The sequence below is a fragment of the Methylococcus sp. ANG genome, from assembly GCF_040730495.1.
In the GTDB taxonomy this organism is placed as follows: Bacteria; Pseudomonadota; Gammaproteobacteria; order Methylococcales; family Methylococcaceae; genus Methylococcus.
In genome coordinates this window covers 1,874,825-1,930,955 of sequence record NZ_CP160399.1, presented here as the reverse complement: position 1 = coordinate 1,930,955, position 56,131 = coordinate 1,874,825, and the positions used below count along the sequence as shown (strand labels likewise).

Below are 56,131 nucleotides of genomic sequence, written 5' to 3'. Positions count from 1 at the left end.
GCGCTGCGCACCTGGCGCCAGTGGGTCGACATCGTGCGCGCCCGTCCCGGCCAGAAAATCGGGCTGGTGGCCGAGCGTGACGGCGTGCATGTATCCCTGGAGGTCCGGCCCGACACCGTCAACGGGCCGAAAGGTCCGATCGGGAGGATAGGCGCGGTGGCCCGGATACCGGATTCGGTGCGGGCCGCGATGGAAGTGGAGTATCGGCTGGGCGTGCTGCCGGCCCTGGGCGCGGCGGCGGAGCGCACCGGCGATTACGCGTGGCTCTCGCTCAAGATGATCGGGCGCATGCTCATCGGCAAGGCGACCGTGGAAAACCTGAGCGGCCCCATCAGCATCGCCCAGTACGCCGGACAGTCCGCCAAGCTGGGCCTCTTGCATTTCGTCAAGTTCCTGGCCTTGATCAGCGTCAGCCTCGGCGTGCTCAATCTGCTGCCGGTCCCGGTGCTGGACGGCGGCCACCTGATGTTCTATCTGATCGAAGCGGTGAAAGGCGGCCCGCTTTCCGAAAGGACCCAGATGCTGGCGCAGCAGGTCGGGCTTTTCATCCTGATCGCGCTGATGGCGCTCGCTTTCATGCTCGACATCGAACGGCTGTTTTCCTAAGCTCCCAATTCCTTCCCATCCCGAGGTATCCCCTGATGAAACCTGCGTTCCGTTCCCTGCTGTCCCTGGTCGCGCTCCTGGCTGTACCCGTCTCGTCCGTCCTGGCGGACGCCAAAGCCGTGGAGGATGCGATCAAGCAGGCATTGCCGGGGGTGAAGCCCGATTCCATCAAGCCCTCGCCGATGGCCGGCATTTCCGAGGTCGTCGTCGGTCCCAAGCTGTTCTATGTCTCCGACGATGGCAAATACCTGATCCAGGGCTCGCTGATCGACCTCAAGAACCGGGAAGACCTCACCGAACCCAAGCTGGCTGCCGCGCGGATCGGGGCGCTGGAAAAGCTGGGCGAGAAGAACATGATCGCGTTCAAACCGAAGATCGGCAAATACGTGGCCTACGTGTTCACCGACATCGATTGCGGCTACTGCCGCAAGCTCCATTCGGAGATGGACAATTACCTCAAGGAAGGCATCGAGATCCGTTACCTGTTCTTCCCGCGGGCAGGGGAGGGCTCGGATTCCTGGGACAAGGCGGTCAGCGTATGGTGCGCCAAGGACCGCAACGCCGCTCTGACCAAGGCCAAGAAGGGCGAGAAGGTGGAAGAAAAATCCTGCGACAACCCTGTGACGGAGCAGATGGCGCTGGGAACCGCCATCGGTGCCCAAGGCACGCCGATGATCGTCACCGGCGGCGGCAACGTGCTGCCGGGCTACGTTCCGGCCGAGCAGCTCGTCCGCATGCTGAAACATGAAAAGGACGAAGGCGGCAAGCAGGCCAAGACGCCGTAATCTCCCTTTCCGAGCCCGGCGGCGAACCGCGCCGCCGGGCCGTCTTCACAGCGACTGCTTCAGCTCGAACAACAGATTCAAGGCCTCGCGCGGGCTGAGGCCGTCGATGTCCAAGGTTTCCAGCCGCCGCACCACGGGGTGCGGCTCCGGCGCCAGGAACAAATCGAGCTGGGTCACCGGCGCAGCTTGCTGATGGGCCGAACGCGCCTGCCGTTCCAGTTGGTCCAGTTTTCGCCGCGCGTTGTCGACCACCGTCCGCGGTACCCCCGCCAGCGCAGCCACCTGTAGACCATAGCTCTGGCTCGCGGGTCCGTCCTGGACCGCATGCAGGAACACCACCTTGTCGCCGTGCTCCACGGCGTCCAAGTGTACGTTGCCGACGCCGTCGCATTCCTCGGCCAGCGCCGTCAGTTCGAAATAATGGGTGGCGAACAGCGTATAGGCGCGGGTCTCCCGCGCGAGGTGCTCGGCGCAGGCCCAGGCCAGCGAAAGCCCGTCGAAGGTGCTGGTGCCGCGGCCGATTTCGTCCATCAGCACCAGACTCTCAGTCGTGGCGTTGTGCAGGATGTTGGCGGTCTCGGTCATTTCCACCATGAAGGTGGAGCGGCCGCTGGCGAGGTCGTCGGAGGCGCCGATGCGGGTGTAGATGCGGTCGATCGGGCCGATCTCGGCTTCCGCCGCCGGGACGTGGCTCCCGATGTGGGCCATCAGCACGATGATCGCGGCCTGCCGCATGTAGGTCGACTTGCCGCCCATGTTCGGCCCGGTGATGACCAGCATGCGCCGGTCCGGACCGAATTCCAGGTCATTGGGCACGAATGGCATGCCGCTGACCTGTTCGACCACCGGATGGCGCCCTCCGACGATGCGGATACCCGGTGCATCCACCAGTCGCGGCGCAACCCAGTTCAGCCGCTCGGCGCGCTCCGCCAGGGTCGCCAGCACGTCCAGTTCGGCCAGCCCCGCCGCGCAGTCTTGCAGCGCAGGCAGCCAATTCCCGAGCGTTTCCAATAATTCGTCGTAGAGCGCCTTCTCGCAGGACAGTGCCCTTTCGCGGGCACTCAGTACCTTGTCCTCGAAGGCTTTCAGCTCCGGCGTGATGTAGCGCTCGGCGTTCTTCAACGTCTGGCGCCGGCTGTAGTGCACCGGCGCCTTTTCGGCTTGGCTCCGGGGCAGTTCGATGTAGAACCCCTGCACCCGGTTGTAGCCGACCTTGAGGCTGGCGAGGCCGGTGCGCTCACGCTCCTTCTCTTCCAGATCGACCAGGAATTGGTCGGCGTTCTCGCTCAACTGGCGTAGTTCGTCGAGCTCGGCGTGGTAGCCGTCGGCGATCACGCCGCCGTCGCGGATCAGCATCGGCGGATTATCGACGATGGCCCGCTGCAGCAGGCCGCTCAGCTCGGGCTGGTCGACGATGCGCCGCGCCAGCCCGCCCAGCAGCGCGCCTTCGATGCCGTCAAAGCTGTCCCGGATCGCGGGCAGGGTCTGCAGGGTCTGGCGCAGTGTAGTGAGATCGCGCGGTCTGGCCGACTTCAGGGCGATACGGGCGGCGATCCGCTCGACGTCCCCCACGCCGCGCAGCAGATCGTGCAGGGCTTCGAAGCGGCGGTCCGCCAGCAACTCGCCGATCGCTTCCTGGCGCAGCCGGATGGTCGTCCGGTCGCGCAAGGGTTGATGCAGCCAGCGCCGCAGCAGCCTCCCGCCCATCGCCGATCCGGTCCGGTCCAGGATGCCCAGCAGGGTGAATTCGGCGCGGCCGGAAGGATGCCAGTCCAGCTCCAGATTGCGCCGGCTGGCGGCGTCCAGGCTGATGTATTCCGCGCCGGTCTCTGCACGGACGCTGCGGATGTGGGGCAGGGCGCTGCGCTGGGTGTCGCGCAGGTATTGCAGCAGGCACCCGGCGGCGCCCAGCGCCAAGCCCAGATGCTCGCAGCCGAAGCCCGACAGGTCACGGGTGCCGAACTGGTTCAGCAACTGGCGGCGGCCGCTCTCCGGATCGAAATGCCAGGGCGGACGCCGGGTCAGGCCCCGCTGCCCCGACAGCCCCTCCGCCTGCAGTTCGTCTTCGCTGACCAGGAGCTCGGCCGGGTTCAGCCGCGCCAGCTCGTTCAGAAGCTGCGCGGCCGACTCCGGCTGCTGCAAGGTGAAACGGCCGCCGGACAGATCCAGCACCGCCAGCCCGAACACCGAGCCGTCGCGGGCGATCGCCGCCAGCAGGTTGTCGCGGCGCTCCTCCAGCAGCGCCTCGTCGGTCACCGTGCCGGGTGTGACGATCCGCACCACCTTGCGCTCCACCGGCCCCTTCGAAGTGGCCGGATCGCCGATCTGCTCGCAGATCGCCACCGATTCGCCCTGCCGGATCAGGCGCGCCAGATAGCCGTCGACCGCGTGGTAGGGAATTCCCGCCATCGCGATGCGTTCGCCGCCCGACTCGCCCCGGCTGGTCAAGGTCAGGTCCAGCAGCTTCGCTGCCCGCCGGGCGTCTTCGAAGAACAGCTCGTAGAAATCGCCCATCCGGTAAAACAGCAGCTGGTCCGGATGCTCCGCCTTGATGCGGAGAAACTGCTGCATCATCGGAGTGTGTCTGGACAGGTCGGGCTGATCGGTCATCGGATGGAGCTTCGGGTGGGGCAGCGTGCCATGGAGCGGGGCTAAATTGCGGATTTTAACCGAATCGTGAGGGCATCGCCGGCTTTCGGCGCGCGATCGCGTATACTGCGGTCAGCCCCGGAGCCGCTACAGGCGGCCGTCAGCAACCCCGAAGAGCACTCGTCATGACTCAGGCAAGTATCTATTGCGGATCGGCGACGGAATACTATTTCGACGAACGTTGCTACATCACTGAATGGTGGAATTCCACCGACGATGCGGATGTTTCCGTCGCGCGAGCCAGGGTTGAACCCGGCGTCACCACCCGGCTGCACCGCCTCAGCAACACGACGGAGCGTTACCTGATCCTGGATGGCCAGGGACGGGTTGAAATCGAGGGTTTGGCACCTTCGGTCGTTGGGCCTGGGGATGTGGTTGTCATACCGTCGGGTGTTTCCCAGCGCATCTCCAACACGGGCGGGAACGACTTGGTATTTCTCGCCGTATGCACGCCGAGATTCACACCGGACGCATACGAAGACATCGATACCGATGGCATGGACGAGGTTCAGTTGCGATGAAGAACGATGATGAGTCCTACGACGGGGTTCGCCCCACGACCTCTGCACATCTCCCAGTTGTGTCAGCCAAGTCGTCTGCCTATAATGCGCGTTCCAGGAAACAAAGCCGGTGTAGCTCAGTCGGTAGAGCAGCACATTCGTAATGTGCGGGTCGTAGGTTCAAATCCTATCACCGGCTCCAATGATTCAATGGCTTACCACCGAAATCTTCGGGTCTCACCTTGCCGGTGCAGCTGTTTCGTAACCTGCCGCCGGGTTCTTTCATCATGTTGCTGGCGTGCGTAGTCAGACGGTCGCCGCTGAGGCGCGTGTGTACCGGCAAGCCATTTCCGCCGATCCCCCTGTTCCCAGTTCGTCGGGTAAGTGCCGCGCTAGTGTCTAATTGCATTATTAAGCGACTGTAATATCATGTCTCCGTTACCCACAGGAACGGAGGGAAGGATGGCGCGAGTTGCCATATCGGTGAGTTGTACGGACCAAGATCGGCGTGAGTTGGAGCGTTTGAGCAATAGCCGCACCGATGAGGCTCGTCTGGTCGAGCGCGCCAAGATTGTCATGGGCTGCCTGGCGGGCAAGCGCAATGACGAGATTGCTGCTGAGTTGGGCATCCGGCCCGGCACGGTGGGTATCTGGCGCAGACGCTTTGCGGCTGAAGGGTTGAAAGGACTGCGTGATCGAAAAAGACCGGGCAAGCCTCCGCGGTACCCGCCGTCCGAGTTGCGCAATCGATTGCTTGCGCAGATTGAACAGCCGCCGCCGGCCGGACAGGCGACGTGGGATGGCGGGTCGTTGTCGAAAGCCTTGGGGGTTTCCGATGATGCCGTCTGGCGTCTGTTGCGCAAAGAAGGCATCCAACTCCAGCGGCATCGCTCGTGGTGCGTCAGCACGGACCCTCAGTTTGCCATCAAGTCGGCCGACATTATCGGGCTGTACCTGAATCCGCCGCAAAATGCGTTGGTCATTTCCGTTGATGAAAAGCCTTCCATTCAGGCGCTGGAAAGGGCCAGCGGTTTCGTCTTTACCAGCAGCGGCAAGCTGGTTCGTGGATTGAAAAGCACCTATAAGCGCCATGGCACGATCAATCTTTTTGCGGCCTTGAATGTGGCGACCGGTACCATTCAGTCCAAAACCACCACGACCAAGAAGCGTCCTGACTTTCAGGCCTTTCTCGATGAGGTGGTCGCCGATGTTCCGGCTGATCGGGAAATTCATGTGATTCTCGACAACTATTGCACTCACAAGAAGAACGATGACTGGTTGGCCGCCCATCCCAACGTGCACTTTCACTTCACGCCCACTTCAGCCAGTTGGTTGAACCAAGTGGAAATCTGGTTTGGCATCATGACCCGCAAGGCCTTACGTGGGGCCAGTTTCAACAGCATCGACCAACTGGCGCAGGCGATCAACGATTTCATCGCCGCCTACAACGACAAGGCCGCCCCATTCGTCTGGCGCAAGCGGGACGTCAAAGGCTCCCAGCTGCGCAATACTATCGCTAATTTACGCAATTAAACACTAGGACCTGCCAGATGCCAAGATGTGCGGCAGATCGTGCCCGCCGAGAGTCCATGATGCCGCATCGCTCCAGTTTTTACGGGCTCGTTGGCACGTCTACTTCTCACGGCCATCGATGAGGACCTTCAAGCGTGCAGGCTCGTACGGAAATCCAGTCCACCGAGTGTGCGGAGCGGAAGCCGGCCGGCGGTTGTACTCTTCCATATTGTGAAATATTGACTACGCTTTAGGGGTAAGGCTACCGGTGAGATGGCCAGGCTTGTAGCGATTGGGTGAGGAACGACATGAGCGGAGAAGAGTTTGCCAGGGCTTTGAAAGTTGAGAAGTTGGCAGGCGGTGTGAGAGTCGAGTTCCCGAACGGAAGCTTCTATGAGGCGCCGCGCGACGACTGGGCGATGGATCTCAGCGAGGCGGGACACAGGCTCAGCTTGGAAGCTCAAGACTTCTGGGCGTTTTCTCTGGCACGAATCAAGATATTGCAATGCACCCGGTAAGCAAATCTAAAGCTGTCTGGGAAAACGCTGCAAGGAACGGTTGCGCGGTGAGGCGGGGCTGCTTCGGCCCATTGTATCGGGTAACCGCCTAACTGCAGATCCTCGATTTCATACGCGTCGGCTTCGATGATCTGATGCCGAGCGAACAAAGTCGGATCCAATGTCTCACCTTCCTGAGTGACGACGACGGGCAGGCCATAGGGCGACCTCTCGAAAGCCGTCGTGACAGAGAGAGCCAGCTCTTCTCCGGTAATGATGTTTCGAGTCAACATCCCCATTTCTCCAACCACCCCTTTTTCCAATCTTAAGCACGTATCGTTCCACTCGGTTTTTGGGGTCTGATCGCACGATATCGGCTGCCTTACGGGGCTCCACACCGGTTCCCATCGGCTATTACGTTGCCTCCGGGCGACAGTAGGACTAATCGATCGGCGGAGTCGCTGGACTGATGGCTTACCTTCTGGACACGAACGCCGCGATTGCCCTGATGAAAGAGCATCCCCTGGTGGTGAACCATGTTCGCAGGGTGGGGCGGGGCAAGCTGCACTTGTGTGCTCCAGTGGAGGCGGAATTGTGGCTCGGCGTCTGCAAGAGCGGGAAACCGGAAGAGAACCGCGAGCGGCTGCTTACCTTGTTGTCATGGCTGCCGAGTCTCCCTTTCGCCGGCGAGGCGACCCGCCATTTCGGCAAGATTCGGGCGTTTCTGGCAAGCCAGGCAACGCCCATCGGTCCTTACGATTTACAAATCGGTGCCATTGCGGGAGCCCACGGCATGACACTGGTGACCCACAACACCCGTGGATTCGCCCGCATCCCCGGTCTGGTCCTGGAAGACTGGCAGGGGTGATCGCGGCCGTTTCGCCCCTGCCAAGACGTTGCGCCCCTATTGAATCCATCGGTTGCAATGTTTCACCGGCTCTGCGTTCGCCGGTGTCGCCGCACGGGTTCGGCAGGCGTTGCTGTTTCGGTGCCAGGCGTCACCGAGGAAAGCGGGCTGACCGCTTCCGTCAGGTCAGACAGGGAGTCCTCGATGACTCGCGACAGGTCGTTACCGTTGTAAGCGGTGCTTTCGGGAGTGGTTGAAGGGGCATTTGCCGCATTGCGGCTGGGAGAGGTACTTCCGCCTTTCTCCCGATTGATGATGTAAGTTACTGTTCTGACTGAGTCCATATCGCATCTCTGGTTGACCATCCGGATGTCCGGCGTGCATGCGAAGATGCAGGTTACGTGCCGTACTTTCCGAATCCGACAGTTGCCCCTCCGGCTTGGAATAGCCGACAATCGAGTTTGAAAAGGGGCGGTCGCCTCGTTTTTCCGGCAGTTTCACTACAGCGATTCAGCGAGGAGCAAACATGTCCATCGGTCAGTTCTGCATTCGAGATACCGTCATCGTCAAGAAGGACGACACGATCGTGGAGGCGGCCAAGGTGATGCGCGAGCATCATGTCGGCAGCGTCGTGGTGGTGGAGGAGTCCGAGGGCGGCTGCAAACCCCTCGGCATCCTGACCGACCGGGATCTGGTGGTCGAGATTCTGGCAGAGGAAGTGGCCCCCGATGCCGTAACGGTCGGTGACATCATGAGTTTCGAACTCGTAACCGCACGCGAACAGGACGGATTGTGGGAAACGCTGCAGCGCATGCGCGCAAACGGCGTGCGGCGCATTCCCGTGGTCGATGATCGGGGTGTCTTGGTGGGCATCATCAGCGCCGACGACTATCTGGAAATCCTTTCCGCCGAACTGGGGGAACTGGCCAAGTTGCTCGGGCGGGAAAAGGGGCGAGAGGAGCGGACCCGCGGCGGTTGATGGTGGGCCGGGCTCGACATCTGAAATATCTGCTGGCATTTGCGGTGTTGCCGGACCGGTGCTGAAGGGGAGCCGGCTGAAGGAAACGAAATAGTATGCGCAACCTCAGGTCCAGAGACGCGGAGCCCATGGCCCATTACCTGTTCGATACCGATTTCGGTGTCTGCGGGATCGCTTGGCGACAGGCCGAGGGAAAAGACGATGCGCCTGTCGTCACCCTGTTCCAGCTTCCGGAGGCAACGGCGGCGGAGACCGGGTCCGCTATTGCTCAGCGGACAGGGGTGGCGCCGGCGACGTTGCCGCCGCCGGCGATCGCGGAGGTGATCGAGAGGGTCCGGCGGCATTTCCGGGGCGATCTCCAGGATTTCAGTGCGGTTCGGGTCGAACCGGATGGCGCGGGCCCGTTCGCCAGGGCCGTCTACTCGGCCGCACGGGATATCCCCGCCGGGCAGGTCCGCACCTACGGCGAACTGGCCCGTGCCTTGGACCGGCCCACCGCGGCCCGCGCCGTGGGCCAGGCGCTCGGACGCAACCCCATCCCCCTCATCATTCCCTGCCACCGGATTCTGGGGGCGAGCGGGAGGCTCGGCGGATTTTCCGCACATGGCGGCATTGCGACCAAGGCCAGGATGCTGCGGATCGAAGGCCTCGTCTTGTGACCATTGGGAACCCGGCCGGGCGAGCCGGGCCCCTGTGAGCGCCGAGTGCGCGGGTCCGGCCAATTGTCCGGTTTGAGACAAGTTCCCGCCGTGATTCCCGCACGAAATCAATAAATCAGCGGCCAATCTCTTTGGCGCGCAAGTTGCTTCGCACATGGAAATCCTATACTTCCAGAAGCGAATAGACGATGAGCGTGGCCGCAATCGCCTGGGGTGCCCACCCCGACTTTCCCCTGGCGCTGATCGCCAATCGCGACGAGCGCCACGACCGCCCCACCTCGGCGGCCGGCTGGTGGACGCGCGCGCCGGAGTGTCTGGCCGGCGAAGACCAAATGCACGGCGGCACTTGGCTGGCGGTCACGCGCGACGGCCGCTTCTCGCTGGTGACCGCGTACCGGGATGGTTCATCGCCGGCACCCGGCGCGCCTTCACGCGGTCGCCTTCCACTGGACTACCTCGAATCCGGGGAAGATCCCACGGCGCATGCCCGCCGCTTCATCCGCTCCAAGGGCGATCACGCGCCTTACAACCTGCTGCTGGGTTCGCCCCGCCAAGTATTTTACGCCGGTACCCGCTCGCGCCTGCCGATCGCTCTTACGCCGGGTATCCATACGCTGTCCAACGGACTGCTCGATGAGCCCTGGCCCAAATGCGCCTGGCTGGACCGCTTGTTCGGCGGCTATGTCCTTAGCCATGGCGGCTACAAGATGCTGCTCTCGGGGCATTCGCCGCTGGAGCAAGTGGCAATCCAGGGTGCGGGGGATGTCCCGAGGCCGGCTGGCTCCTCTTTGACCGCCGGCGACATCGCAGCCGCCGGTTTCGCGTTGCTGGCCAGCCGCACGACCTATAGTCGGGGTTTGCCGGATACCGGAATCGGGCCTGAAGAGGAGGAACGGCTCTCCGCCTGTTTCGTGACCGGCAGCGACCATGGCACGCGCTCCAGCACGGTGCTGGTCATGGGGCGCGACGGCCACGTCCGCTTCGAGGAGCGCAGCTTCGATGCCAGCGGCAACGAATCAGGCCGGGTGCTGAAGGAATGGGACATGGACCCTGCGGTTTTTTCCGGCAGCGCGGAGGATTGAGCGCATGTCCGCCATGATGCCAAGAGCATTCCCCCAGCCGCTCAGCTTGGCCGATCCGCCGCTTTCTCCCGTGTATGCGCGGCTCGGAGCGCCTTTTCACCAGCCCGTGACCGCCACGCCCCTGCCGGAACCGAGGATGGTGCACTTCAACGCCGCGTTGGCCGGTGAGCTGGGTTTCGATCCGGATGTGGGGCCGCAACTCCTCGAAATCCTGGCCGGCAACCGGCCCTGGCCGGGGTATGCGTCTTCGGCGTCCGTCTACGCCGGCCATCAGTTCGGCGCCTGGGTGCCGCAGTTGGGCGACGGCCGCGCCTTGCTGATCGCGGAAGTGCGCACACCGGCAAAGGAGCGGGTGGAGCTGCAGCTCAAGGGTGCGGGGCCGACGCCGTATTCGCGCGGGCTGGACGGCCGCGCCGTGCTGCGTTCCTCGATCCGCGAATATCTGGGTTCGGAAGCCATGCACGCGCTCGGGGTGCCGACCACCCGTTGCCTCAGTCTGGTCGGCTCTGTGCAGCCGGTGGTCCGGGAAACCGCTGAGACCGCCGCCGTGGTATGCCGGACCGCCGCCAGCTTCGTGCGCTTCGGCCAGTTCGAATATTTTGCCGCCCGCGGCCAACTGGGGCCGATGGCGCGGCTGGCGGATCATGTGATCGCCGAGCACTTCCCGCACTTGCAGGGCCGGCCGGACCGCTACGCTGCCTGGCTGGGCGAAGTGGTCGAGCGTACCGCCCGGCTGATCGCGCAATGGCAGTTGCTGGGCTTCTGCCACGGGGTGATGAACACTGATAATTTTTCCGTGCTCGGCCTGACCCTGGACTACGGGCCGTTCGGCTTCATGGACCGGTTCCGCCAGTACCACGTCTGCAACCACTCCGATTACGAAGGACGCTATGCCTACAGTGCCCAGCCCGAGATCGGCCGCTGGAACTGCGAGCGCCTGCTGCGGGCGGTGTCGCCGCTCTTGGCCGACGGTCCAAACCAGGCGGCGGAGATCGGCCAGGACTTGGCTGCCCGCTACGCACACGTCTATCACCGGTCGGTGATGCGCGGCTGGGCCGATAAGCTGGGGCTCAGGGACTTCCGCGAAACCGATGCCAAACTGATAGACGAATTTCTGGGGCTGCTGCAAAGAAGCCGGGGCGATTTCACCCGCGGCTTCCGGTTGCTCTCCCGGATCCGTGCCGGCAGCGACGCGCCCGCCAAGGGGGTACGGGAGGAGTTCGCCGACATCAAGGCCTTCGATGCGTGGGTCGCCGACTACAGGGGCCGGCTGCGCAGCGAGCGGAATGTCGACGACGAAGCGCGGGCCGGGCGGATGAACCGGGTGAATCCGAAATACGTGCTGCGCAACCATTTGGCGCAGATCGCCATCGACAAAGCCATGCTGGGAGACTATTCGGAGGTCGCCAAGCTGGCCGAGTTACTGCGCCGGCCGTACGACGAGCAGCCCGACATGGAAGCCTACGCCGCCGAGCCGCCGGACTACATGCGCAACATCGAGGTGAGCTGCTCCTCGTGAGAATCGAGTCCGCGCAGGCAGGTGCCGCTGCCGCCGGGTCATCGTGAATTTCTGACCATCCCGTGGAAAGAGGAAACGCTCGTGGCTTTCGAAGACGTCTGCAAACAAAGCCTGCTCGGCGAAGGCGAGCTGGTGCCCTTGACCGTGGGCAAGAAGGAAATCGTCATCCTGTGGCCCGACGGCGGGGAACCGAAGGCTTACGATGCCCGCTGCCCCCACGAGGGGGTGTCGCTGGGGCGCGGGGACTTCAACGGCCGGATTCTTTACTGCATCGCCCACGGCTGGGTTTTCGACGGCCGTAACGGCCAGTGCTTGCAACCCGCCGGCTGGTGCATGAAGGAATATCCGATGCGGATCGAGAACGGCAGGGTGCAGGTGGACGTGTCAGGCGCCTGAGCCGCAACCGCACGCCCCCTCCTGTTCCTGCATCGGCGGGCATTTGACCGAACCGTAGGAACAGAATACGCAGCAATCCCCCGGTTTCGGGCGGAGCAGGGTTCCGCAGCCGGTGCATTCGTAGAAGTACAGGCAGGCATCGGTCGGCATGGTTTCCCGTCTGGCAAAGCCACAGACGGGGCAGGTCAGGAGGGATTCCAGAGTCATGGGTGCTGACGCTCAGAACGATACGATGGCCTCCAGAAAACCGTAATTGCCCTGTTTGCCGTCGTACTGGTTGTTGATGATGCTCTGGCCGAAAGCATGGCCGTAAAACAGGTTGAAGGCCAGATGGTCGATCGGCTTCAGGTTGATCATCACGTGGGTGAGATAGGCCAGGTTGCTGGCACCGCCCGTCGGTGTGCCCGCATAGCCGAACACGGTGTCGTTGGTCGCGCCCGAGCCTGAATAGACGAAGTCCTGGGCGGCGTTGACCCGCAATGCGTGGAAATCCAGCCTCAGGCTGAGCTTGGGGTCGGGCGTCAGGATGCCCTGCACGAAGACGTCCTGGTTGTTCATCATGTTGTAGAACGGGAACTGGGCATACAGCCAGGCCGTGGGCAGCACCTGGAAGAAGGTGCCGTGGGTATCGTCGTCCGGGTTATCGTCGCCCGAGCCGCTGTTGATGCCCGCCCGCAGCCAGGGGGCGGCCCAGACCTCCCTGAACTGGTAGCCGGCCTCGACGCCGAAGGCCCACGCCGCCTGACTCTGGTTCTGCCAGTTGCCGACCTGGCCGAAAGCGTAGACCGTCCCGTCCGCCACGCCGGGGCCGATCTCCTCGACATGCGCCAGGTGGCCACCGATGGTGTGGATCGCCGAGCCTTGGCCCACCGCTTTTTCGCGCGCCGCGAGGGGACGGTTGTCGACGAACAGGATGTCCCGGTCGTCCGAGTAGTAGTACCAGGACAGGCGCCCGATGGTATTGCCGACGTTTTCCGAATCCCGGAGGCTGAGGCTCGCCCCCGCCACGTTGATCTTGCCGATGGTCGGCATGCCGTTGGACTCGAAGCCGCCGAAGGTGGGCATGAAACCGAAGCCGACCGCCTCCAGGTCGTCCGTCAGGTAGCCGACGCTGCCGCCGTCGAAGCTGCGGCCGGCGTGGGTGTACTCGAACGGGCCGATCAGGCGCTGGGCGATGCGGTAGTCCTGGATCCAGCGCAGGTTCTTGTGGCGGGCGAGACCCTGCTGGCCGTCGGAAAACAGTTGGCGGCCGCCGTTGAGATACAGGCCGTTGACGCCGAACAGATCCTTCAGCCGCAGCCAGCCCTGCCGCAGGAAGGCGCCGTTCTGGGTGCTCAACGGCGTGCTGGCGTAATACGCGGCGCCTATACCGACGCCATTGGTCGGCAGGCCGCCGATGTAGGTGTCCTGGAACTGGGCGAAGGCCTCGAAGGGTTCTCCGGTCACCCTAAGGCCCAACTGGAACTTATTGCCCACGAAGCTGTAGTTGTAGTCCTTGGGCACCGGCTTTCCCTTGACCAGGGGATTGCCGAACCAGTCGGCGAATTCGCCACGGGCGCGGTCGAACACTTCCAGTTTGATCCGGGTGTCCGCCGGCCCGGCCCATTCTGTGGGCAAGGCGCTTGGGGGCTTGGTCTGTTTGTCCGCCTCCGCTCCCCAAGCGGCATCGGACAAAGCCAGCACAGCCGAAAAAAGGGCCGTGCCGGCGGTCTTCGACCGGCGGGTGATGGCGCCGGAAGATACGGGCGCTGCCTTGGTCTGGTTCGAATTCGTCTGAGCCATTTTCGTGTCCCCCGGAATGGTTGTTTTACGTTCGCGCATAAAAAAAAGCGTCCGCGATTTCCGGAACATTCCGAAAACCGCGAGACGCCTTTGTCTCAAAGGTCCGCGCCGCCGTTGGCGCGGGATACCGCTTTATCCAGTCATTACCAAAGCACTATCGGTGCCAATGGAGTCGAATAGATGCAAGTATCTGTTTCTTATGGGCTGAGAGTGGCGGGGCGGAATCGCAGTGCGGGGCCGGAGCACGATATCGGGGCGTCGCGCCGCCATTTGTGGCGGTCACCGTCCGCCGGTCAGGGAACGGTCAATCGCTGGTGCCGGTTCGGCGCGAGTGGAAGCGGAAGCGCAGAGAGACATCTGCGCTAGGGGTTTGGCAGATGGGTGAGGAACCATTCCAGCAGCCGGATCAATCCCACCACGGCGCCGACGGAACCGACCACCCAGAGGGTCTGGCGATGGATGGCTTGTGTCAATCGTACCTCCACCTCGCGGATTTCCAGGCGGGTCTTTTCGATCTCCAGCCGGAGCGTCGCCTCGACCTCCTTGATCTCCTTCTGCAGCCGCAATTCGGTCTCGCGCACCTGTCCCTGGGTCGCCACGTCCTTCAACTGGGGATAGCGGTCCTCCAGATGCTCGAAGGCTTCCGCGATCAGTTTGGCGCGCGTCTTGTCCTCGCCCGCTTCGGTCAGTTGTTCGTAAAGTCTTAGCGCTACGCTCATGGTCGTGCCAGGGAGTTCGGAAGCCGCAGTTTACCATGGGGCGGTTCCGGAGCCGGTCGCCGGGCACGCGAGCGGTCGTACGCGTCAGAGAAAATCTTCCAGCGCCAGCAAAGTGCGGGCGACGTCGGCGATGCGCTGGTTCCTGGCCATCGCGGTCTTGCGCAGCGACTGGTAGGCCTCGTCTTCGCTGAGGCCGCGATGCTTCATGAGCAGGCCCTTGGCCTTCTCCACCAGCTTGCGGTCGGCGAGCTGGGCGCGGGTGTCTTCGAGTTCGCGCCGGAGCACCTGGAATTCGCTGAAGCGGGCCATGGCGACCTCGACGATGGGAAGTATCCGTTCCCGGCTCAGTCCGTCGACGACGTAGGCGCTGACGCCCGCTTGTACCGCCTGGCGGATGTATTCGCTGTCGCGGTTGTTGGAAAACAGCACGATCGGCTTGGGATTGTCCCGGCTGACCTCGCGCATCTGTTCCAGGGTGTCGCGGCCGGGGGCCTCCATGTCGATGATCACCATGTCCGGCTTGTGTTCGCCGACCGCGAGCGCAAGGTTCTGCTCGTTTCTCAAGCGCGCCACGACCCGGTAGCCGGCTTCGGCCAGCGCCTGCTGCAGGACGGCGCTGCGGTCGTCGTCCTCGTCCACCAGCATGATGCGAAGGCTCACGGCGAGTTCCCCGCGCGTGCGAGATCGTCGAGCTTCACCCGCATGCGGTGGAGTTCGAAGCCGGCGAGATAGGCGATGGGATCGGCCGGGTCGAAGGCGGTCCCGTCGAAAAACAGGTCCGGCCCCATGACCAAGGGCGAGGCGCGAGTGTCCAGCGTCCATGGCACGGCATGGACGCCCTCGCACTTGTAGTCTGCGGACGGGCAGGGCATCCGGAGGGCAGCCGCGGCGTCCCGGTAGAGGTCGGGACGGTACACCTGTTCCGCGACCGCATGCAGGTCGACGGGTTCGGCGATCTGCCCCCAGCGCAGCATCTGGGTCAGGAACCACAGGGCGTGGGAGCGCCAGGGGAAGGTGGCGGCATAGCGGTGGAATACGTTGAAGTCGGGTAGGGATACGGCCGCTTCGTCCGCCGCGTATTGAAACGAGCCCGTCATGGACATCTGGAGGATGTCCGCCGGAACGCCGACATAGTCGGGACTCGCGAGGAGGGCGGCGGCTTCCATGCGGTTCATGGGCAGGTCGAGCCATTGCGCGGCATCCAGCAAGGCCATCAGGAGAGCGCGCAGGGTATTGGGATGCCGTTCGGCCCAGTCCTGGTTGACACCCAGCACCTTCTCGGGGCTGTTGTTCCAGATTTCATAATCGGTGATCAGCACTCGGCCGATGCCGTGCGCGACCGCGTAGGCATTCCAGGGTTCTCCCGCGCAGTAGCCGGAAATCTCGCCCGCCGCCAGGCAACGGGGCATCTGCGGTGGTGGAATGACCGTCATGCCGACGTGGCGGTCCGGGTCCACGCCGGCGGCCGCCAGCCAGTAGCGCAGCAGGTAGTTGTGCGAGGAGAAGGGGAATACCGTGGCGAACCGCACAGCTTCGCCGCCGGAGTCCAGTTCCAGCAACCGCCGAAGGCTGCGGGCCGAGACCGGCCGCTGTGACGGTTCTTCGCCAGCCACGCCCGTAAGCCGCCGGTACAGGGCGTTGGATACCGTCACGGCATTGCCGTTCAGATCGAGCGACATCGGCGCGATGGTGGCCTTGCGTACGCCGCCCAGGCCGAGGGTGGTGGCGATCGGCATCGGCGCGAGCATATGGGCGCCGTCCAGCATGCCGGCCGCGACCTTATCCCGGATGGCGGCCCAGGACGGCTGGCGCGACAGCACGACGTCCAAACCGTGCCGGCGGAAGTGGCCCTTTTCCAGGGCGATGACGAGCGGAGCGCAGTCCGTGAGCGGAATGAAACCCAGTGTCAGCCGGGGTTTCTCGATGAGGTTGCCGACGGCTGTTTCTTGAGAGTCGTCCATACGATTCGATCGAAGCGGTGTCTGCGGATATCCTGCCCGTCAGCGCCGCGTTTCCGCAAGGAGGGAGCTGATTTCCGGCAGGCAGGAGCCGCAGTTGGTGCCGGCTTTCAGGCGGGTCCCGACTTGTTCCGTCGTGGCCAGGTCCTCCGCCGCGATGGCACGGCGAAGGGCCTTTTCGCCGACGGAGAAACAGGCGCAGACGATCCTGCCCTGATCGTCCTCGGCGGAAAGCGGCCGTCCCGCCAACAGGCTGGCACGCGCCGCATCGGACAGAATATCTTGACCAAACAGGCCGGCCAGCCAGTCGCGGGGCGGCAGTTCATGGCAGGGGCTCACGAACAAGGCGAACTCGATCCGGTCCCCTGCGATCCACGCGCAACGGTAGCGGCCGGCGCGCGGGTCCGCGAACTCCAGCCAGTCTCTCTCCATATCGGTAGCTGTGCCGGCTTGGTTCTGCGCCCACTCGCGCCAGTCCTCCGGGACCGCCTCGCCGGCCAGCTCGTGGCGCCAGCAGTTCCGGCAGGGAATCACGACCCGGTAGGCGGCGTCGGGAAATTCGAGCCGGCGCCGCGCGATGGCGAATCCGTGCCATGCCGGCCTGTAGGGCGTGATCCGCGCCGGCGTGTGCTTGAACTCGGGCTCGCCGGACACCGGGTCGACCGCCGGATTGACCAGGGCGTTCGCCAAGCCCTGCCGGCTGTTGCCCTCGCTCCAGTGCATGGGGACGAACACCGTGCCCGGCCGCTGGCCGGCGCTGAACCGGACCCGGGCCAAGGCGGTGCCGTAGCGGCTGTCGAGCCGGGCCAGGGCACCATCGGCGAGTTCCAGGCGTTCGCCGTCGCCGGGATGAAGCTCGGCGTAGGGTTCGGGCATGTGCCCGGTGAGGCGCGGGGTCTTGCCGGTCCGGGTCATGGTGTGCCATTGGTCGCGAATGCGGCCGGTGTTGAGGATCAGCGGATATTCGGCGTCGGGCGCGTTGACCGGGAGGCGGGGCCGGACGGCGACGAATTTCAGCTTGCCGCTCCCGCCGTCGAAGGCGAGCCGTGGCGTGCCTTGCGGATGCCCGGCGTTGACCGGCCACTGGGTCGGCGCCAAATCGTCGTAAGCGGTTTGAAGCCCGGACAGGTCGAAGCGGCGTTTTTCGGCGCCGGCGATTCCGGAGAGCTCAACGTGTTCGGCGAAAATTTCTGCCGGATCCCGGTAGCCGAACGCGGCGCCGAACCCCATGCGGCGGGCTACTTCGGCGATGATCCACCAGTCCGGCCGGGCCTCGCCGGGCGCACCGAGAAAGGCGCGCTGGCGCGAGATGCGCCGTTCCGAATTGGTCACGGTGCCGTCCTTCTCACCCCAGGCCAAGGCGGGAAGCTGGACATGGGCGAAGCGGGCCAGATCGGTGTCGCGCTCGCAGTCGGAGACCACGACGAAGGGGCAGGCGCTCAAGGCGCGGCGTACGGCGTTGGCGTCGGGCAGGCTCACCGCGGGGTTGGTGGCCATGATCCAGACCGCACGTATCTTGCCTTCGCCGATGGCCCGGAACAGGTCGACGGCCAGGTAGCCGGGCCGGTCGGCGATGCGGGGGGAGCGCCAGAATTCCTGTACTTGCCGGCGGTGGCCGGGGTCGTCGAGGTCGAGATGGGCGGCGAGCTGATTGGCCAGCCCGCCGACCTCGCGGCCGCCCATGGCGTTGGGCTGGCCAGTCAGCGAGAACGGGCCGGCTCCGGGCTTGCCGATGCGACCGGTGGCGAGATGCGCGTTGACGATGGCGTTGACCTTGTCGGTGCCGCTGGTCGATTGGTTGACGCCCTGCGACCACAGGGTCACCGTCCGTTCGGTCGCGGCGAACAGCCGGTAGAACTGTGCCACCTCGCTTTCCGCAAGCCCGCAGCCGGCGGCCACGGCCGGAAGGGTGGGTGCGGTCTCCTGCGCCATGCCCAATGCTGCGGCGTAGCCTTCGGTATGCCGTTCGATGAATTCGAAGTCGAGGCGGTCGTTGTGCCGCAGATAGTGCAGCAGCCCGTTGAACAGCAGCACGTCGCTGCCCGGCCGGATGGGCAGGTGCAGGTCGGCGGACTCGGCGGTCGCCGTCCGGCGCGGGTCGATGCAGACGATGCGGCGTTTCGGGTCGGCGCGCCGCGCCGCCAGGATGCGCTGGAACAGAACGGGATGGCACCAGGCCGTGTTCGAGCCGACCAGCACCACGAGATCGGCCAGTTCCAGGTCCTCGTAGCAGCCCGGCACCAGGTCCTCGCCGAAGGCGCGCTTGTGGCCCGCGACGGTGGAGGACATGCACAGCCGGGAGTTGGTGTCGATGTTGGCCGAGCCGATGAAGCCCTTCATCAGCTTGTTGGCCACGTAATAGTCCTCGGTCAGCAACTGGCCGGAAACGTAGAAGGCGACGGAGTCGGGGCCGTGCCGCTCGATGGTTTCGCGGAACCGGCCGGCGACCGTGTCCAGGGCTTCGTCCCAGCCCGCCCGGATTCCGCCGATTTCGGGATGCAGCAATCGGGTGTCGAGCGACAGGGTTTCACCGAGAGCCGAACCCTTGGAACACAAGCGGCCGAAGTTGGCCGGATGGTCCGGATCGCCCTCTATCGCCACGCCCGCATCCGTGGGCGTGGCCAGCACGCCGCAACCCACGCCGCAGTAGGGACAGGTGGTACGGACGGTCCGCCGCGACTGATGGTCCATGTCAGTTTCCCGCAAGGCTGTCTGGGAGGGAGATCGCCACCATGCCATCCTCGAGGCGGGTTTCGAAACGGCGGGCGCAGCCTTCGTCCGGGGCGACCGCCTGGCCGGAATCGAGCTCGATCACCCAGTTGTGCAATGGGCAGGCGACGCGCGCGCCGTGCACGATGCCCTCGGACAGCGGGCCGCCCTTGTGCGGACAGCGGTCGAGCAGGGCAAAAACCCGGTCGTCGACGGTGCGGAAGACGGCGACCCTGCCCTGCGGCGTCGCGACGACGCGGGCGCCCTGGCGCGGAATGTCTTCCAGGCGGGCGATGGGGGTCCAGTGGCTCATGGCGTTTTCCTCAGGCGATGCAGGCATGCGCTTTCCGCTCCGCGGGCGTCAGCGGTTCGAACTCGTGTTTTTCCGCCCCCTGCGCGCGTTCGGCCCAGGGATCGGTCTGCGCCTTGCGCTGCGATTCCAGGAAGCGCGTGCACAGCGCCTTGCGGCCTTCGGCATCGTCGACGATGCGGCTCTGCACGTACGGCAGTCCGACCCGTTCGATCCAGTGCGCGGTGCGTTCCAGGTAGCGGGCTTCTTCGCGGTAGAGCTGCAGGTAGGCCGCGGCGTATTCCATGACTTCCTCATCCGTCTGCACCTTGCAAAGAAAGTCGGTGGCGCGCACCTTCACGCCGCCGTTGCCGCCGACGTGCAGTTCCCAGCCGGAATCCACGGCCACCACCCCGAAATCCTTGATCGTGGCTTCGGCGCAATTGCGCGGGCAGCCGGACACCGCCATCTTGACCTTGGCCGGGGTCCACGAGCCCCAGGTCATCTTCTCCAGCTCGATGCCCAGGGTAGTCGAATCCTGCGTGCCGAAGCGGCACCATTCCTTGCCTACGCAGGTCTTCACCGTCCGCAGCGACTTGCCGTAGGCATGGCCGGACATCAAGCCGTGCTTGCCCAGCTCCGCCCACATGGCCGGCAGTTGCGATTTGGGCACGCCCAGGAGGTCGATGCGCTGGCCGCCGGTAATCTTGACGCAGGGGACCTGGAACTTCTCCGCCACGTCGGCGATGGCCCGCAGTTCGCGCGGATTGGTCACGCCGCCCCAGATGCGGGGAACCACGGAATAGGTACCGTCCTTCTGGATGTTGGCATGAACCCGCTCGTTGATGAAGCGGGATTGCGGGTCGTCCCGGTACTCGTCGGGCCACTGGCACAGCAGGTAGTAATTGAGCGCTGGGCGGCAGGCATGGCAGCCGTCCGGTGTTCGCCAGCCCAGCGAACCCATGAGTTCCGGAATGGTTTGCAGGCCCTGGGTGCGGACGGCTTCCCGCACCTCCTCGTGGGTGAGGTCCGTGCACCGACACAGAGGCTTTTTGGCGGGACTGACCGAGTAATCGCTGCCCAGGGTGCTCTGCAGTATCTGTTCGACCAGACCGGTGCAGGAACCGCAGGAGGCCGAGGCCTTGGTGTGGGCGCGCACTTCGTCCAGCGTGAACAGCTTCTTCTGAACGATGGCATCGACGATGGTTTTCTTGCAGACGCCGTTGCAGCCGCAGACCTCGGCGTCTTCCGGCAGCCGGGCGGCATGGCTTTCGGCACCGTGGCCGGAATCGCCCATGTGGGCCTGGCCGAACAGGATGTTCTCGCGGAAGGCGGAGATGTCGGTGCCGTCCCGCATCATCTGGAAATACCAGGCGCCGTCCACGGTGTCGCCGTATAGCACGGCGCCCGCGACCTTGTTGTCGCGGACCACCAGTTTCTTGTAGACGCCGCGCGAGGGGTCCTGGAACAGCAGTTCCTCGCAGCCGGCGCCGCCCTGGTATTCCCCGGCGGAGAAGAGGTCGATGCCGGTGACCTTGAGCTTGGTCGAGGTGACCGATCCCTCGTAGCGGGCGATGCCGAATTCCGCCAGATGGTTGGCGCAGACCTTGGCCTGCTCGAACAGCGGTGCGACCAGGCCGAACAGCTCGCCGCGGTGCTGCACGCATTCGCCGACCGCATAGACCTGGGGGTCGAAGGTCTGCATCGTGTCGCTGACCAGGATGCCGCGCTCGCAATGGATGCCGGATGCCTTGGCCAGCTCGACGTTGGGGCGGATGCCCACCGCCATGACCACCAGATCGGCGGGGATTTCCGAGCCGTCCTTGAAGCGGACCGCGCGGACCCGGCCTTCGCCCAGCAGGGCCTCGGTCTGGGCTTCCAGCTTGAAGTCCAGGCCGCTGTCTTCCAGGGCCCGTTGCAGCAGGGCCGCAGCCGGTTTGTCGAGCTGCCGCTCCATCAGGGTGTCGAGCAGGTGCACCACGGTGACGTTCATGCCGCGCTTCTTGAGGCCGTTGGCGGCTTCGAGCCCCAGCAGGCCGCCGCCGATGACGACGGCATGACGGTGCTTTTCCGAGGCTTCCAGCATCAGCTCGACGTCGCGGATGTCGCGGAAGCCGACCACGCCTTCCAGGTCCCTGCCCGGCACCGGCAGGATGAAGGGCGCCGAGCCGGTCGCCAGCAGCAGGCGGTCGTAGCCGGCTTCAGTCCCGTCTTCGGAGCGGACCCTGCGGCGGACGCGGTCGATGGCGACGACTTTTTTGCCCTTGTGCAGGGTGATGCCGTGTTCGGCATACCACGCCTCGTCGTTGAGGATGATGTCGTCCAGCTTCTTCTCGCCGGCAAGCACCGGCGAGAGCAGGATGCGGTTGTAGTTGGGATGGGGTTCGGCACCGAACACGGTGATGTCGTACTTGCCGGGCGCCAGCTTCAGCAGCTCTTCCAGCGTGCGGACGCCGGCCATGCCATTGCCGATGAGGACGAGTTTGGGCTTGCTCATCGCGAGTCTCCGTTATCGTGAATCAAGGGATTGTGGGGGGACGCCGTTCCGGCAGGCGGGCAGGACGGCAGTGACAGGCCCAGACCGGCCATGGCCAGCAGGACCAGCAGCAGCGCCGCGACGGCTTTCCAGAACAGCAGGGGATTGCGTTCGTACAGCGGCAGGGCGCGATGGGGTGAGCGCCTGCCGCCGCCTTTTTCCAGGCCGGCTTCCAGTTCGTAGGCCAGTTCCACGGCGTCCGCCGGCCGCTGTTCCGCATCGGCCGCGACGGCGCGGGCCAGCACGGCGTCCAGCCAGGCCGGGAGGTCCGGGCGGTGGGCGGTCAGCGGCTTCGGGTTGCCGAAGCGCGGGGTGCTGAACGGCTCGATCTCGCCATAGGGGTAGGCGCCGCCGGCGAACATGCGGTACAGAGTGACGCCGAGGGCGAACACGTCGGTGGCGAGGCTGCCGCGCTCGCCCTGGAACATTTCCGGCGCCATGTAGCTCGGGGTGCCGGGGATGGGATCGGCCCGATCCTCGTCCCAGGCCGGCAACCGGGCGATGCCGAGGTCCAGCAGCTTGAGGCCGCCTTCCGGCTCCAGCAGGACGTTGTCCGGCTTGATGTCGCGGTGGACGATCTGCTGGCGGTGCAGCGCATGCACCGCCTTGCACAGCTTCAGGGCGAGATCGATACCGGCTTCCAGGCCGACGCGCGGCCGGTGCGCCAGCTCGTGCTCCAGGGTGGTACCGGGATAAAACGGCATCACCGAATAAAGCCGGCTCTGGCGGCCGGGGACCTGCTCCAGGATCTCGCCGACCCAGGGGCTTTTCACCCGGGCGCCGATCCAGGCCTCGCGCACGAAGGCGTCGTAGTATTCCCGTTCGCTGGCGACGCGAGGATGCGGAAACTTCACCACCACCGGCTTGTCCTGGCCCAGAGTGTCGGCAGCGAGAAACAGCGCGCTGTAGCGCCCCGAGGACAGCAGGCGTTCCAGCCTGAAACCGTCCACCTCGTCGCCCACCTCCGGCAGATCCAGCAGCGGCAGGGACTCGATGGCGAGGCGCAGCAACTGCTTCTCCGCGGGCGGAAGGGCGATGACGTCCACCACCAGGGCGGTGATATTGTCCTGGCTGCCTCGTTCGTAAGCCAGGAGGGCCAGGTTCTCGGCCGTGGTTTCGGGGGTGGCCCGTTCCTGCAGGATCTCCCTGATCCGTTCCTGTTCGAGGCTGCCGTGCAGGCCGTCGCTGCAGAGCAGAAAACGGTCGTGCGGTTCCAGCGGGTACACGCTGTAATCGATCCGGAGGCCGGGGTCCAGCCCGACCGCGCGGTACAGCACGTGGTCCAGCCCCGGCCCGCTCAGGGTGTGGTCCGAAGTCAGCAGCTCGGTTTCCTCGCCGCGCAGGCGGTAGACGCGGGAGTCGCCCACGTGGACCAGATAGGCGCGGCGGCCGCGGAAGATCAATCCGCTGAAGGTGGTGCCCATGTGCGCCAGCTCGGGATCGCGCCGGCCCATGGCGTGCACCCAGCGGTTGACCGAGCCCAGGCAACGGTCCAGCAGCTGTTCCATGCCCAAGGTTTCGGACAGGCCGTAGTAGGCTTCCATGAAGCTGCGCACCGACACTTCCGCCGCGACCCGGCCGCCACGGGCGCCGCCGATGCCGTCGGCCACCGCTGCCACGAAGCCGCGCGCAGCGGCATCCCGTGGCGGCGGCTCGGCGACGCTGGCAAAGTCCTGGTTGTCTTCGCGCCGTCCCTGCAGGGAGACGAAGGCGGCGCGGAGGACGGGTTGGCCGGGAACGGTCATGGCGCTGTCGGGAGCCGGATCGCGGTCAGACCTGTGCCCCGGAAACCGCGCCCCAGGTCGTGCGCCAGCGTTTCCTCACCATCACCAGCCCGCCCAGGCCGAGCAGCGGGAGTACGGCGAACACGCTGAACCCGAGCGCGAAGCCGTGCTGTATTTCCCACGACAGCCCCAAGGTCTTCGCCAGGAAGAAGCCGCCCACGCCACCGGCGCAACCGACCAGGCCGGTGACCACCCCGATTTCTTTGCGGAAGCGCAGCGGTACCAGTTGGAACACCGAACCGTTGCCCATACCCAGCGCCAGAGTGCCGGCGAAGAAGATGGCGACCGCACCCCAGCCTTCCGCCGGCAGTTCCCACAGGCCCCAGCCGGCCACCTTGGCGTTGCCCGGCGCTTGCGGCGCGGGGCCTTCCGGCATGAACGAGATCGCCAGATAGGACAGGGACACCACCACGAACAGGACCTGGAGGGCGCGGATGCCGCCGATGCGGTCGGCCAGGTAGCCGCCGACTGGGCGGAACATCGAGCCGGCGAACACCACGATGGCGACCATCATGCCGGCAGCGATGCCGGAGACGTGATACCAGTTGGTGAAGTACAGCGGCAGGGCATTGCCGAGACCGACGAAGCCGCCGAAGGTGATGGAATAGAAGAACATGAACCACCAGGCGTCGGGGTCCTTCATTACCGCGGCATAGTTCGCCAGGCTGACCGGCGTGCGCTTGTCCGGGGCATCCTTCACCAGCACCGCGTAGACGATCAGGACGATCAGCAAGGGAATGAGCAGGAAGCCGAACACCGCCTGCCAGCCGAACTTCTCGGCCAGCCAGGGCACGATCATGGAATCGAGCACCACGCCCATGTTGCCGGCGCCGGCGATGCCCATCACCACGCCCTGGAATTTGGGCGGATACCAGCGGCTGGCCTGCGGCAGGGCCACGGCGAAGCTGGCGCCGGCCACGCCCAGCAGCAGCCCCAGGATTTCGACCTCCGGCTTGGAGTGCAGGCCGAACACGAACACATAGGCGAGGCCCAGGATCACCAGCAACTGGGCCAGGACGCCGGTCAGCTTGGGGCCGATATGGTCGGCCATGGAACCCAGGATGATGCGGAACACCGCGCCGGAGAGGATGGGTATGGCGACGATGGTGAACTTCTCCTCGAGCGGCAGCGCCAAGTCCTTGGTGATGTAAAGGGAAAGCGGTCCGAGCATCACCCAGACCATGAAGGACACGTCGAAATAGAGAAAGGCGGAAAGCAGGGTCGGCCAATGTCCGGCCTGCTTGAATTCTTTGAAGTTCATGACTGTTGCTCCGGGTTTTGGGCCTTGCGGTGCCGCGTCGGGGTTGGTCTTGAAGCAAAAAAAAGCGTCTTAGGCTTCGCGGAAGGTATTCCGCAAAAGCCCAAGACGCCTTTGTCCTGGTGCCGCGCCGCCATTGGCGCAGGTTTCAGAAGGATTCAAGCATTACATATGCCAAGTGTGTCGAGCATGCATAGGCTATTGATTTCAAATTGGCGGTGAGTCAAGGGGCGCGCGGAGCAGAAGCGCTTCCGACAGGATGAGGTGCAATTGTGGAACACGACGCATCGAAATGAGGCAGAAGATCCGGTTCGCTGGCATGAAGTGGTAGTCCGTTGTCCATTCATGCCGGGCTATCCGGCCCGGCCCCTTGTTGCGCCGCTTCCCGCGAGGTAATACCATGGTTTTCAATAGTATTACCTTGAGGCAGGGCACATGAGTAGCACACTGACCAGCAAAGGACAGGTCACCATTCCCAAAGCCGTTCGTGCCCTGCTCGGCTTGCGGGCGGGAAGCGTGGTGGATTTCAAGGTCACGGAGGATGGACAAGTGCTGCTCTTGCCTGCCGAAACCAAGCGGCCCGCAAGCCGGTTTGCCTCCGTCCGCGGAGCCGCCACGGTCAAGATGAGCACGGATGAGATCATGGCTCTGACGCGGGGCGAGAGCTGACGTGGTCTTGGTGGATACGAACGTCATTCTCGATGTCATCGAAGACGACCCCATCTGGGCCGACTGGTCGCAAGAGCAATTGGATCGAGCCGCCCTGAACGATGTCCTGATCATCAACCCCGTCGTTTATGCCGAGTTGTCGATCGCGTTCCATCGCATCGAGGAACTGGAAGCCGTGCTGGCCGAAGCCGGTTTGATCGTCGAGTCGATCCCGCGGGAAGCCCTGTTCTTGGCGGGAAAGGCCTTTCTCCAATATCGCCGGCAAAAAGGCACCAAGCAGGGCGTCCTGCCGGATTTCTTTATCGGGGCACACGCGGCTATTCTCGGAATCCCTTTGTTGACGCGTGACGCCGGCAGGTATGCGCATTATTTCCCCCGCCTGACTTTGGTGACGCCGGGTTGACCGGCTCATGCAATCCGCTGCGATTCCGCCGAATGGTTTCAGGAGGACGGTCGCTGCCCCAAACAAGCCGCTTGTATCCCGGGAGGCGGTCATCTGAAGTACGATCGGCATTTCCGGCTCGTAAGGGGGTTCAAATGAAAAGAATTGCGGGTTTGTTGGCGCTCGGCCTGGTCCCGGCTGCTTCACACGCAGCGGCCAGCCACTGTACCGCGGAGGAGAAAACGGTGTTCTCCTGCAATGTGGGCGAGAAGATCGTGTCGGTCTGCGCGTCGAAGGATCTGTCGCCGACGGCGGGTTCCATCCAGTACCGGTTCGGCTCGGAAGGCCATCCGGAAATCAGGTTGCCCGATCCGGCCGCCCATCCGGCGACCGCCGCCAAAGGGGGAACCCTGATGTATTCCGGCGGCGGCGGCGCCTTTCTGCGCTTCAGCAAGGGCGAGTACAACTACGTGGTCTATACCGGCAGCGGCAAGGGCTGGAAAAAGGACGGCGTCGTCGTCGACAAGGGCGGCAAGCTCATCGCGAATTTCCGCTGTAAGGGCGCCCCGGTTTCCGAACTCGGGCCGGAATTCTTTCAAGGGTCCGGTATGCCGGAGGATGAGCGGGCGTTTGACATTCCCTGAGGACTCGCCGATTGGGCGGCGCCTTGGGTTTGCCCATCGGGCGGGGGAGAAGGCATGAACGGTCGATCTCGGAGGTCTTTCTTTCAGCGGCTGGAGCGCCGGCTGGTCGGGCTGGTCATGGCCGTCATGGCCTATGGCCTCGAGAAATCCATTCTGCGTTCGATCCGCCGGGGCGGCACTTCCAGGTTTTGAGCATGCGGCGGGCCAGCCCTGGTCTACGCCTTGGCCTTCAGCGCTGGCGCATCGCATCGGCGATCAAACCGAGGGTCAGCACCGCCCCTCCGACGCCAAAGCCCGCGGGGATCCATTCCGTGACCGCCGCCGAGCCGGCCGTGAGTCCGGCGGCGAGCAGGCTGGCGGCGGCCGTCAGCCCCAAGGCCACACGGTGTCCGGTTCGGTGCACGACGTCTTCGAGCGTGTTGGCGCGGAATTTCACCTCGAGCTTGGGTCCCGGCCGGGCGCCGACCAAGCGTTCCAGCGCGTCGATCACCCGTGTGGCCCGCACCTGCAGCTTCTGGGATTGGTAGAGCAGAGCCTTCGGATCGAGCCGGGACCTCATGCCCTTGAACATCGACCGCATCAAGAAATGGCCGGCGATGTCGAAAGGATCGAGCGTGGGGTCGAGCCGCGCCGTGGCCATCTGGACCTGGGCCAGCGCCTTGCCGATCAGCGTCAGTGAAGCCGGCACGGGGACCTCGTAACGCAGCGCGATCTCGCACATTTCCTGGAGAATCACGCCGATCTGCATGTCCGCCAGCGCCGCAGTCCGGTATTTCGCCATCAGCTCGCCGATTTCGGCCTGGAAGCGGGCGATGTCCAGGTCGCTTCGGTCGGTGGCGCCGGCCAGCATCAGCGTGACTTCGCTGAGGAACACGGCATCGCCCTGCCAGAACGCCATCAGCAGCAGCATGAGGTTTTCGCGGACCTCGGGGCCGACGTCGCCGACCATCCCGAAATCGAGGAAATAGATCCGCTCGTTCCACCATTTCAGGTTGCCGGGGTGCGGGTCGGCGTGGAAGAAGCCGTCGACGAGAATCTGCTTGTAATAGCTTTCCAGCAGTTGCCGGGCGGCCTTCGACCGCTCGGGGCCTTCCGGCGCTTCCACCACCGGCACGCCCTGGACTTCTTCCATCACCAGGATGCGCGAGGTCGACAAGTCGTTATGGATCGCGGGGACGCTGAGGCGGTCGTAGCCCATGAGGACCTCCCGCATCCGCGCGATGTTCTCGGCCTCCTGCCGGAAGTCGAGTTCGCGGTGCAGCGATGAGGAGAGGTGCTTGAAGACCGCTTCCATGTCGATGACTTTCTTCAGGGCCGGACGCTCTCCGACCTTTTCGGCGAACACCTCCAGCAGGGCGAGGTCCTGTTCGATCTCCTCGCGGGCGTTGGGCCGCTGTGCCTTGACCACGATCCGGCTTCCCCCCACCAGCGTGGCGCGGTGAACCTGGGCGATGGTGCCGGCGGCCAGCGGGTTCGGCTCGATCGACTCGAACACGTCCTCCCAGGGCACGCCGAGTTCCCGTTCGAACACCCCGACGACTTCCCGCTCGGTCAGCGGCGGCACATGGTCCTGCAGCTTCTCCAGTTCCTCGATGTACTCGGGGGGCAGCAGGTCGGGCCGAGTCGACAGGATCTGGCCGAGCTTGGAAAAGGTGGGGCCGAGTTCCTCGAGCGCCGAGCGCAGCCGTTTGGCCTGCCGCCGCCGGCCGGTCGATCCTTCCTCGTCTGGACGTCCGAACAACTCCTTCAATCCGTGCCTTGCCATCACCGCCGCGATCTGGCCGCCACGCGCCATCAGCCGAGGCTCGGTGGGCGCCGGCTCGCTGCCTCGGACGAAAATCTGCGAGGGCTTGGAGGGCTGGTCCCCGGTCGGCATGGTATTCACGATCACCACGGTGCAGCGGGCGTTGTGGCTGATGCGGTTCGGGACGTTGCCCAGCAGGAATTCCTTCCGCCCCGCCATGCCCAGGTTGCCGACGACCAGCACGTCGATGTTCTCCTGCTCGGCCGCGCGAACGATTGCCGCGGCGGGATCCGGGTCGATGAGGACCAGTCCGCGGCCGCGCGCACCGGCGAGCTGGCGGGCGTAGGCGGCGAGCTCCTCGCCCGCCAGCGCGGCCTGGGTGCGTTCGGCGGCGCCGTATTCCGTGGACGCCGGATTCCTGGGTGAGATCACCTGCGCCACGAAGAGTTCGGCGTCGTATCGTTCGGCGAACGATGCGGCCCACCGGACCGCCTGATCAGCCGTTTCGGACCTGTCGGTCCCGACCATGACGCGCTGGGTTTCGATGTGTTCCGCTGGGCTTTTCATGTGCTCTTCTCGGCTGCGCTGGGGAAATTGTCATCGGTGCTATTGCAAGGGCGCGGGGTGCCGCTCAACTTGAAAGGAGGAGATACGCCTTCATCGGGCCTTTGCCTCGGATGTCGATGGTGCCGCGCTCTTCGAACTCGAAACGGCCGCGGAGCAGTCCGTAGGTGCTGGCGGCGACCTGGGTGCGGCCGGGCAGGCCGTGCGATTCCATGCGGCTCGCCGTGTTGACCGTATCGCCCCAGAGGTCATAGATGAACTTCTTCTGGCCGATGGTGCCGGCGATGACGGGGCCGGTGCAGATGCCGATCCGCATTTTCAGCCCGGTCGCGCACTGGGCGCCGATCCGGTCGATGGTCCGGTGCATGTCCTGCGCCATGCGGGCGGCGGCCGCCGCGTGGTCCTGGTGCGGGAACGGCAGGCCGGCCGCGGCCATGTAGGCATCGCCGATGGTCTTGATCTTCTCCAGCCCGTGCCGGTCCGCCAGTTCGTCGAAGGCCGAAAAAATCCGGTCGAGCAGGCGGACCAACTGGGTGGGCGGCATCGCCGTGGACAAGGCGGTGAAACCCGCCAGGTCCGCGAACATGACCGTGACCTCGTCGAAGGTGTTCACGATATGGCCTTCGCCCTTTTTCAGGCGGTCGGCGATGGGCTGAGGGAGGATGTTCAGCAGCAGGCGGTCGGAACGCGCCCGTTCCCCGTCGATCTGCTTCAGGTAGACCTGTTCGATGTCGCGCAGCCGCTTTTTCTCCAGCACGGCGCCGATGCGCGCACGCAGGACGATCGGGTTGAAGGGCTTGGCGAGGTAGTCTTCCGCGCCGAGCTCGATGCAATGGGCGATGCCCTCCACCTGGTCCAGCGCCGAGATCATGATGACCGGCACGTGGCTCAGGGTTTCGTCCGATTTGATGCGGACCAGGACTTCGTCGCCGTTGAGTCCGGGCATCAGCATGTCCAGCAGCACCAGGTCCGGCAGGGTGTCGCGGACCAGGGCCAGCGCTTCCAGGCCGTCCCCGCAGGTCGTGATGCGGTAGCCCAGCTTCTCCAGCCTTCTGCGCAGCAGGTCGCGGTTGGGCTCGTCGTCGTCCGCCAGCAGGAGGTGACCGGTGCAAGGGCCGCGGGAGGGGGCTTCGGTGGGAGGGATGCTGACCCAGTGCTCTCTCAGGACTGGGGGAGTTGCGGCCGGAGGCGGTGGGTTCGAGGGGGGTTCGGCAGGCGGATTCGTGTGCTTGCCGAAATGTTCCTCCATCATCTCCAGCCAGGTGTGGGCGGCGGAAACGATCCTGGCGAGGTCCGGCTTCAGGTCCGGCCGACCGAGCTCGTCGCACTGTTCGGCCAGCAGTTCGCCATAGCCGATGATGTGATTCACCGGGGTGCGCAGCTCGTGGCTGAGGGCGTGGAGATCGGGTTCCGCGTTGGGCGTGCAGTCCTCGCCCAGATGCCGGTTGATCAGCGCCAGCAGGATGTAGCCGCTGCTGTGGATCTTTTCCAGATCGGTGACGAAAGCGGCGGGCAGGCTGTCGGCGGTTTCCTCCCGGAGGATTTCGGCATAGCCGATGATATGGTTGATGGGTGTCCGCAGGCCATGGCGGATTTTGGCCAGGCCCAGTTTCCCCCGGCTGTCGGGAGGCGGTGCCGTCGTGCCGGTCATGGCGCTGGCGGCCGATGAATCGGCGTCGAGTCCGTGGGGTCCATGGTGCCTCGCAAAGACTTGAGGGTCGGCTTCGAAAATCCATGCCCGGTAAGGCTTCGAAGGGGTTTCGAGCGACCTCATCGCCGTCCGGCGCAGGTCGGATATCCCTGCCGACCCTGCCAGACGGGTCTCTGGAAGGCGCCTTGACATTCCACCGATTTCCGTAAACGCTGTCAACGGGGGTGGGCCGCCGGGCCGTGTGCGCCGTGCCGTGTGCGCCGTGCTCCCAGACGCCGGTCACTGCCCATCGGAGAGCCGATCATGTCAAGTCGAGAGATTTCCCCGGCAAGTCCGCCCAATCCGGAGAGTATCGAGCAGGTCTCGCAGCTGCGCTGGTTCTCCTACGGGCTCGTGCTCGTGGCGATAGCCGCGATGCTGTTGTTGTCCTGGCCGAGACTGGCGGCGAACCTGTTCGCGACCGGCGTCAGCGGCCAGTCCTTCATGCCGCACGGCATGTGCTACCTCTGGGTGCCGCAACTGTGGTGGCTGCACCTGAGCACCGATCTCCTGATCGGGCTCTCCTATGTCTGCATCTCGGCGACCCTGGTCTATCTCATCCATCGGGCCCGTCGCGACATACCGTTTTCCTGGATATTCCTGGCCTTCGGACTCTTCATCGTCGCCTGCGCGGTCACCCATTTCATGGGGGCGTGGACGATCTGGAACGCGAGCTACTGGCTGTCCGGATACACCAAGCTCCTGACCGCCGTGGTTTCGGTCGCCACCGCGCTGGTGCTGCCGCTGCAGGTTCCCAAGGTCCTGAGCCTGGTCGAGGCCGTGAAGCTGTCGGAACAGCGGAAGACGCAACTGGAAGCCGCCCACATCGAGCTGGCGGAAGCGCGCGATGCGGCCCTCGAAGCGACGCGACTCAAATCGGAATTCCTCGCCAACATGTCGCATGAGCTGCGCACGCCGCTCAACGCCATCATCGGCTACAGCGAGATCCTGGCGGAGGATGCCGAAGACGCGGGGCGCGAGGAGGAACTGGCCGACCTGAACAAGATCCGCGCTTCCGGCAAGCATCTGTTGGCGCTGATCAACGACGTGCTGGATCTTTCGAAGATCGAGGCGGGGAAAATGGAGGTCTACCTGGAGACCTTCGAGGTGGTTCCCATGCTCGACGACGTGGTGGCGACCATTGCGCCGGTGGTCGCCAAGAACAACAACCGCCTCGAGGTCCAGTACGCCGAAGGCACGGGTTCGATCCGGGCCGATTTGACCAAGGTGCGGCAGGCCTTGTTCAACCTGCTGAGCAATGCTTCCAAGTTCACCCGCGACGGCGTCGTCACCCTGGCCGTCGACAGGGAAAGCGTCGATGGAAGGGACTGGCTGCATTTCGCGGTCCGCGACACCGGGATCGGCATCACCCCGGACCAGATGAGCCGCCTGTTCCAGGCGTTTTCGCAGGCCGATGCGTCGACCACACGGAATTTCGGCGGCACCGGCCTGGGGCTGGTCCTGAGCCGCCGTTTCTGCCAGATGATGGGCGGGGACATCACCGTGGAGAGCGAGGCGGGGGTCGGCTCGACCTTCACGATTCATCTGCCCGTCGATGGCGGCGTGCCAGAAAAGGCGCAGGCCGCGGAGCCCGGATCGGTTTTGGCCAAGGGGATTCCCACCGTGCTGGTGATCGACGACGATCCGGCGGCGCGCGACCTGATGCGGCGCTTCCTGGATCAGCAGGGTCTGCGCATGGAGGAGGCGGACAGCGGCCAGGAAGGGCTGAAACTCGCCAGGGAACTGAGGCCGGGGGCGATCATTCTCGACGTCATGATGCCGGGAATGGACGGCTGGGCGGTGTTGACGGCGCTGAAGGCCGATTCGGAACTGGCGTCGATCCCGGTCATCATGGCCACCATACTGGACGAGAGGAATCTGGGATTCGCCCTCGGCGCCACCGATTTTCTGACCAAGCCCATCGACAGGGACTACTTGGCCAAAGTGCTGCAGAAGTACCGCTGCGCCCATCCGCCTTGTCCCGTGTTGCTGGTGGAAGACCACGCCGATCTCAGGGAGCTGATGCGACGGATGCTGGAGCACGAGGGCTGGGTGGTCGAGGAAGCCGAAAACGGGCGGGTGGCGCTCGGACGGGTGGCGGAAAACCGCCCCGAACTGATCGTCCTGGACCTGATGATGCCGGAAATGGACGGCTTCAGCTTCCTGGAGGAATTGCGCCAGCAGGAAGCCTGGCGTTCGATACCCGTGATCGTCGTCACCGCCAAGGATCTCACCGCCGAAGATCGCCAGCGCCTGAACGGCTACGTAGAATACGTGGTCAACAAGGGGGCGCGGGGAAGGGAGGACCTGCTGCGGGAACTCGGCGACCGGATCAGCGCATGCCTCGGGACAACAGCCTAGGAGAAGCGGCCATGGCGAAGATGTTGCTGGTGGAAGACAACGAAATGAACCGGGACATGCTCAGCCGGCGTCTGCTGCGGCGCGGCTACGAGCTGGTCATCGCGGTCGATGGTGCGGAAGGTGTGGCGGTGGCCCAGGCCGAACTGCCGGACGTCGTCCTGATGGACATGAGCCTGCCGGTGATGGACGGCTGGGAGGCGACCCGGAAACTGAAGGCCGAAGAAGCGACCCGCGGCATTCCGGTCATCGCGCTGACGGCCCATGCCATGTCCGGCGACCGCGACAAGGCCATCGAAGCCGGTTGCGACGATTACGACACCAAACCGGTCGAATTCGACCGGCTGCTGGCCAAGATCGAAGCCCTGCTCGCCCCGCGGGGCTGACCGTCACCCGGATTTCAGAATTCGAAAACCTGTCCCTGCCGGACGAAGCCGTGGAAACCCGCTCCGGTCGCGTCGGGCAGGGGTCCGTCCTGGTAGTGGTACAGCCACATTTTTTTCCGGATCGATGCCGGAAGTCCGCAAAGCTCCTCGTAGTGCGCATGGATGCCGGATCGCCGCGGGGCCGTCTCGCAGTCCTGGAAAATGACGTCCGCGCTGTCGTAGAGTCCGACGAGGCGGTCGGGGCAAAACTGGGTATCGGTCGTCAGTACGATTCTGCAACGCGGCCCGGTCGTTTCCGGCATCGCAGCTTCCGGAGGTACGTCGATGACCAGACCGTAGCTCGGGGCGGGTTCCCGGCAGTCGAAATAATGCAACGTCGAGAAAAGACGTAGGCCGAGGCTCCCGAACCGGAATGCCCCGCCGGGGGAAAGGCGGTGGACCGCCGAGAAGAAGTCGTCCAGACGCATCGACCGTCCCTGGACGGAGGCCATGCCTCCCCGCAGCGATCGCTCCCAGAGCATCTCCGCCAGCCGGTTCTCGATGAAGAGTTCCGGCCGCATCCCGCCGGAAAAATAGCGTGAAAAACCCAGCCACTCGATGCCGCCGATATGATCGGCATGCAGATGACTGACGTAGAGGGCGTCGATGTCTCCGGCCCCGAGTCCCAGCCGGTGCAGGGCAAGGCGCGCATCGCTGCCGCAATCGATCAGGAGTTTTCTGCCCTGGCTCTCGATCAGGATATTCGACTGGTAGTTTTGCAGGGCAAAGGCAGAACCGACACCGATGAACGTCAGCTTCATGAGATAACCCGCGAGCGGCCTGGTCCGTTGGGGTTAGTGTATGACGCCCCTTACGCCGGTTGTCAAAAAATCGGCGGTTTGGGAAAGGGAGAGGCCGCCGCCCCGTGAGGAGCGGCAGGCGGGGACGTTCAGAGCGTGTCGAGAATGGCGCGTTTGACCGAATCCAGCTCGGCCTCGATGGTGAAAGGCTTCTGGGTGCACTGGGCGATGGCCGTGTCGGGATCCTTGAGGCCGTTGCCGGTCAGCGTCAGCACCACGGTGCTGCCTTCGGCGATCTTGCCGCTCTTGATGTCGCGCAGAGTGCCGGCGAGGGAGGTCGCCGAGGCCGGTTCGCAGAAGATGCCTTCGTGCTCGGTCAGCATTTTCTGCGCGGCCAGGATTTCCGCGTCGCTGCATTCGTCGAACCAGCCGCCGGACTCGCGGCTGACCTGCCAGGCCTGATCCCAGCTCTGCGGATGGCCGATGCGGATGGCGGTCGCCACCGTTTCCGGATGGTCCACCATGTGGCCGCGCAGGAAGGGGGCCGAGCCGCTGGCCTGATAGCCGACCATCTTCGGCCGGTTCGTCAAGACCGGGCCGCCGCTCACGAAGCGGCATTCGCCGTCGCAGAAGGCGCAAGACTGGGTCACGCAATCGCGCCCGCCGCAGGCATATTCGCTGTAGCCGATCCAATGCGCGGTGATGTTGCCGGCGTTGCCGACCGGCAGGCAGTGGTAGTCCGGCGCCCGGCCGAGCTCGTCGACGATCTCGAAGGCGGCGGTCTTCTGGCCCTGCAGCCGGTAGGGATTGATCGAGTTGACGATGGTGACGGGGGCTTCGCCGGCCACTTCCTTGACCAGCCGCATGCCGTCGTCGAAATTGCCCTTGATCTGGATCACCACCGAGCCGTACATCATGGCCTGGGCCAGCTTGCCCATGGCGATCTTGCCGTCCGGGATCAGCACGAAGGCGGTGATGCCGGCGCGCGCGGCGTAGGCGGCCGCGGCGGCGCTGGTGTTGCCGGTGGAGGCGCAGATGATGGCGCGGCTGCCTTCCTCGACCGCGCGGGTCACCGCCATGGTCATGCCGCGGTCCTTGAACGAGCCGGTGGGATTGAGCCCTTCGTATTTCGCGTAGAGCTCGACGTTCTTGCCCAGGATGCGGGGGATGTTTTCCAGCCGGATCAGCGGCGTGCCGCCTTCGCCCAGGCTGATGATGCGGGTGTCCGCGCCGACCGGGAGGCGGTCGCGGTAGCGTTCGATGAGGCCGGTGTAGCGTGTCGTCATGGTCATGGTTTGTCAACCCAGGGTTTCGAGCCGGATGCGTTTCACCGCGCCCTTGATCGTCGGCAGGGCTTCGATCTCCCGCACGGCGGCGTTCAGTTCACGCTCGGCGACCTTCTGCGTCAGCATGATGACCGGCAGATGGCTCTCGCCCTCCGGCATCTCCTTCTGCAGCACGGCCTCGATGCTGATGTGGTGGCCGGCGAGGATGCGGGTCACGTCGGCCAGCACGCCGGGCTTGTCCTCGGCGGAGAGCCGCAGGTAATAGGCGGTCTCGACCTCTTCGATCGGCAGGATCGGGATCTCGGATATCGCGGCGGGCTGGAAGGCCAGGTGCGGTACCCGGTTCTCCGGATCGGAGGTCAGGGTGCGGACCACGTCGACGATGTCGGCGACCACGGCGGAGGCGGTCGGCTCGGCCCCGGCGCCGGCGCCGTAAGAAAGCGTCGGCCCCACCGCGTCGCCCTTGACCAGCACCGCGTTCATCACGCCGTTGACGTTGGCGATCAGTCTCCGCGCCGGGATCAGGGTGGGATGGACCCGCAGTTCGATGCCCTTGGGGGTGCGGCGGGCGATCCCCAACAGCTTGATCCGGTAACCCAGGGCTTCGGCGTATTTGACGTCGCCCGCGGTGATCCCGGTGATGCCCTCGATGTAGACCTTGCCGAACTGGAGCGGGATGCCGAAGGCGATCGATGCCAGGATGGTCAGCTTGTGGGCGGCGTCCACCCCTTCGATGTCGAAGGTCGGATCGGCTTCGGCATAGCCCAGCGCCTGGGCTTCCTTCAGCACGTCGGCGAAGTCGCGGCCCTTTTCCCACATCTCGGTGAGGATGAAGTTGCTGGTGCCGTTGATGATGCCGGCCAGCCATTCGACCTTGTTGCCGGCGAGGCCTTCGCGGATGGTCTTGATGATGGGGATGCCCCCGGCCACGGCGGCTTCGAAGGCGACCATCAGGCCGCGCTCGCGGGCGGCGGCGAAGATCTCGTTGCCGTGCAGGGCGATCAGCATCTTGTTGGCGGTGACGACGTGCTTGCCGTTTTCCAGCGCCTTCATGACCAGGTCCCGCGCCGGGGATTCGCCGCCGATGGTCTCGACCACGATCTGGATCTCGGGGTCGGAGACGATCTCGTAAGGATCGGCGGTCAGGGCGATGCCGGAGGTGTCGCAGATGCGGGTCCGCGACAGGTCCCGGGTCGAGGCGCGGCAGACCTGGATTTCGCGGCCGGCGCGGCGGGTGATTTCGTCGGCATTGCGCCGCAGCACGTTGACCGTGCCGCCGCCCACCGTGCCGAGGCCGAGGATGCCGATTTTTACCGGGTTCAAGCTGCGTTCCTCAAGACTTGGGGAAAAAGTGCGAATTATACGGCGTTGTCCTTGCGCATCATATCGCGGATGCCGCGGATGGCCTGGCGGGTACGGTGCTCGTTTTCGATCAGGCCGAAGCGCACGTGGTCGTCGCCGAATTCGCCGAAACCGATGCCGGGCGAGACCGCGACATGGGCGTCGAGCAGCATCTTCTTGGCGAACTCCAGCGAACCCAGTCCTTGGTACTGTTCTGGGATTTTGGCCCAGACGAACATGGTGCCCTTGGGTTTCTCCACCGGCCAGCCGATGTCATTGAGCCCCTTGCACAGGACGTCGCGGCGGCTCTGGTACATCAGCCGTATGTCTTCCACGCAGTCCTGCGGGCCTTCCAGCGCCGTGATCGCCGCGACCTGGATCGGGGTGAACGTGCCGTAGTCCAGATAGGACTTGATGCGTCCCAAGGCCGACACCAGCTCGCGGTTGCCGCACATGAAGCCGACCCGCCAGCCGGGCATGTTGTAGCTCTTGGACAGGGTGAAGAATTCGACGGCGATCTCGTCCGCGCCGGGTATCTGCAGGACGGAGGGGGCGACGTAACCGTCGAACACCAGATCGGCGTAGGCCAGGTCGTGCACCACCCAGATCTTGTATTCGCGGGCGATTTCCACGACCTTCTCGAAGAATTCCAGTTCCACGCATTGCGCCGTGGGATTGGCCGGGAAATTCAGGATCAGCATCTTGGGCTTGGGCCAGGAGGTCTTGATCGCCATTTCCAGCTCGGAAAAGAAGTCCACGCCGGGGATCAGCGGCACGTGGCGGATGTCGGCGCCGGCCAGCACGAAGCCGTAGGGGTGGATCGGATAGGCCGGATTCGGCACCAGGATGGCATCGCCCGGTCCCACGGTGGCGAGCGCCAGGTGCGCCAGGCCTTCCTTGGAGCCGATCGTCACGATGGCCTGGGACTCGGGGTCGAGCTCGACGCCGTAGCGCGACCGGTACCAGCTGCAGATGGCCCGCCGCAAGCGGGGAATGCCCTTGGATACCGAATAGCGGTGGGTGGCGCCCTTGCGTGCGGATTCGATCAGTTTGTCGACGATGTGCTGCGGCGTGGGCTGGTCCGGGTTGCCCATGCCGAAATCGATGACGTCTTTGCCCTGCGCCCGTTCCTTCGCCTTGAGTTCGTTGACGATGTTGAAGACGTAAGGGGGCAGGCGTTTGATGCGCTGAAATTCTTCCATCCTGGGGGCCTGGGTGGGGGAGTTGTGCCTCGAATCGGGACCGGCATTCGCGAGCTGAGCCGGAATCCGGAAAAAATGTCCAACGTTACCGGCCGGGGCGGCGCATGTCAAACGGCCCCCACGGGCTGTGTGGGTCGCCGTTCACGGGCGCGGAGCCAGCGGTCGTAAGCCCCGAGCCGCTCCGCCGTACCGATGTCCAGCCAGAAGCCCGAGTGCAGTTCGCCACTGACACGGCCGGCGGCCATGGCCTGCCGGAGCAGCGGCGCCAGAGGCGCCCGTCCCGGCGGGAGCGATGCGAACAGTTCAGCCCGGTACAGACCGATCCCGGCGAATGTGCAGGTCTGGGCGCCGTCGCCGGGCGGCGTCAACCTGCCGCCGTCGAGGCGGAAGTCGCCTTGCGGATGATGAGGAGGGTTGGGCGCGAGCACGAGATGGGCATCGCCGGCCGGTTCGCGGCGCAGGCGGGAGAAATCGTAGTCCGTGCCGATGTCGCCGTTGACGACGACGAACGGCTCCGGGCCGAGCAGGTCCAGGGCCTGGCGGATGCCGCCGGCGGTTTCGAGCGCGTGGTCGCCTTCGTCGGAATACCGGATGCGGGCGCCGAAGCGCCCGCCGTCGCCCAGCCGTTCGCGGATCTGCCGGCCGAGATGGGCGAGGTTGATGACAATGTCCGCGAATCCGGCGCCCACCAGCGCCTCCAATGTGTGTTCGATCAGCGGGCGGCCGCCTGCGGGCAGAAGGGGCTTCGGAGTATGGTCGGTCAGCGGACGCAGGCGCTCGCCCCGGCCCGCCGCGAGGATCATGGCTTTCACGCGGCGGCGGCCTCGTTCAGGACCGGACGGACGCGCAGGTCGAGGAAACGGCGGAATTCCGCCAATTCCGGATATCTGCCGGTGACCTCCAGGATGTAGCGCAGGGTCCGGGGAATGTCCGGCAGGTAGCCATCCTTGCCGTCGCGCAGATGGAGCCGGGCGAAGATGCCGACGGCCTTGAGATGGCGCTGCAGGCCCATGAAGTCGAACCAACGCTGGAAGGTTTCGCTGTCGGCCGCGGCGCGCGGTCCGCTGTCGGCGAGGCGGTGGCGGTAATCGTCCATCCAGCGCTTGACGCGGGCCTCGGGCCAGGCGATGTAGCAGTCCCGTAGCAGGGAGACCAGATCGTAGGTGATGGGGCCCACGACGGCGTCCTGGAAGTCGAGCACGCCGGGATTGCGTTCGCCGGCGACCATGAGATTGCGGGAATGGAAGTCGCGATGGACGACGACGGCAGGCTGCTGCAGGGCCGATTCGGCGAGATTCAGGGAGAGCCGCCGGTAAAGCGCTTCCTCCGCCGTGCTCAGTTCCAGTCCCAGCAGTCCCTCGAGGAACCATGCGCGGAAAAGTTCCAGTTCCCGCAGCAGCAGGGCTTCATCGTAGGCGGGCAGGCCGCAGCCGGCGGCGTCGATCCCGAGTTGCATCCGTGCCAGCGTTTCCAGCGCATCGGCGTACAGGGCGTCGGCGTCTCCCGTTGCCAGTTGCTGCAGGTAGCTCATGTCGCCGAAATCGGACATCAGCAGGAAGCCCCGCTCTTCGTCGGCGGCGAAGATGTGGGGAACGTGCACCCCGGCTTTTTCCATCAGCCCGGCGGCATGAACGAAGGGCCGCAGCTTTTCCTTGGCCGGCGGGGCGTCCATCGCGATATGGCTGGTGTCGCCCGTCCGGATCCGGAAATAACGGCGAAAACTGGCGTCTCCGGAGACCGGGCGGATGTCGTCGGGATCGCGTCCCAGGACGGCCGGAAGCCAGCGCAGAAGCGCTTCGAAGCGGTTGTCGGCGGTGATGCCGGGGGAGTTAATCAAAAGTGCAAACCTTGGGTTACAATGATCCGATTTTCCATGGTTCTTAATGATAGAGGATTTGCGCGTCGCATGGCTGTCCGTTCTATCGAGCTGGGTACAAGCATTTCCTGGACCACTTTCCCCATGCCATTTCCGCATCGATGACCCGGTGGTTTTCCCTCGCCGTTCAGGCTCTCTGGTCCGGCTCCGTCGCGGGGGTGCCGGTTTGATCGTGCGCGGGCCTGGACCGGCTTCTTCGAATGCGGATGCTTCGCCCGCTGCTGGCCATGCTTCCGTCCCGCTGCGGACCGCGGTATTCATGGCGCTGGCCGCGACCTGGCATCAACCGGCTGTCGCGGTGGGCAACTGGAACTGCGAACGCAGTGTCGACGACAAGCAGTGGGAGTGCGTGGCCAAGAGAAAGGACGGCGGTGCGGAAACGCCGGCAGAGCCCGGGCCGAAGGCCCCGCCTGCCCGGCCGATAGCGCCGAGGGAGGCGGCTTTGCCGGAGTCGCGCCGTGCCGCGCCCGCCACGGCTCCTCCGTCCCCGCCGGCCGAAATGGCGCCGGTGGCCAAATCCGAGCCCAGGCCGGTGCCGCCTCCGGTTCGCCCCGCCGAGCCCGCACCGCCAGCCGGGATGGCGGCCAGGCCCGCCGACGCAGAGGAGGATGAGGAAGGCGAGTCGGCGGAGACGGAAAAGGCGGTACCCGAGGTGGCGGCCGGCGAGCCGGAAGCGCCGTCCCCCGCCAGGGCGCCCCGGCCGGAAACGCCGCTGGCCGCCTCGCGCTTCGTCCCCTCGGGAACCGTGTCGGTGCGGCAGGAGGCGGCCTTGCCCCAGCCCGTCGCCGCCTATGCTCCGAGCGCGCCGACCGGCTGGACCTGCCGACCGCAGAAGGAGAGCAGGAGCTGGGACTGCAACCTGGTGGGGCCGGACCCCCGAGGGGTGGCGCGGCCGGTCGGCGCCGCCGGCGAGCCCCCCGAGGACTGGGCCCAGGCGACGACGATCACGGAATACGATGAACAGCGCTTCGACCGCCTGCTCGGCATGATGCCGGGTAATCCGTGGGCGGGAACCTGCGCCCGCGGAAAGCGCGAGTCCGATGCGGCCAAGGATTTCCTCCTCACCTCGAAAGACCGGCTCGCCCGCAAACGGGCGCCGGTGGAAGTCCACGGGGATTACGGCGAAATGGACGATCAGGAGGTCGCGACCTTCACCGGCAGCGCCGAGGTGACGCGTTACGATCAGCACGTGAAGGGCGATTTCCTGAGCCTCAACACCGAAGCCGACACGGTGAATGCCCGCGGCAGCGTGTTCTACCGCGAAAAAGGCCTGGCCTTTTCGAGCGACACCGCGTTCCTGCGGATGGAGGACGACAAGGGCGTACTGCGTAATAGCCAGTTCATCGTCGAGACCATGCCGTCGCGCGGCGTCGCCCGGGTCGCGCACATGGACAGCGATACCCGTTCGCGCTACGAAACCGCCACCTACACCACCTGCCCGCCGGGGAATACGGACTGGATGCTGCATGCCGACGAGGTCGCGATCGACAAGGAAACCGGACGAGGGGAAGCCACCCATGCCTGGATGGAGTTCAAGGGGGTGCCGATGTTCTACACTCCCTATATGGATTTCCCGGTGGACGACCGGCGGCAATCCGGATTCCTGTCGCCGACGCCGGGTTGGTCGGGAACCAACGGCTACAACCTCACCGTTCCATACTATTTCAACCTGGCGCCCGATTATGATCTGACGGTGACGGCACGGGAGATGACGAACCGCGGGCCTTTGTTTGGCGGCGATTTCCGCTGGCTGACCGAACACCAGCGGATTCGCCTGCTGGGGGAGATCATGCCCGAGGACACTCAAGAGAAACAGACTCGGGGGCAGGCTGGCTTCGATGCCATGGGGCGGTGGACCGAAAACCTGTTCACGCTGGTCGACCTGAACTACGTTTCCGATCCTCTCTATCTCAATCAGGTGAACAACAACCTCGGCCTTAACTCCAACACCTTCATCCAGAGCCAGGCGTATGCGGACTATATGTATTCGAACGGTTCGGTCAGGCTGCTGACCGACTATTACCAGAACGTCGATCCGTCGATTCCGCCGGAGCAGACCCCTTATTACCGCCTGCCGAGCCTCAGGGGGAATTACGGTGCGCAGATCGGCGATTCAGGGTTCCGCTTCCAGACCAACGCGGAGGTCGTGAACTTCGGCCATGGCGGCAGCAACGTCAAAGGCCAGCGTCTGAACGTCCGGCCGCAGATTTCCTATCCCATCCAGTCCCCCGGCAGTTTCGTCATTCCCAGCGTGGCTTTGCAGAACACGACCTATATGCTCCAGGACCAGGCGGCGGGGACCGACAGCAGCCTGAATCGCGTCGCTCCCATCTTTTCGGTGGACAGCGGCCTGGTTTTCGACCGGGATTTCGAGCTGGGATCCGCCTCGCTGCGGCAGACGCTGGAACCCCGCGTGTTCTATACCTATGTGCCGAAGATCAACCAGAACGACTATCCGATCTTCGACAGCAACTACTACGACTTCACGTACTACCAGTTGTTCCGCACCAACCGTTTCGCGGGTGCCGACCGTCTGGCGGACATGAATCAGGTGACCGTCGGCCTGACTTCCCGTTTCATCGACCACGACAGCGGCTTGGAACGGTTCAAAGCCAGCCTGGGGAAGGTGTTCTTCATCAACGATCCGTCCGTGACCCTGGTGAACCCCTACGGCACCAATCCCCTGGGCATCGACCTGGGCACCGACCAGGGCCAGACGACCTACGATACCTACAACCAGAGTTTCGCCAACGTCGTCAGCCAAGTGGACGCCAGGGTGACGGAAAACTGGTCGATCGGAGCGGAAGGGCAGGTGTCGCCGGACAGCGGCCGCATCGAACGCGGCGCCGCCGGGCTGCAGTACAACGACCGCCAGAACAATCTGCTCAATCTGAGCTACCGCTACCGCCAACCCATCCCCAACCAGGCCGACCAGCTCTCCAGCGCACTGAACAATACCGACGTGTCGTTCCGCATTCCGTTCTTCAAGGACTGGCATTTCATCGGGCGCTGGCAGTATTCGCTGCTCTACAACAGAACGCTGGAGAGCTTCGTCGGTCTGGAGCATGAAACCTGCTGCTGGCGTTTCACCGTGATCGGGCGCGAATACCTGAACGGCGTCAATCAGAATAACTTTAACGACAGCACGTCCAACACCGCCTTTTTCGTCCAGCTCGAACTCAAAGGCCTGACCCGGCTCGGCGATCAGGTCGACAGGTTCCTGTATCGATCCCTTACGGGTTACCGGATGCCGAATGATGATTTCTAGTTTCAAGAAGCTGGTCCGTCTGGCCTTCCTCGCCCTGTTCGCCGTGGCTTGCTGGGCGACCGCGGATGCGGCCGTCGACCGCATCGTGGCCGTGGTGGACGATGGCGTCATCCTGGAGAGCGAACTGGTCCGCAAGGTCGACGAGATCAAGCGCAGCCTTCGCGCCAGCCGCGCTTCGTTGCCACCCGATTCGATCCTGGTCAGGCAGGTGCTCGAGCGCATGGTCGTCGACAAAATCCAGCTCCAGATGGCCGAAAAGATGGGCATCCAGGTGGACGACGACACCTTGCGCATGGCCGTGAGCCAGATCGCCCAGCGCAACAACCTCACGCCCGATCAATTCCGACGGTCGCTCGCCCAGGAAGGGCTCGACTACGGCGATTTCCTGGAACAGGTGCGGGGCGAAATCGCCATGGGCCGGCTCCGCGCCAGCCAGGTCAACAACCAGATCAAGATCAGCGACCGGGAGGTCGAGCACTATCTGGAGGTCCAGGGCGGTTCCGGGGCGGTCGCGGACCGGGAATACCGGCTGGGCCACATTCTCATCGCCACCCCGCGCGAGGCCGCGCCGGACGAAGTGAAGAAGGCCAGGGAGCGGGCCGACAAGGTCGTGAAGGAATTGAAGGCCGGTCTCGATTTCAAGGATGCGTCGATTCGCTACTCGGACGATCCGCAGGCGCTGGAAGGCGGTGATCTCGGTTGGCGCAAGCTCAGCGAGATTCCCAGCCATATTGCCGAGGTGGTGGGCGGGATGAAGGACGGCGAGGTGAGCGATCCCATCCGCAGCCCCGGCGGTTATCACATCGTAAAAATGATGGCGATGCGAGGCGTGGGCGAGGCCAAGCTGACCAAGACCCACGTCCGGCACATCCTGATCAAGCCGAACGAAGTGCAGTCCGACGAGGATGCCAGGAACAAGCTGCTGGCCCTGAAGACCCGGATCGAAAACGGCGACGACTTCGCCGAGCTGGCGCGCGGCCATTCCGACGACAAGGGTTCGGCGATCAAGGGCGGGGATCTGGGCTGGGTCAAGCCGGGCGCCCTGGTGCCGCCGTTCGAGGAGGCGATGAACGCGCTGGACGAAAACCAGCTCAGCGATCCGGTCCAGACCCAGTTCGGCTGGCATCTGATCCAGGTGCTGGAGCGGCAGGAATCGAGCGACACCAATGAAGTGCTGAAAAACCGGGCGCGTGAGGAGCTGTTCAAGCGCAAGGTGGACGAGGAAACGGAACTTTGGCTGCGGAAGATCCGCGACGAGGCTTACGTGGAAATCCGCCTCGATGAGGCACCGGCATCTCCGGGCGACGATGCGCCGTCCGACGAAGATTCGCCCGAAACCTTCATGCGCTGAGCCGGCGTCTCCCATGCCTCCCCGTCTGCTGCTGACCAGCGGAGAGCCGGCCGGCATCGGCCCGGACCTGTGCGTGCTGCTGGCCGGTCGCCCGGCTCGCTGCAGCATCACGGTGCTGGGCGATCCCGGGCTGCTGGAAAGCCGGGCGCGCCTGCTCGGCGTCCCACTCGAACTGCGCCCGGTTGTGTCCGGCGGCGCCGTACCGCCGCATGAACGAGGCGTGCTGCACGTCCTGCCAACCCGCCAGCGGCCGGGCACCGCGCCCGGAAAGCTCGATCCGGCCAATGCCGCCTATGTGCTCGAAACCATCTCCGAAGGCGCGCGAGCCTGTCTGGCAGGGCGTTACGACGCCCTCGTCACGGCCCCGGTGCAGAAATCCGTCATCAACGATGCCGGCATCGCCTTCACCGGCCACACGGAATTCATTGCGGAGATCACCGGCGGCTGGCCCGTGATGATGCTGGCGACCGAAGGTTTACGGGTTGCGCTGGCCACCACTCATCTGCCTCTGGCCGAGGTGAGCCGGGCCATCACCGTCGAGCGGCTGACGCGGACGCTGCGGGTCCTCCACGACGATCTGGTCCGCCGCTTCGGTCTTCCCCGGCCGCGTATCCTGGTCTGCGGGCTCAATCCGCATGCGGGCGAGGGCGGGCATCTGGGAGGCGAGGAAATCACCGTGATCGAGCCGGTGCTCGCGCGGCTGCGGCAGGAGGGGATGGACCTGACCGGCCCGCTGCCGGCCGACACCCTGTTTCTCCCCCGGAATCTCGAGCGCGCCGACGCGGTGCTGGCCATGTATCACGACCAAGGTCTGCCAGTGCTGAAATATGCGGGATTCGGCCGGGCGGTGAACATCACCCTGGGGCTCCCCATCATCCGCACCTCGGTGGACCACGGCACGGCGTTGGACCTGGCCGGCACCGGCCGGATCGACACCGGCAGCCTGGAAGAGGCCGTCCGGGTCGCGGCGGAGATGGCCGAAGTCCGGTCGACGGTGCGGGCATGATGCACGTTCCGCGCAAGCGTTTCGGCCAGAACTTCCTGCGCGATCCCGGCGTCATCCGCGAGATCGTCGCCGCCATCGGCCCCGGTCCATCGGACCGGCTGGTGGAAATCGGCCCCGGCGAAGGGGTTTTGACCCGCGAGCTGCTGCAGTCCGGGGCGTATCTGGACGTGATCGAACTGGACCGCGATCTGGTCGCGGCGCTGAAACAGCGGTTTGCCGGTGCCGAGCGGCTGCGGATTCACGAAGGCGATGCCCTGAAGTTCGACCTTCGGACCATCGCCCGGGATGCAAGGCTCCGGGTCGTGGGCAATCTGCCCTACAACATCTCCACCCCGCTGATGTTCCGTTTGTTCGATCAGCTCGATGCGATCGAGGACATGCACTTCATGCTGCAGAAAGAGGTGGTGGATCGCCTCTGCGCGGGGCCCGGCGACGGAAACTACGGGCGGCTGAGCGTCATGGCCGCACTCTATTGCGAGGCGCAGCATTTGTTCGATGTGGGGCCGGAGTGCTTCTACCCGCGGCCCAAGGTGGTATCGGCGGTGGTGCGGCTGGTGCCGCACGCCGGGCCGCCCGACGCCGACCGGGTGAAGCGGGTGTCCGCGGTGGTCGCGGCGGCATTCGGCCAGCGCCGGAAGACGCTGCGGAACGCACTCAAAGGATTACTGGATGAAACCGCGATGGCCCGTGCCGGAATCGATCCCGGTGCGCGTGCCGAGGAATTGTCGCTGGACGACTATGTCGGCTTGAGCCGACAGTTGAGTCCGTAAAAAGCAGGTACCAGTTTGACTCATCCGCCCGCATTTCCGGCGGGCATAATAAAACCCCGGCAGCGGATACCGCCGGGGTTTTATTCGAGCGTATGTCTTCAGGACATCGATGATTATTTCATCATCGACTTCTTGAACATGCGGTCCAGCTTGCTGTTGGTTTCTTCAGCTGCGGCTGCAGCACGGCGAGCAGCGGCTTCTGCGGCACCGGCCTTGGATTCAGCTGCCTGAGCAGCGGAAAGAGCCTCGTCAGCCGTGCTCTTGATGGAAGCCTGCTCAGCCTTCAGACCGTCGATCTGGGTCTGCAGGTTGGTGATGTCAGACTTCGAAGCGCACCCGACGGTCAGACCGGCGGCCATCAGAACCACTGCGAACTTGGTTGCTTTCATCATGTCGCTTTCCTTCTTTTGCGGTGAACGAAATTTAGTACACAAGTATCCATTCCGGAGGGAGTGATCCCGCGGCGTAGTTTGCCGCGAAATCGCAAGCCTTTCCAGTGTTTTTTGAGTTTCTGCGAGGTCTTTCGATCGTGTCAGCGGATGACTACCAGGGTTCCTTTCCTGACCCAGGGGGTAAGCTGGTCGATCTGTTCATTGGTCAGGGCGACGCATCCGTGGGTCCAGTCGAACATCTCGTGCACCTCCCGGTTGCCTGCGCCGACACCGTGTATGCCGATCTGCCCGCCCAGCGGCGTATCCTGCGGCGGAGTCGCTTCCACCAGATGGGCGCGGAGGATGTGGCGCACCAAGTGTTCGTCGATGAGGCCGCGGATGAAGCCGCGCTTGGCGATGTCGGGATTCGGGTAGGTCAGTCCGAAGAAGCGGTGGAACTTGCTGTTTTCGTTGATCCAGCCGATGCGGTATTCGCCCAGCGGCGTCTTGTTGTCGTTGCGGCGCTTTTCGACGCCGGCGCCGTGCTGTCCGATGGCGATCTTGGTAAACACTTCCAGCGGCGTGTCGCCCTGCATCACTTTCAGGACGTGGGGCTTGGTCTCCACCAGCAGCCAGGGGTCCGAATTTCCGCCTTGCGCCGCGGTCGCGGCCAATGACAGTAACAGGAAAAGCATCGATGGATGAAAACGCTTGAACACCTTTTCTGTTCTCCTCAGTGAAGCAAACGGTAAAATACTAGCGAAAAAGCCCGGGAATCGAAATGCGTTTCGAGTTTCCGCAGAGCGTTTTGGCGGCCGGCAATAACAACGATCAGACTCCCGCACACACTAAAGGTTAAAACAATACGATGTCAGTGGAAATTCGCAATACGACGCCCTACGCGGACCAGAAGCCGGGCACCTCGGGTCTGCGCAAGAAAGTGAAGGTTTTTCTCCAGGAGAACTATCTGGAAAACTTCGTCCAGTCGGTGTTCGACACCGTCGAAGCGGCGGCCGGCGCCACCCTGGTGGTGGGGGGCGATGGCCGCTATTTCAACCGCCAGGCGATCCAGGTCATCCTGCGCATGGCCGCCGCCAACGGCGTGGGACGGGTGCTGGTGGGGCAGGGCGGGCTGCTGTCGACGCCAGCGGCTTCCTGCGTGATCCGCAAGCACAAGGCGCTGGGCGGCTTCGTGCTGTCGGCCAGCCACAACCCCGGCGGTCCGGAGGAGGACTTCGGTATCAAGTTCAACGTCGCCAACGGAGGTCCCGCCCCGGAGAGCTTCACCAACCGGGTGTACGAGCGCAGCCGGGTCATCGACGCCTACCGCACCCTCGCCACCCCCGATCTGGACATCGACACCCTGGGCCATTCCCGGATCGGTGAAATGGACATCGAGGTCATCGATCCCGTGGCCGATTATGCCGAGCTGATGGAGCACCTGTTCGATTTCGGGCTGATTCGCTCGGGTTTCCGTTCGGGTGCGTTGACTCTGTGCTTCGATGCGATGCATGCGATCACCGGGCCCTATGCAAAGCGCATTCTGGAAGGAACGCTGAGCGCGGCGCCGGGTTCGGTGGTCAATGCCGTGCCGCTGGAGGATTTCGGCGGCGGCCATCCCGATCCGAACCTGGTGCACGCCCATGAGCTGGCGGCGGTGATGTACAGCGGCCAGCCGCCGACCCTGGGCGCGGCTTCCGACGGCGACGGCGACCGTAACATGATCATGGGCGCTAATTGTTTCGTCACCCCCAGCGACAGCCTGGCGATCCTCGCCGCCAACGCCCATCTGGTGCCGGGCTACAAGGACGGATTGCGCGGCGTGGCGCGCTCCATGCCCACCGGCCGCGCGGTCGACCGGGTGGCGGCGGCGATGGGGATCGAATGCTACGAGACGCCGACCGGCTGGAAGTTCTTCGGCAACCTGCTCGATGCCCGCAGGATCACGCTGTGCGGCGAGGAGAGCTTCGGCACCGGTTCCGACCACGTGCGGGAGAAGGACGGCCTGTGGGCCGTGCTGTTCTGGCTGAATCTGGTCGCCCTGCGCAAGCAGTCGGTGGCCGCCATCGTGGCCGACCACTGGCGCCGGTTCGGGCGCGATTATTATTCGCGGCATGACTATGAAGGCATCGAGGTGCCCGTGGCCGAGGGGATCATGGGGCGTCTGCAGGATTTGCTGGCCGAGCTGCCCGGCCGGAGCTTCGGCGACTACCGGGTGGCGCTGGCCGACGACTTCCGCTACGTCGACCCGGTCGACGGCAGCGTCAGCGAGCACCAGGGCATCCGGATCGGGTTCGAGAACTCGTCCCGGATCGTCTTCCGCCTGTCCGGCACCGGCACCGAGGGCGCGACCCTGCGCGTCTACATGGAGCGCTACGAGCGCGATCCGAACCTGCACGATCTGCCGACCCAGGAGGCGCTGGCGGACTTGATCGCGATCGCCGAGGAGCTGTGCCAGGTCAAAAAGCGCACGGGAATGGCCCAGCCCAGCGTCATTACCTGAGTGCGCCGGATCGTTCCCAGGAGCCTACAGGTGGATAAGCGAAGCGCATCCACCCTGCGTTGTTTCCCATCAAAGCCACTGCCAGTGCTCGAACACCGCCGCTTGTCCGGCGGGGGCGCCGAGGTCGTCGAGCAGGTTCCATACCACGGCGTCTTGGATACGGAACCGGCGCCCCTGGCGGCTGATCCGGACGCCGGAATAGCCGTCGACATAACCCTGGGTCTCCACTTTTGCCAATAGCGCCTCCCTCGCTTCCTGGTTGCCGGCCTCGGCCGAGAGGCGGGAAGGCAGGGCGGTGATGACCTCCCAGCTCATGCCGAACAGCCCCATCGCCGTCTCGTTGGCGTAGTTGAAGACGGGATCGGGCGCGGTGTCGTGCGAAAGCAGCGCCAGCGGGGCCCGGAAGAGGTGGCGGGCGGCCTCCGGATCGGTCATGCGCGCGGGCACCAGATCACGGCCGGTGAAGTGGCGGAAGCTGCGGCGCAGCACGGCGATGTGGGCGGCGAGAAATTCGTTGTCTTCGCTGGGGCGGGGGAGGGGCATCGGGCGGAAAACTCTTGGGGTTGAGGCGGGCGGGTATACTATGGGGTCTTTCCTCGTCCGCGCAATCGTCCCATGCCTCTCGTTCGACTCTCGGAAATCGGTATCGCCTTCGGCGTCAAGCCCTTGCTGGAATCCGCCAGCTTTCAGGTCGATCCGGGCGAGCGGATCGGCATCATCGGTCGCAACGGCGAAGGCAAGTCGACCCTGCTGAAAGTCCTGGCGGGGCAGATGATGCCCGACAGCGGCGAGGTCTGGCATCAGCCAAGCCTGCGCATCGGGTTCCTCGAGCAGATGCCGGCGCTGCCGGCGTCGGCGACGATCTACGATGCCGTGTCCGATGGACTGGGCGAGATCGGCCGGCAGATCGGCGAATACCACCACTTGTCCGAGCGGATCGCGGACGGTGACACCTCCTGTCTGGACCGGCTCGGCGCCTTGCAGCAAGCGCTGGAGGCGGCCGATGGCTGGAGCCTGCAGCAGCGAGTGGAGCTGGTGCTGAACCGTCTCGACCTGCCGGCCGACAAACCGGTCGAGGGACTTTCCGGCGGCTGGCAGCGCCGGGTCGCGCTGGCCCGCGCCCTCGTGATCGAGCCGGATCTGCTGCTGCTGGACGAGCCCACCAACCACCTCGACCTCGAAACCATCGTCTGGCTGGAGCAGCAACTGCTTCAGTTCTCCGGTGCCGTCGTGCTGATCACCCACGACCGCGCCTTCCTGCAGCGGGTCGCCACCCGCATCGTCGACCTGGACCGCGGCAAGCTGACCTCCTGGCCCGGCGATTACCGGGACTACCTGGTGAAGAAGGCGGCGGCGCTGGAGGAAGAGGAGAAGCGCAACGCCGAATTCGACCGCAAGCTGGCGATCGAGGAAGCCTGGATCCGCCAGGGCATCAAGGCGAGGCGGACCCGCAACGAGGGGCGGGTGCGGGCGCTGAAGCGGATGCGCAGCGAGCGCGCCGAGCGCAGGTCGCGGCAGGGCGTCGCCAAGCTGGAGCTGGAGCAGGCCGAGCGCACCGGCAAGCTGGTGTTCGAGGCCGAACACCTGTCCGTCGCCTTCGGCGGTGCGCCGGTGGTCAAGAATTTCTCCGCCCTGGTGCTGCGCGGCGACCGGGTCGGCCTGATCGGGCCGAACGGTGCCGGCAAGTCCACCCTGCTGCGGCTGCTGCTCGGCGAACTGCGGCCCGATTCCGGACGACTCAAGACCGGCACCCATCTCAAAGTCGCCTATTTCGACCAGTTGCGCGCGCAGCTCGATCCCGATCAGACCATCGTCGAGGCGGTGGGGGACGGCAAGGAGTGGATCAACCTGAACGGGCAGCAGATCCACGTCATGTCCTACCTCGGCAATTTCCTGTTTTCCCCGGAACGCGCCCGCACGCCGGTGCGCAGCCTGTCCGGCGGGGAGAAGAACCGGGTGCTGCTGGCGCGCCTGTTCAGCCAGCCCTGCAACGTGCTGGTGCTGGACGAGCCCACCAACGACCTCGACCTGGAGACCCTGGAACTGCTGGAGGAATTGCTGGGCGAATTCGACGGCACGGTGCTCCTCGTCAGCCACGACCGGGCTTTCGTCGACAACGTGGTGACCAGCGTGTGGGTGTTCGAAGGCGATGGCGTCATCGCCGAATACGTCGGGGGTTATTCCGACTGGCTGGCCCAGCGGCCCGCCTCCGTCGAGCGGACCCCGGCAGCGCAGCCGGCTGCGGCCAAACCGCTCGCGCCGAAGCCGGCGGCTTCACGCGCCAGGCTCAGCTACAAGGAGCAGCGGGAACTGGAAGGTCTCCCGGCGGCGATCGAAACCTGGGAAAGCCGCCAGGCCGAACTGAATGTTCTGGTGAACGACCCGGATTTCTATCGCCGCGACGCCGGGGAAGTCAAACGGGCCCTGGACGAGCTGGAAGCCCTGCAGGCCTCTCTGGAGGAAGGTTACCGGCGCTGGGAGGAGCTGGAGGCGCGGGTGGCGGAGACGTCGTGAGCACGCTTCAGATGAGGTGGCTCACCATGGCGCGCTCGTCCAGAAGCTCCGCTTCGGTGAGGCGCAGCCGTTCGCGGCTGAAGGCGTTGAGCGGCAGGTCCTGCACGATCCGGAAATGGCCGTTTTCGACGGCGACCGGGAACGAGAACATCAGGCCTTCGGCAATCCCGTAGCTGCCGTCGCTGGCGACGGTCATGCTGACCCAGTCGTCCTTCGGCGTCCCCACAAACCAGCTCCGCATGTGGTCCAGCGCCGCGTTGGCCGCCGATGCCGCGCTGGACTTCCCCCGGATCGCGATGACCGAGGCGCCCCGCTGCTGCACCGTGGGGATGAATTCGTCGACATACCAGACCGGGTCCACCTGTTCCAGCGCCGGTTTGCCCTTGACCAGGGCATGATGAAGGTCGGGATACTGGCTGGGCGAGTGGTTTCCCCATATGGTGATCCGGGAGATTTCCGCGACGTTGCAGCCGCAATGCCGGGCCAGCAGGCCGGTGGCGCGGTTGTGGTCGAGCCGGGTCATGGCGGAGAAACATTCCGGAGCGAGGTCCGGCGCATTGCGCTGGGCGATCAGGGCATTGGTATTGGCCGGATTGCCCACGACCAGAACCCGCACTCTGCGGCTGGCCGATTCGTTCAGCGCCCTCCCCTGGGCCGAAAAGATGTCCGCATTCACCTGCAGCAGGTCCCGCCTTTCCATGCCGGGACCGCGAGGCGTGGCGCCGAGCATGAAGACGGCCTCGGCACCGTCGAAGACCTCGCTTGGATCGCTGGACACCCCGATCCCATGAAGGAGGGGCAGCGCGCAGTCGTCCAGCTCCATGCCCACGCCCTCCAGCACGCGCTCGGCCGAGGGAACGTCGAGCAGCTTGAGAACCACCGGCTGGTGCGGTCCGAACAGATCGCCCGCGGCGATCCGGAACAGCAGGGAATATGCGATTTGCCCCGCGGCTCCCGTGACCGCGACGTGCACCGGCGTTTTCATTCCATCACCTTTCGAATTCTGTACTTAGGGTGCGGGGTCCTGCCCTGATTCAACGCCGCCCTGATGCACGGGCGGCCGATGCGGATCGGACACTCGGGATGGATGTCCGACGAATGCACCACCATGTGGCAGGCGGTGGCCGGCTATTGGAAGGCATCCCGCCTTGAAAATCAATATTCCCGGCGCATGTTTCGCCGTCGCGCCGGAACGGCTCAGGCGACCGTGTACCCCTGGCCGGCAATCGCTTTGCGGATGGCTTCCGGATCGATCCGCGCCGGATCGTATTCGACATCGACACGGTTTTCCTTGTGCGAGGCCGTGACCGAGGTGACGCCGTCGAGCGCGGTGACGGTCTTGGTGACGGTGTTTTCGCAGCCGCCGCATTTCATGCCCGTAACTTGAAGCTGGATGGTAGCCATGGTGGACTCCGTGCGAGATGAGAGGGATGGCCGGGTCGCCCCGGAATTTTGCGATTATATCCGATGCATTCGGCGGGAGCGTCCGGCCGTTTCCGGAACCGTCGCCGCGAGCCCTTCCTCCAGGCCGTAGCGCGGGTGCCAGCCGAGGCGGCTGCGCAGAAGGGAGTCGTCGACGGCGAGATCGCCCAGCAGACGGCCGATTTCGGCGCGCTTCCCCGTCAAGGCGCCGGCGAGCCGCAGCAGCGCCGGCGGAATGGCCGGCAGTCTGGGCGTGCGTTGCAGGGCTTGTGCGATGCTCCGGACCAGTTCCGCCGTGGAGAGGGCCGTGCCGTCGCTGACCAGGAAGGTCTGGCCGATGGCCTCGGCCCTCGACAGGCTGGTGGCGATGGCGTCGGCCAGGTTGCCGACGTAGACCAGGCTGCGGCGGTTCTGCACCGCGCCGAAGGGCAGCGGGACCCCCCGCCGCACGGCTTCGACCAGCCGCGCGAAATTGGCCCGGACGCCGGGGCCGTAAACCAGCGGCGGCCGGAATACGGTCACGCCCAACCCGGTTTCGGCCGCGATCCCGGCGAGCGCCTGTTCGGCCTCCCATTTCGACAATCCATAAGCGTCTTCCGGCGCCGGTGTCATGGCTTCGGTGAAGGGGGTGCCTTCCGGGCTGGTTTCGCCGTGGACCTTGACGGAGCTGAGGTAGACGAGATGCCTGACGCCGGTGCGCGCCGCGGCCCGGGCGAGGCATTTCGTGCCGAGCACGTTGACTTGGCGGAATCGGCTCAAGGGGGCGGGGGCGGTCTCGCGCATCACATGGACTCTGGCGGCGAGATGGACCACCGCGTCGATGCCGTCGAGCGCGCCGGTCCAATCGGTGTCCGGCCCGATGTCGCCGACGACCCGGATTTCGGCGATTTCCGCCGGCAGCGCAGCGTCGTCACGCCTGACGGCGGCGGTGACTCGATGCCCGCGTTCGACGAGCGCCGTGACGAGGTGGCGGCCGACGAAGCCGTTGGCGCCGGTGACCAGAATTTTCATCGGGCCAGCATCTCGCGGTACAGGGACAGCGTCTGGGCCACGACGCCGTCCAGTGAAAATTCTTCTTCTGCCCGGGTCCTGCCGCGTGCGCCCATCGCCCGGCGCAGTGCCGGATCGGCGATCAGGCGGCTCAGGGCGGCGGCGAGAGCCGCCGGATCGCCGCGCGGAACCAGCAGCCCGTTCTCCTCATGGCGGACCGCCTCGCGGCAGCCCGGCACGTCGGTCGTGACGATGGCCCGGGTGCAGGCGGCGGCTTCGAGCAGGGACACCGGCAGCCCCTCCCGGTAGGACGGCAGGCAGACGATGTGGCACTGCGCGAGCACTTGCGGCATGTCGCTCCGGAAGCCCCAATACTCGACCACGCCCGAACGTTCCCACTCCCGCAACTGCGCCTCGGCTATGGCCGAAGGGTTTTCGGCGTCGCGCTGACCCACCAGGGCGAAACGGGCCTGGACCCCTTCCGCGCGCAACCGTCGGGCGGCTTCCACGAATTCGCCGATGCCCTTGTCCCACAGCATCCGGGCCGGCAGCACCACGAGCGGCGGGCCTTCCGGCTCCGGGCTCGGCGAGAATTTCGCCAAGTCCACGCCCGAGCCGCGGATCAGCCGGATACGTCCGGGTTCGACCACGCCTTCGTCGGTGAGCTGGCGCAGGTCATCGGGATTTTCCACGATGGTCCGGCAGATCGGTGCATTCAGCAGGCCCCGGAAGGCGGTCTCTACCAGCGGCCGCAGGAGCCTCGCGCTCAGACGGTCCGAAGTGAACAGGAAGCCGAGGCCGGTCAGCGCATTGACCACGGCGCGCCGGCCCGTCAGGCGGGCGGCGAGCGAGCCGTAGATCACCGGCTTCATGGCGACGTGGTGGACGATGTCCGGGCGTTCGCGGCGGTACAGCCTCGCCAGGTCGGCGACCAGCCGGGCTTCGGTCAGAGGATTCCTGCCGCGCCGCGACAACCGCAGCGGAATCAGACGCAGTCCGGCGGATTCGATGACCTGCCCGTGCTCGGCGACGCGGGTAGCGACGCTCACCTCGAAGCCGGCCCGTTTGGCCGCGACCGCCAGCGACAGCCGATGGAGGCAGAAGAACCAGTCCTCGGTAACGACGAACAGGAGGTGCGGCTGGGGCATGGGAACTCGCTTTCGTAGAATTTTTGAAGATCGGTTTGAAGGGGGCCGGCACGGCGGATGAAGTCCGGCCCGCGATTCTACACGGCAAGACCCAAGTTGTGGGACGCAAGTCCGGATGGTAACCGTTCAGTCCCCTGGGAGCGCGGGCGCCCCGCCCCCTGAAAAAGCCGACAGGATGCCCGCGTTCCCAGCAAAAAAGTTGGGGGGCCGAACGGATACGTCCGAATGTGCCCGCTCTGCCGGTGGATTTGCGCCCGTCAGCCGGGTATCGCTAGAATCCATCCTCCTTGCCCCGCCAGCACAGAAACCGATTCGGGCCGTTGCGCTGGCCAAACCACTTATCGGCAATGATTTCATGCTGTTCAATTCCTACGGATTCATTCTTGGGTATCTGCCCCTCGTCTGGGGCGGTTTTTTTCTTATCGCAAGACACAGCCGTAAGCTGGCCGCTTTGTGGCTCGCCGCGGCATCGGTATTCTTTTATGGCTGGTGGAACGTCAAATTCGTTCCGCTCCTGCTCGCGTCGATCGTGCTCAATTACGCCGTGGGCTACGCCATCGGGCACGCGCGCGATGCCAGGTCGGCGAGGCATCTGCTGGCCGGAGGTATCGTTGCGGACCTGGCGCTGCTCGGCTTGTTCAAGTACGCCAATTTTTTTGTCGACAGTATCAACGATGTTCTCGGCTTGAATATCGAGCTGGCAAAGATCGTCCTGCCCCTGGGGATTTCCTTCTTTACATTCACGCAGATTGCTTATCTCGTCGATGTTTTTCGCGGCATCGCCAAAGAGTACGATTTCAT

General features: G+C 64.9%; 50 protein-coding genes and 1 tRNA gene (2 of these 51 cut by a window edge). 24 read left to right on the top strand and 27 right to left on the bottom strand.

What is annotated here, in order from left to right:
* Window positions 1-606 carry the 3' portion of an RIP metalloprotease RseP gene (rseP, locus tag ABZN20_RS09255; protein ID WP_218807609.1) on the top strand. It extends 753 nt beyond the left edge of the window, so 606 of the gene's 1,359 nt are visible here — the last part of the coding sequence; its start codon lies off the left edge, out of view; its stop codon occupies window positions 604-606.
* A gap of 35 nt (window positions 607-641) precedes the next feature.
* Entirely contained in the window at window positions 642-1,391 is a 750-nt protein-coding gene (locus ABZN20_RS09250) for a DsbC family protein (RefSeq protein ID WP_218807608.1), read from the top strand.
* A 45-nt stretch (window positions 1,392-1,436) separates the two neighbouring features.
* Here ABZN20_RS09250 and mutS read toward each other — a convergent pair whose 3' ends face one another.
* Complete coding sequence (mutS, locus tag ABZN20_RS09245) at window positions 1,437-4,001, bottom strand: DNA mismatch repair protein MutS (RefSeq protein WP_367027435.1); 2,565 nt, start codon at window positions 3,999-4,001, stop codon at window positions 1,437-1,439.
* A gap of 164 nt (window positions 4,002-4,165) precedes the next feature.
* On the opposite strand from mutS, the gene ABZN20_RS09240 reads away from it, so the two are divergent.
* The 3 genes from ABZN20_RS09240 (at window position 4,166) to ABZN20_RS09230 (ending at window position 6,073) form a co-directional block, all read left to right on the top strand.
* Window positions 4,166-4,561, top strand: coding sequence for a cupin domain-containing protein (locus ABZN20_RS09240; protein ID WP_218807606.1), 396 nt, complete (start codon window positions 4,166-4,168; stop codon window positions 4,559-4,561).
* A 105-nt stretch (window positions 4,562-4,666) separates the two neighbouring features.
* Window positions 4,667-4,742 (top strand) — tRNA-Thr (locus tag ABZN20_RS09235).
* 260 nt (window positions 4,743-5,002) lie between these two features.
* Window positions 5,003-6,073 (top strand): IS630 family transposase, encoded by a 1,071-nt coding sequence (locus tag ABZN20_RS09230; protein WP_367027434.1) that lies wholly within the window; start codon window positions 5,003-5,005, stop codon window positions 6,071-6,073.
* Between the two features lie 439 nt (window positions 6,074-6,512).
* On the opposite strand, the gene ABZN20_RS09225 is transcribed toward ABZN20_RS09230, so the two are convergent.
* The gene (locus tag ABZN20_RS09225; protein ID WP_367027433.1) at window positions 6,513-6,842 is read right to left on the bottom strand and encodes a hypothetical protein; all 330 of its coding nucleotides are present in this window, start codon (window positions 6,840-6,842) and stop codon (window positions 6,513-6,515) included.
* Between the two features lie 176 nt (window positions 6,843-7,018).
* Here ABZN20_RS09225 and ABZN20_RS09220 point away from each other — a divergent pair, with 176 nt between their 5' ends.
* From ABZN20_RS09220 to ABZN20_RS09195, 6 genes are all read left to right on the top strand, one after another.
* The gene (locus tag ABZN20_RS09220; protein ID WP_218807604.1) at window positions 7,019-7,417 is read left to right on the top strand and encodes a type II toxin-antitoxin system VapC family toxin; all 399 of its coding nucleotides are present in this window, start codon (window positions 7,019-7,021) and stop codon (window positions 7,415-7,417) included.
* A 505-nt stretch (window positions 7,418-7,922) separates the two neighbouring features.
* Entirely contained in the window at window positions 7,923-8,375 is a 453-nt protein-coding gene (locus tag ABZN20_RS09215) for a CBS domain-containing protein (RefSeq protein WP_218807603.1), read from the top strand.
* Between the two features lie 95 nt (window positions 8,376-8,470).
* On the top strand, window positions 8,471-9,034 hold the full coding sequence (locus ABZN20_RS09210) for a methylated-DNA--[protein]-cysteine S-methyltransferase (protein ID WP_218807602.1): 564 nt from the start codon (window positions 8,471-8,473) through the stop codon (window positions 9,032-9,034).
* A gap of 188 nt (window positions 9,035-9,222) precedes the next feature.
* Entirely contained in the window at window positions 9,223-10,116 is an 894-nt protein-coding gene (locus ABZN20_RS09205) for an NRDE family protein (RefSeq protein WP_218807601.1), read from the top strand.
* A 4-nt stretch (window positions 10,117-10,120) separates the two neighbouring features.
* On the top strand, window positions 10,121-11,635 hold the full coding sequence (locus tag ABZN20_RS09200) for a protein adenylyltransferase SelO (RefSeq protein ID WP_367027432.1): 1,515 nt from the start codon (window positions 10,121-10,123) through the stop codon (window positions 11,633-11,635).
* A gap of 81 nt (window positions 11,636-11,716) precedes the next feature.
* Window positions 11,717-12,031, top strand: coding sequence for a Rieske (2Fe-2S) protein (locus ABZN20_RS09195; RefSeq protein WP_218807599.1), 315 nt, complete (start codon window positions 11,717-11,719; stop codon window positions 12,029-12,031).
* On the opposite strand, the gene ABZN20_RS09190 is transcribed toward ABZN20_RS09195, so the two are convergent.
* The 10 genes from ABZN20_RS09190 to ABZN20_RS09145 form a co-directional block, all read right to left on the bottom strand.
* Window positions 12,020-12,238 carry a GDCCVxC domain-containing (seleno)protein gene (locus ABZN20_RS09190; protein WP_218807598.1) on the bottom strand — a complete coding sequence of 73 codons (219 nt, stop codon included), beginning with the start codon at window positions 12,236-12,238 and terminating at the stop codon, window positions 12,020-12,022. The genes ABZN20_RS09195 and ABZN20_RS09190 overlap by 12 nt on opposite strands.
* A 12-nt stretch (window positions 12,239-12,250) precedes the next feature.
* A complete protein-coding gene (locus tag ABZN20_RS09185) occupies window positions 12,251-13,813 on the bottom strand; it encodes an alginate export family protein (protein WP_218807597.1) in 1,563 nt (520 codons plus the stop codon).
* A gap of 362 nt (window positions 13,814-14,175) precedes the next feature.
* Window positions 14,176-14,532: a hypothetical protein gene (locus ABZN20_RS09180; protein ID WP_218807596.1), complete on the bottom strand. Its 357-nt coding sequence runs from the start codon at window positions 14,530-14,532 to the stop codon at window positions 14,176-14,178.
* 84 nt (window positions 14,533-14,616) lie between these two features.
* Complete coding sequence (locus ABZN20_RS09175) at window positions 14,617-15,192, bottom strand: ANTAR domain-containing response regulator (RefSeq protein WP_367027431.1); 576 nt, start codon at window positions 15,190-15,192, stop codon at window positions 14,617-14,619.
* Window positions 15,189-16,493: a CmpA/NrtA family ABC transporter substrate-binding protein gene (locus ABZN20_RS09170; protein WP_367027430.1), complete on the bottom strand. Its 1,305-nt coding sequence runs from the start codon at window positions 16,491-16,493 to the stop codon at window positions 15,189-15,191. The genes ABZN20_RS09175 and ABZN20_RS09170 overlap by 4 nt, the downstream gene beginning before the upstream one ends.
* A gap of 39 nt (window positions 16,494-16,532) precedes the next feature.
* Complete coding sequence (locus tag ABZN20_RS09165) at window positions 16,533-19,181, bottom strand: molybdopterin-dependent oxidoreductase (RefSeq protein ID WP_367027429.1); 2,649 nt, start codon at window positions 19,179-19,181, stop codon at window positions 16,533-16,535.
* Window position 19,182: 1 nt separating this feature from the next.
* Window positions 19,183-19,512, bottom strand: a complete 330-nt coding sequence (gene nirD, locus ABZN20_RS09160) for a nitrite reductase small subunit NirD (RefSeq protein WP_367027428.1) — start codon at window positions 19,510-19,512, stop codon at window positions 19,183-19,185.
* A 10-nt stretch (window positions 19,513-19,522) separates the two neighbouring features.
* Entirely contained in the window at window positions 19,523-21,985 is a 2,463-nt protein-coding gene (nirB, locus tag ABZN20_RS09155) for a nitrite reductase large subunit NirB (RefSeq protein ID WP_367027427.1), read from the bottom strand.
* Entirely contained in the window at window positions 21,982-23,769 is a 1,788-nt protein-coding gene (locus ABZN20_RS09150; protein WP_367027426.1) for a protein kinase domain-containing protein, read from the bottom strand. The genes nirB and ABZN20_RS09150 overlap by 4 nt, the downstream gene beginning before the upstream one ends.
* A gap of 25 nt (window positions 23,770-23,794) precedes the next feature.
* The gene (locus ABZN20_RS09145; RefSeq protein WP_218807589.1) at window positions 23,795-25,069 is read right to left on the bottom strand and encodes a nitrate/nitrite transporter; all 1,275 of its coding nucleotides are present in this window, start codon (window positions 25,067-25,069) and stop codon (window positions 23,795-23,797) included.
* A 432-nt stretch (window positions 25,070-25,501) separates the two neighbouring features.
* Between ABZN20_RS09145 and ABZN20_RS09140 the strand changes: the two genes are divergently transcribed.
* The 4 genes from ABZN20_RS09140 (at window position 25,502) to ABZN20_RS09125 (ending at window position 26,953) form a co-directional block, all read left to right on the top strand.
* Window positions 25,502-25,735, top strand: a complete 234-nt coding sequence (locus ABZN20_RS09140; RefSeq protein ID WP_367027425.1) for an AbrB/MazE/SpoVT family DNA-binding domain-containing protein — start codon at window positions 25,502-25,504, stop codon at window positions 25,733-25,735.
* Between the two features lie 10 nt (window positions 25,736-25,745).
* Complete coding sequence (locus ABZN20_RS09135; protein WP_367027424.1) at window positions 25,746-26,138, top strand: type II toxin-antitoxin system VapC family toxin; 393 nt, start codon at window positions 25,746-25,748, stop codon at window positions 26,136-26,138.
* A gap of 134 nt (window positions 26,139-26,272) precedes the next feature.
* Complete coding sequence (locus tag ABZN20_RS09130; protein ID WP_367027423.1) at window positions 26,273-26,761, top strand: hypothetical protein; 489 nt, start codon at window positions 26,273-26,275, stop codon at window positions 26,759-26,761.
* A 54-nt stretch (window positions 26,762-26,815) separates the two neighbouring features.
* The gene (locus ABZN20_RS09125; RefSeq protein WP_218807585.1) at window positions 26,816-26,953 is read left to right on the top strand and encodes a hypothetical protein; all 138 of its coding nucleotides are present in this window, start codon (window positions 26,816-26,818) and stop codon (window positions 26,951-26,953) included.
* Between the two features lie 37 nt (window positions 26,954-26,990).
* On the opposite strand, the gene ABZN20_RS09120 is transcribed toward ABZN20_RS09125, so the two are convergent.
* Together ABZN20_RS09120 and ABZN20_RS09115 are read right to left on the bottom strand one after the other, a co-directional pair.
* A complete protein-coding gene (locus ABZN20_RS09120) occupies window positions 26,991-29,072 on the bottom strand; it encodes an AarF/UbiB family protein (RefSeq protein WP_367027422.1) in 2,082 nt (693 codons plus the stop codon).
* A 64-nt stretch (window positions 29,073-29,136) separates the two neighbouring features.
* The gene (locus tag ABZN20_RS09115; RefSeq protein WP_367027421.1) at window positions 29,137-30,720 is read right to left on the bottom strand and encodes an adenylate/guanylate cyclase domain-containing protein; all 1,584 of its coding nucleotides are present in this window, start codon (window positions 30,718-30,720) and stop codon (window positions 29,137-29,139) included.
* Window positions 30,721-31,023: 303 nt separating this feature from the next.
* Here ABZN20_RS09115 and ABZN20_RS09110 point away from each other — a divergent pair, with 303 nt between their 5' ends.
* Window positions 31,024-33,120, top strand: coding sequence for an ATP-binding response regulator (locus ABZN20_RS09110; RefSeq protein WP_367027420.1), 2,097 nt, complete (start codon window positions 31,024-31,026; stop codon window positions 33,118-33,120).
* An 11-nt stretch (window positions 33,121-33,131) separates the two neighbouring features.
* Window positions 33,132-33,503 carry a response regulator gene (locus ABZN20_RS09105; RefSeq protein WP_367027419.1) on the top strand — a complete coding sequence of 124 codons (372 nt, stop codon included), beginning with the start codon at window positions 33,132-33,134 and terminating at the stop codon, window positions 33,501-33,503.
* A 14-nt stretch (window positions 33,504-33,517) separates the two neighbouring features.
* Here the strand turns inward: ABZN20_RS09105 and ABZN20_RS09100 are convergent, their stop codons facing one another.
* From ABZN20_RS09100 to ABZN20_RS09075, 6 genes are all read right to left on the bottom strand, one after another.
* Window positions 33,518-34,303 carry an MBL fold metallo-hydrolase gene (locus ABZN20_RS09100; protein WP_367027418.1) on the bottom strand — a complete coding sequence of 262 codons (786 nt, stop codon included), beginning with the start codon at window positions 34,301-34,303 and terminating at the stop codon, window positions 33,518-33,520.
* Window positions 34,304-34,431: 128 nt separating this feature from the next.
* Window positions 34,432-35,574 carry a threonine synthase gene (gene thrC / locus ABZN20_RS09095; protein ID WP_218807579.1) on the bottom strand — a complete coding sequence of 381 codons (1,143 nt, stop codon included), beginning with the start codon at window positions 35,572-35,574 and terminating at the stop codon, window positions 34,432-34,434.
* Between the two features lie 6 nt (window positions 35,575-35,580).
* Window positions 35,581-36,891, bottom strand: a complete 1,311-nt coding sequence (locus ABZN20_RS09090) for a homoserine dehydrogenase (RefSeq protein ID WP_367027417.1) — start codon at window positions 36,889-36,891, stop codon at window positions 35,581-35,583.
* A 35-nt stretch (window positions 36,892-36,926) separates the two neighbouring features.
* Complete coding sequence (alaC, locus tag ABZN20_RS09085) at window positions 36,927-38,111, bottom strand: alanine transaminase (protein ID WP_218807577.1); 1,185 nt, start codon at window positions 38,109-38,111, stop codon at window positions 36,927-36,929.
* 107 nt (window positions 38,112-38,218) lie between these two features.
* On the bottom strand, window positions 38,219-38,923 hold the full coding sequence (murU, locus tag ABZN20_RS09080) for an N-acetylmuramate alpha-1-phosphate uridylyltransferase MurU (RefSeq protein ID WP_367027416.1): 705 nt from the start codon (window positions 38,921-38,923) through the stop codon (window positions 38,219-38,221).
* Window positions 38,920-39,948, bottom strand: coding sequence for an aminoglycoside phosphotransferase family protein (locus ABZN20_RS09075; RefSeq protein ID WP_367027415.1), 1,029 nt, complete (start codon window positions 39,946-39,948; stop codon window positions 38,920-38,922). Before ABZN20_RS09075 ends, murU begins: the two co-directional genes overlap by 4 nt.
* Before the next feature lie 298 nt (window positions 39,949-40,246).
* Between ABZN20_RS09075 and lptD the strand changes: the two genes are divergently transcribed.
* Genes lptD through rsmA form a run of 4 tightly spaced genes read left to right on the top strand, consistent with a single transcriptional unit; the run spans window position 40,247 to window position 46,382 of the window.
* Window positions 40,247-43,255, top strand: coding sequence for an LPS assembly protein LptD (gene lptD / locus ABZN20_RS09070; RefSeq protein ID WP_367027414.1), 3,009 nt, complete (start codon window positions 40,247-40,249; stop codon window positions 43,253-43,255).
* The gene (locus ABZN20_RS09065) at window positions 43,242-44,606 is read left to right on the top strand and encodes a peptidylprolyl isomerase (RefSeq protein ID WP_218807573.1); all 1,365 of its coding nucleotides are present in this window, start codon (window positions 43,242-43,244) and stop codon (window positions 44,604-44,606) included. The genes lptD and ABZN20_RS09065 overlap by 14 nt, the downstream gene beginning before the upstream one ends.
* 13 nt (window positions 44,607-44,619) lie before the next feature.
* Window positions 44,620-45,612, top strand: coding sequence for a 4-hydroxythreonine-4-phosphate dehydrogenase PdxA (gene pdxA, locus ABZN20_RS09060; RefSeq protein ID WP_218807572.1), 993 nt, complete (start codon window positions 44,620-44,622; stop codon window positions 45,610-45,612).
* Window positions 45,609-46,382 carry a 16S rRNA (adenine(1518)-N(6)/adenine(1519)-N(6))-dimethyltransferase RsmA gene (rsmA, locus tag ABZN20_RS09055; protein ID WP_218807571.1) on the top strand — a complete coding sequence of 258 codons (774 nt, stop codon included), beginning with the start codon at window positions 45,609-45,611 and terminating at the stop codon, window positions 46,380-46,382. The genes pdxA and rsmA overlap by 4 nt, the downstream gene beginning before the upstream one ends.
* 113 nt (window positions 46,383-46,495) lie before the next feature.
* Here the strand turns inward: rsmA and ABZN20_RS09050 are convergent, their stop codons facing one another.
* Both ABZN20_RS09050 and ABZN20_RS09045 read right to left on the bottom strand, forming a co-directional pair.
* A complete protein-coding gene (locus ABZN20_RS09050; protein WP_026045896.1) occupies window positions 46,496-46,774 on the bottom strand; it encodes an Lpp/OprI family alanine-zipper lipoprotein in 279 nt (92 codons plus the stop codon).
* Window positions 46,775-46,914: 140 nt separating this feature from the next.
* Window positions 46,915-47,448, bottom strand: a complete 534-nt coding sequence (locus tag ABZN20_RS09045; RefSeq protein ID WP_367027413.1) for a L,D-transpeptidase family protein — start codon at window positions 47,446-47,448, stop codon at window positions 46,915-46,917.
* A 173-nt stretch (window positions 47,449-47,621) separates the two neighbouring features.
* Here ABZN20_RS09045 and ABZN20_RS09040 point away from each other — a divergent pair, with 173 nt between their 5' ends.
* On the top strand, window positions 47,622-49,256 hold the full coding sequence (locus ABZN20_RS09040) for an alpha-D-glucose phosphate-specific phosphoglucomutase (RefSeq protein WP_218807569.1): 1,635 nt from the start codon (window positions 47,622-47,624) through the stop codon (window positions 49,254-49,256).
* Between the two features lie 69 nt (window positions 49,257-49,325).
* Here the strand turns inward: ABZN20_RS09040 and ABZN20_RS09035 are convergent, their stop codons facing one another.
* Window positions 49,326-49,799 carry an MEKHLA domain-containing protein gene (locus tag ABZN20_RS09035; RefSeq protein WP_367027412.1) on the bottom strand — a complete coding sequence of 158 codons (474 nt, stop codon included), beginning with the start codon at window positions 49,797-49,799 and terminating at the stop codon, window positions 49,326-49,328.
* A gap of 72 nt (window positions 49,800-49,871) precedes the next feature.
* Between ABZN20_RS09035 and ABZN20_RS09030 the strand changes: the two genes are divergently transcribed.
* Window positions 49,872-51,770, top strand: coding sequence for an ATP-binding cassette domain-containing protein (locus tag ABZN20_RS09030; protein WP_218807567.1), 1,899 nt, complete (start codon window positions 49,872-49,874; stop codon window positions 51,768-51,770).
* Window positions 51,771-51,777: 7 nt separating this feature from the next.
* On the opposite strand, the gene ABZN20_RS09025 is transcribed toward ABZN20_RS09030, so the two are convergent.
* The 4 genes from ABZN20_RS09025 to ABZN20_RS09010 form a co-directional block, all read right to left on the bottom strand.
* Entirely contained in the window at window positions 51,778-52,755 is a 978-nt protein-coding gene (locus tag ABZN20_RS09025; RefSeq protein ID WP_367027411.1) for a malate dehydrogenase, read from the bottom strand.
* 212 nt (window positions 52,756-52,967) lie between these two features.
* Window positions 52,968-53,174, bottom strand: a complete 207-nt coding sequence (locus ABZN20_RS09020; RefSeq protein ID WP_218807565.1) for a heavy-metal-associated domain-containing protein — start codon at window positions 53,172-53,174, stop codon at window positions 52,968-52,970.
* A gap of 54 nt (window positions 53,175-53,228) precedes the next feature.
* The gene (locus ABZN20_RS09015; protein ID WP_367027410.1) at window positions 53,229-54,203 is read right to left on the bottom strand and encodes a UDP-glucose 4-epimerase family protein; all 975 of its coding nucleotides are present in this window, start codon (window positions 54,201-54,203) and stop codon (window positions 53,229-53,231) included.
* Window positions 54,200-55,330: a glycosyltransferase family 4 protein gene (locus ABZN20_RS09010; protein WP_218807563.1), complete on the bottom strand. Its 1,131-nt coding sequence runs from the start codon at window positions 55,328-55,330 to the stop codon at window positions 54,200-54,202. The genes ABZN20_RS09015 and ABZN20_RS09010 overlap by 4 nt, the downstream gene beginning before the upstream one ends.
* Window positions 55,331-55,685: 355 nt before the next feature.
* Here ABZN20_RS09010 and ABZN20_RS09005 point away from each other — a divergent pair, with 355 nt between their 5' ends.
* Window positions 55,686-56,131, top strand: partial view of an MBOAT family O-acyltransferase gene (locus ABZN20_RS09005; protein ID WP_218807562.1) — the 5' end (the start) only. The gene runs 1,111 nt beyond the window's last position; 446 of the gene's 1,557 nt are visible here — the first part of the coding sequence; its start codon is at window positions 55,686-55,688; the stop codon falls past the right edge of the window.

Bases quoted from the DNA above. Each gene is read 5' to 3' on its own strand.
- ABZN20_RS09250 (WP_218807608.1), top strand. From the start codon at position 642: ATGAAACCTGCGTTCCGTTCCCTGCTGTCCCTGGTCGCGCTCCTGGCT.
- mutS (WP_367027435.1), bottom strand. From the start codon at position 4,001: ATGACCGATCAGCCCGACCTGTCCAGACACACTCCGATGATGCAGCAG.
- ABZN20_RS09240 (WP_218807606.1), top strand. From the start codon at position 4,166: ATGACTCAGGCAAGTATCTATTGCGGATCGGCGACGGAATACTATTTC.
- ABZN20_RS09230 (WP_367027434.1), top strand. From the start codon at position 5,003: ATGGCGCGAGTTGCCATATCGGTGAGTTGTACGGACCAAGATCGGCGT.
- ABZN20_RS09225 (WP_367027433.1), bottom strand. From the start codon at position 6,842: ATGTTGACTCGAAACATCATTACCGGAGAAGAGCTGGCTCTCTCTGTC.
- ABZN20_RS09220 (WP_218807604.1), top strand. From the start codon at position 7,019: ATGGCTTACCTTCTGGACACGAACGCCGCGATTGCCCTGATGAAAGAG.
- ABZN20_RS09215 (WP_218807603.1), top strand. From the start codon at position 7,923: ATGTCCATCGGTCAGTTCTGCATTCGAGATACCGTCATCGTCAAGAAG.
- ABZN20_RS09210 (WP_218807602.1), top strand. From the start codon at position 8,471: ATGCGCAACCTCAGGTCCAGAGACGCGGAGCCCATGGCCCATTACCTG.
- ABZN20_RS09205 (WP_218807601.1), top strand. From the start codon at position 9,223: ATGAGCGTGGCCGCAATCGCCTGGGGTGCCCACCCCGACTTTCCCCTG.
- ABZN20_RS09200 (WP_367027432.1), top strand. From the start codon at position 10,121: ATGTCCGCCATGATGCCAAGAGCATTCCCCCAGCCGCTCAGCTTGGCC.
- ABZN20_RS09190 (WP_218807598.1), bottom strand. From the start codon at position 12,238: ATGACTCTGGAATCCCTCCTGACCTGCCCCGTCTGTGGCTTTGCCAGA.
- ABZN20_RS09185 (WP_218807597.1), bottom strand. From the start codon at position 13,813: ATGGCTCAGACGAATTCGAACCAGACCAAGGCAGCGCCCGTATCTTCC.
- ABZN20_RS09180 (WP_218807596.1), bottom strand. From the start codon at position 14,532: ATGAGCGTAGCGCTAAGACTTTACGAACAACTGACCGAAGCGGGCGAG.
- ABZN20_RS09170 (WP_367027430.1), bottom strand. From the start codon at position 16,493: ATGGACGACTCTCAAGAAACAGCCGTCGGCAACCTCATCGAGAAACCC.
- ABZN20_RS09165 (WP_367027429.1), bottom strand. From the start codon at position 19,181: ATGGACCATCAGTCGCGGCGGACCGTCCGTACCACCTGTCCCTACTGC.
- nirD (WP_367027428.1), bottom strand. From the start codon at position 19,512: ATGAGCCACTGGACCCCCATCGCCCGCCTGGAAGACATTCCGCGCCAG.
- nirB (WP_367027427.1), bottom strand. From the start codon at position 21,985: ATGAGCAAGCCCAAACTCGTCCTCATCGGCAATGGCATGGCCGGCGTC.
- ABZN20_RS09150 (WP_367027426.1), bottom strand. From the start codon at position 23,769: ATGACCGTTCCCGGCCAACCCGTCCTCCGCGCCGCCTTCGTCTCCCTG.
- ABZN20_RS09145 (WP_218807589.1), bottom strand. From the start codon at position 25,069: ATGAACTTCAAAGAATTCAAGCAGGCCGGACATTGGCCGACCCTGCTT.
- ABZN20_RS09140 (WP_367027425.1), top strand. From the start codon at position 25,502: ATGAGTAGCACACTGACCAGCAAAGGACAGGTCACCATTCCCAAAGCC.
- ABZN20_RS09130 (WP_367027423.1), top strand. From the start codon at position 26,273: ATGAAAAGAATTGCGGGTTTGTTGGCGCTCGGCCTGGTCCCGGCTGCT.
- ABZN20_RS09125 (WP_218807585.1), top strand. From the start codon at position 26,816: ATGAACGGTCGATCTCGGAGGTCTTTCTTTCAGCGGCTGGAGCGCCGG.
- ABZN20_RS09120 (WP_367027422.1), bottom strand. From the start codon at position 29,072: ATGAAAAGCCCAGCGGAACACATCGAAACCCAGCGCGTCATGGTCGGG.
- ABZN20_RS09115 (WP_367027421.1), bottom strand. From the start codon at position 30,720: ATGACCGGCACGACGGCACCGCCTCCCGACAGCCGGGGGAAACTGGGC.
- ABZN20_RS09110 (WP_367027420.1), top strand. From the start codon at position 31,024: ATGTCAAGTCGAGAGATTTCCCCGGCAAGTCCGCCCAATCCGGAGAGT.
- ABZN20_RS09105 (WP_367027419.1), top strand. From the start codon at position 33,132: ATGGCGAAGATGTTGCTGGTGGAAGACAACGAAATGAACCGGGACATG.
- ABZN20_RS09100 (WP_367027418.1), bottom strand. From the start codon at position 34,303: ATGAAGCTGACGTTCATCGGTGTCGGTTCTGCCTTTGCCCTGCAAAAC.
- thrC (WP_218807579.1), bottom strand. From the start codon at position 35,574: ATGACCATGACGACACGCTACACCGGCCTCATCGAACGCTACCGCGAC.
- alaC (WP_218807577.1), bottom strand. From the start codon at position 38,111: ATGGAAGAATTTCAGCGCATCAAACGCCTGCCCCCTTACGTCTTCAAC.
- lptD (WP_367027414.1), top strand. From the start codon at position 40,247: ATGGCGCTGGCCGCGACCTGGCATCAACCGGCTGTCGCGGTGGGCAAC.
- ABZN20_RS09065 (WP_218807573.1), top strand. From the start codon at position 43,242: ATGATGATTTCTAGTTTCAAGAAGCTGGTCCGTCTGGCCTTCCTCGCC.
- pdxA (WP_218807572.1), top strand. From the start codon at position 44,620: ATGCCTCCCCGTCTGCTGCTGACCAGCGGAGAGCCGGCCGGCATCGGC.
- rsmA (WP_218807571.1), top strand. From the start codon at position 45,609: ATGATGCACGTTCCGCGCAAGCGTTTCGGCCAGAACTTCCTGCGCGAT.
- ABZN20_RS09050 (WP_026045896.1), bottom strand. From the start codon at position 46,774: ATGATGAAAGCAACCAAGTTCGCAGTGGTTCTGATGGCCGCCGGTCTG.
- ABZN20_RS09045 (WP_367027413.1), bottom strand. From the start codon at position 47,448: ATGCTTTTCCTGTTACTGTCATTGGCCGCGACCGCGGCGCAAGGCGGA.
- ABZN20_RS09040 (WP_218807569.1), top strand. From the start codon at position 47,622: ATGTCAGTGGAAATTCGCAATACGACGCCCTACGCGGACCAGAAGCCG.
- ABZN20_RS09035 (WP_367027412.1), bottom strand. From the start codon at position 49,799: ATGCCCCTCCCCCGCCCCAGCGAAGACAACGAATTTCTCGCCGCCCAC.
- ABZN20_RS09030 (WP_218807567.1), top strand. From the start codon at position 49,872: ATGCCTCTCGTTCGACTCTCGGAAATCGGTATCGCCTTCGGCGTCAAG.
- ABZN20_RS09025 (WP_367027411.1), bottom strand. From the start codon at position 52,755: ATGAAAACGCCGGTGCACGTCGCGGTCACGGGAGCCGCGGGGCAAATC.
- ABZN20_RS09020 (WP_218807565.1), bottom strand. From the start codon at position 53,174: ATGGCTACCATCCAGCTTCAAGTTACGGGCATGAAATGCGGCGGCTGC.
- ABZN20_RS09015 (WP_367027410.1), bottom strand. From the start codon at position 54,203: ATGAAAATTCTGGTCACCGGCGCCAACGGCTTCGTCGGCCGCCACCTC.
- ABZN20_RS09010 (WP_218807563.1), bottom strand. From the start codon at position 55,330: ATGCCCCAGCCGCACCTCCTGTTCGTCGTTACCGAGGACTGGTTCTTC.